This is a genomic window from Flavobacterium limnosediminis JC2902 (assembly GCF_000498535.1).
Taxonomy (GTDB): domain Bacteria; phylum Bacteroidota; class Bacteroidia; order Flavobacteriales; family Flavobacteriaceae; genus Flavobacterium; species Flavobacterium limnosediminis.
The window spans coordinates 1-57,671 of record NZ_AVGG01000019.1 but is presented as its reverse complement, the minus strand read 5'-3'; the positions used below and the strand labels follow the sequence as shown (position 1 = coordinate 57,671).

Genomic DNA, 57,671 nt, shown 5'->3' with positions numbered 1-57,671 from the left:
GTATCAAAGAATCATTAAGCAGAATGTGGATTGGGTTAAACCATACCAGTCGATGTCGGGTGAAACGGTTTTCAGGAGACATTTTGAAAATGGGTTGTTTAAACTCTACGCTGCTTTCGATTATACTACATTTAATCTGAATCAGAAGAGTGTCAATTTTCCGGAACCGATAAGTGTTGACACTCAGAACAATAATTTCTATCTGAATTCATCGTACAAGGGCAATTTCGGTGCGGGATGGAATATTCAGACGGGAATCAGTTTCGGCTATAGTCAGAATAAAAACGAAATCGACAGAAGTAATCTGAAAAACAGGGAAAACGCATCGCACATGAAACTGAAACTGACCAAGAAATTCTCAGACAGGGTGCATTTGGCTTTTGGTGGCGATTATTTCATTACGGATTTTGATGAAACCTACAAAGATGTCACTTTGGGGGATTTTAACGACGGATATCGCAATAATATCGGAGCCGTTTATGCCGAATCGGATATTTTCTTCTCAAAAAAATTGGCTGCCAAATTGGGGTTAAGGGCCATGAACAGTACTTTTATCGACAAAAGCAGTGTCGAGCCGAGAATTTCATTGGCGTATAAAACAAGTAAAAACGGTCAGGTTTCTTTGGCTTATGGTGATTTTCATCAGAATCCGAAACAGGGTTACCTGAAATTTAATTCGGATTTCAATTATGAAAAAACATCGCACTACATTCTGAATTATCTGTACACCGTTAACGGAAAAACCCTGCGGGCAGAAGTTTTCTATAAAGATTATTCCGATTTGGTAAAATACGATACCTACACACCGCTTTTTGACAGTAATTACAATAACAACGGTTACGGTTATGCCAAAGGATTGGATGTTTTCTGGCGAGACAATAAATCGGTAAAAAATCTGGATTATTGGGTTTCGTATTCGTATATCGACAGTAAACGGGATTATCAGAATTATGAAGCTAATGTCACGCCAAGTTTTGTAGCGAATCACACCCTTTCTGTGGTGACAAAATATTGGATTAATGACTGGAAATCGCAATTGAGTATCACCAACAGTTTCGCTACCGGACGACCTTACGACAATCCCAATGAAACCGATTTTATGAGCGGGAAGACCAAAAATTATAACAGTCTGAGTTTGGGATGGGCGTATTTGCTTTCGCCTCAGAAAATTTTGTATTTTTCTGTTTCGAATGTATTGGGAAGTGATAATATTTTCGGTTATGAATATGCATTGGCTCCCGACAGTAACGGACAGTACCAGCGACAAGCCATTACACAACCTGCCGACCGTTTCTTTTTTATCGGTTTCTTTTGGACCATCAGCAAGGATAAGAGTAAGAATCAGTTGGAGAATTTGTAGAGAAGGTGCTGAGGGAAAAGGGAGGCGCTAAGGCACTAAGGTTCTAAGGTACTGAGGAGAAAACAGAAAAAAGGAAAGAGAGAAAGGTGCTAAGGTGCTGAGGCTCTAAGGTACTGAGGAGAGAAAAATATAAGTTATGAGGTATGGTGTTAACCTTAGTACCTTAGCACCTCAGAGCCTCAGAACCTTCAAAAAAGCCTTAGAACCTTAGCGCCTCAGAACCTCAGAGCCTCAAAAAAAACACTTCATCCCCAAATTTCGACAGTTCGGTAACTATAAATTTTAAAGGAGTAAAAGCTGACATACATTTGAACTATAAATTAAAAGAGTTTTAATCATCAATAATTACAGAATCAACTAAAAAACAAAACATTATGACACGAATTATCACATCACTGGTATTATTTATTTGCGGTTTAGCATTTGCTCAGGCTCCGACCCCGTATGAACAAGGAATGGGAAAAGCAATGGGTTTATGGAAAGAAGGTAAAGCAACCGAAGCGACAGCCATTTTCGAACGTATTGCCTCTGTGGAAAAAACAAATTGGTTGCCGAATTATTATGTGGCATTCATTAATACGATTGAAGTATTCAAATCGCAGGACAAATCGAAAGCGCCGGCATTGTTGGACAAGGCGCAACAGGCTTTGGATGATGCCACAGCGGTAAGTCCGAACAACCCTGAATTAATGGTGGTTCAGGCGATGATTTATACCGCATGGATTATTCAGGATCCGATGACCAACGGAATGAAATATTCAAGTAAAGCGATGGAACAATACTATAAAGCACAGGCTATTGCGCCGGAAAACCCGAGGGTTGTTTTCTCTAAAGCCGAATTTGAAATCGGAGGTGCGAAATATTGGGGAACCGATACCAAACCAATGTGTGCGGAAATTGAGCGTTCTATCGGACTTTTTGCTAAATTTAAACCGGAAACTGCTTTTCACCCGAATTGGGGCTTGGATAGGGCGAAAGAAGCTTTGGTGACTTGCGGGAAATAAGATTAGTGGCTGAACTTAGTTTCTGAGTAGCTCAGTTACTCAGAAACTAAGTCACCAAGAAACTAAGTCACTCAGAAACTAAAAAAATAATTAATCATGGAAACTCAAAATCAAAACAAAAATAAAGTAGCCGGTGCGATTTTTATCGGTTGCATGTTCTTAGGAATGGGATTAGGAATGTATTTTGACAAAATGACTATGGGAATCATGGTCGGAATGGGCGTTGGCTTTATTGCCTCGGCTATTGCCAGAGCTAAATTGTAAATTCAGCAATCGATGAATACATTTTTAAAGCATTTTTTACGTTCGATAGTCATTGGGGTCGCTGTTTTTTTTGTATTGCTTTTTATCCGATGGATTACCGGAGGAAGCATTCGATGGAATAACCAACTGCTTTTAGACCTTCAGTATACTTTGTTGTACTCGGTAAGTTTGTATTTGGCGAACGCATTTTTATTTGTTTTTTTAGATAAAGTATTCATTGATGACCGATTTTCTGTCAAGAGGATTTTACTAAGTTTTTTCCTGTCGCTTGTCATAACCATCAGTATTACTTTTTTACTGAGGTTTTTTAAAGAAGTCATCGTCAAAGCCAAAAGTGCTGAAGAGTTTCTACATGGAGAACATCCTGCAAATTACGTTGTTACGATTGTTATTACGGTAATCATCAGTCTGTTTATCCATGCCGTTTATTTTTATCGCTCGTATCAGGAAAACAGGGTAAAAGAGCAGAAGATAATCGCAGGAACGGCTTCGGCGAAGTTTGAAAGTTTAAAAAATCAGATTGACCCGCATTTTTTGTTCAACAGTCTGAATGTGTTGAGTTCCTTAATCGAGGAAAATCCGGAAATGGCTCAGAAATTCACCTCTTCCTTATCAAAAATTTACAGGTACGTGCTGGAGCAGCGCGATAAGGAACTGGTAAGCGTGGAAGAAGAACTCGCTTTTGCCAAAACTTATATGAACCTGCTGAAAATGCGTTTCGAGAACAGTATTTTCTACGAATTGCCGGAGAAAGTGAGTAATCCTGAGGCTAAAGTGGTTCCGCTTTCACTACAGTTATTACTTGAAAATACGGTAAAACACAATGTGGTAAGCGAAAAGAAACCTTTGCGTATCCGGATTTTTGAACAAAATAACTGTCTTGTGGTTCAGAATGATTATCAGAAAAAAGAAGTACTTAAAGACAGGCAAGGTGTCGGTTTGCAGAACATCATCAGCCGTTATGCGATTTTAACCGACAGAAAAGTCCGAATTACGCAAAACGAAAAAGAATTTACGGTAGAATTGCCGCTATTAACCAAACAAGTGGGAATCATGGAAACAACCTATAAATACAACGACGATTCGTCTTATTACAGAGCTAAGAAAAGGGTGGAAGCCATCCGCGGATTTTACGGAAGTTTAATATCTTATTGTATAGTTATTCCGATTCTTATATTCATCAACTTAAAATTCTCATCTAAATTCCAATGGTTTTGGTTCCCGATGTTAGGTTGGGGAATGGGATTGGTAATGCACGGATTTGGGGTTTTTGGTTACGGATCACGTTGGGAAGAACGGAAAATAAGGGAGATTTTAAACAAGGACAAAGAAAAACAAAACTGGAAGTAGTCATGGAATCAAATTATAACGAAAGAGCCCAATACGAAAGAGCTCAGAAAAGGGTAAAGGAGATAAAAGGTTTTTACGGGAATCTGACGGCTTACATCGTGGTGAATATATTTTTCGTAATCATTAATCTGTTAACATCACCGGAGCATCTTTGGTTTTACTGGCCGATGCTGGGATGGGGAATAGGAGTGGTTTTTCACGGTTTGCAGGTTTTTAACGCCATGCCTTTTTTTGGTAAGGATTGGGAAGAACGCAAGATGAAAGAGTTTATGGAAGAAGAGGAGCGTCGCAAAAATGAATTTAAATAATCATTATGGATAATTTTGATAATAACTTCGATGAGCGTTATGAGGATGCCCAAAAGAGGGTTAAACGACTGAAAGGGTTTTATACCCATTTAACAGTCTATATCCTTGTGAATATCATGATTGTTTTTTTAAACGTCAGTAATTTACAGCCGGGAGAAAGCTATTTTCAGTTCGAAAATTTCTTTACCGCTTTCTTCTGGGGAATCGGTTTGCTGGCACATGGGGTTAGTGTTTTCGGACATCATCTGATCTTCGGGAAAGATTGGGAAGAAAAAAAAATAAAAGAGTTTATGGATAAGGATAAACATGAGCATGAGAAGTGGGAGTAGTTTTCAGTCTCAGTCTCAGTTTTTCAGAAAGTGGAAAAACAGAAGATCAGGACTGTATATAATAATAGTTGAAGAAATAAGCCTTAGCGCCTCAGTACCTTAGAACTTAGCACCTTAAAGAATGAACATTATAATCATAGAAGACGAAAAGCCGGCAGCACGTTTATTACAACGTAAAGTTGAAAAATTGGGATTGAATGTCAGCACCATGTTGCATTCGGTGGAGGAATCGTTGGACTGGTTCCAAAACAACCCGCATCCCGATTTGATTTTTCTTGACATTCAGTTGTCCGACGGTTTGTCTTTTGAGATTTTTGAAAAGATTGACATTAAAAGCGCGGTGATCTTTACCACAGCGTACGACGAATACGCACTTCGAGCCTTTAAACTTAACAGTATCGATTATTTACTGAAACCCATCGACGAAGATGACCTGGAAATGGCGGTGAATAAATTCAAAGCAAGAAATCAGCCTCAAAACCTCTCATTGGATTTTGAAATGATTAAGAAAATGCTAGTCAATCCGATTGATAAAAATTATAAAAAGCGATTTACCGTAAAAATCGGGCAACAGCTAAAACTGATCAATGTGGATGAGGTAGAATGTTTTTACAGCGAAAATAAAGGCACCTATCTTCATACGCTAGACAATCGCGATTATTTACTAGACGGTACCTTAGAGCAATTGGAAACTGAACTCGATCCGGCCGATTTCTACCGCGTAAGCCGGAAATTCATTGTTCCGATGAAGGCAATTAAGGAAATTCAATTGCACAGTAATTCCCGATTGAAAGTTATTCTGCCAACGTACAACAATGATGAGGTAATTGTGGCCCGGGAACGCGTGAACGATTTTAAGGAATGGATTGGGTAGTAATCAGTAATTATGCTAATCAAAAGTTACAGATTCAACCCTTGATTCGCATTAATTAGTAAAAAGTGTTCAGTTTACGGTCAACTGGACACAGTAAACCGTAAACTTTGCCTACTTACTCAATCGGTGCAGTGTAAATACCATAGCCGAAAGCAGCATAAAAGCAACCAGTTGATGTGCTAGTCCCAGCCAAAGCGGTACGTGGAACAATAAAGTGAAAACTCCTAATGCAAACTGAATAAAAACAACGGCAACCAAAGTCGTTATTCCTTTTTTCGGAGTAGCGTCCAAAACATATTTTTTACTACGAAAATATAAATACACCATTAATCCGACTACAACATAAGCCATGGTTCGGTGAACGAATTGCACGCCGCTTTTACCTTCGGTGAGGCGAAGCAACCACGAATCTTTTTCTAAAACAATGCTTTCGTGGAAAAATTGTCCGTCACTCATTAACGGCCAATGGTTGTGAACCAATCCGGCATTCAGTCCTGCCACAAAACCACCATAAATGATTTGGACAATTAAGAAGATCAATGCTAAGCGAGCTATAGTACGCAAGGGTTGTATCGCTTCAATTCTGTTCGGATAAATCAAATCCAGAGCAACCCAAAGTGTGTAGGCAAAGGTTATGAAAGCGAAGGTCAGGTGTAACGACAAACGGAAATGACTCACATCCGGATTATCAATTAACCCGCTTTTTACCATGAACCAACCCAGGAATCCCTGAAAAGCGCCCATTGCCAGAAGAATAATACATTTTTTAATGGTTTCGGATGATAAACGTTTCTTAATCAGGAAGTAGATGAAAGGAATAATGAAAACCATTCCGATGATGCGTCCGATAAAACGATGGAACCATTCCCAGAAATAAATGAATTTATAATCGCTTAAATCGAAATCGTTATGGATATTGATTTGCTGATATTCTGGAAATTTTTTGTATTCTTCAAAGGCATGTTCCCATTTCTCTTCAGTCAATGGCGGAAACGTATCGGTGATTAAATGCCAGTCGGTCATGGATAGCCCGGAGTTGGTTAATCGGGTGATGCCTCCCACCATTACCATAATGAATAATAATACGCAACCGGATAATAACCAGATAATTACAGATTTGTCTTCTTTTTTCATTTTTTTAGAGTTGCTGAGTTTCTGAGTTACAAAGTTTCTAAGAGACATTGTGACTTTGAAACGCTGTCACGTTGTTATTTTGCCACTTTTTTCAATCCCATTTTTTCGGCTTTCATCAACACAAAATCATAGGCGGCCTGATACTCATTCGGGATTTCGCCTTCCAGAATCGCTTCTTTCACGGCTTCTTTCAAAACACCGATTTCCCTTGACGGTTTTAAATTGAATAGTTCCATGATTTCTTCACCGGAAATAGGGGGTTGAAAAACCCGTACTTTGTCGCGTTCTTCCACTTCCACAATTTTTTCGCGGACGATTTTGAAATTGTTATGGTATTTTTTGAATTTGTTTGGATTTTTTGTGGTGATATCCGCCTCACATAAAGTCATCAGATTTTCCACGTCTTCACCGGCATCGAAAACCAAACGCCTTACGGCCGAATCCGTAACGATATCCTGGGCCAGTACAATCGGACGCGAACTCATCATCACCATTTTCTGAACGAATTTCAGTTTTTGGTTCAACGGCATGTGAAGACGCTCAAAAATTTTCTTGGCCATTTTTCCGCCTAAAAACTCATGACCGTGAAAAGTCCAGCCTTGTTTTTTATTATAACGTTTTGTGGGTGCTTTACCAATGTCGTGCAGTAAAGCCGACCAGCGTAACCATACATCATCGGTATTCGGACAAATATTATCCACCACCTCCAAAGTATGGTAAAAGTTGTTTTTATGTGTATGACCTTCAATTTCTTCCACCTGATTCAAAGCGGTCAGTTCCGGAAGGATAATGTCCAGCAATCCGGTTTGGTATAACAGTAAAAATCCAACCGAGGGAACATCAGACATCAGTATTTTATTCAGTTCATCAACAATGCGCTCTCCTGAAATGATGTTGATTCGGTCTTTGTTTTTTGTGATGGAGGCTAAAGATTCGGCTTCAATTTCAAAATTCAGCTGCGAAGCAAAACGAATCGCGCGCATCATTCGCAACGGATCATCAGAATAGGTAATATCCGGATCCAAAGGCGTTTTTATGGTTTTGTTTTCCATATCCGCCAATCCGTTAAAAGGATCTACCAGTTCGCCAAATGTGCTTTCATTCAGCGAAAGCGCTAATGCATTAATGGTAAAATCCCGTCGGTTTTGGTCGTCTTCCAACGTTCCGTTTTCCACAATCGGGTTACGGCTGTCGTGGTTGTAGCTTTCTTTTCTTGCGCCAACGAATTCGATATCCATGTCATGATAGCGCAACATGGCTGTTCCGTAGTTTTTGAAAACCTGGACTTTCGGTTTGTTCGGAATGAGTTCGGAAACTTTTAATGCGAGTTCGATACCGCTGCCAACCGCGACAATATCAATATCTTTCTTGTGATCGCGTTTTAAAATCAAATCACGGACAAAACCACCGATAACGTAGCTTTCCACGTTAAGTTCGTTGGCTGCCTGGGCGATTATTTTGAATATTTTATCTTGTAATGCGTCTTTGTAATTCATGTTGTTTACCGCAGGTTCGTTTGTTTTTGTTACAGCCACGAATGCACGAATTTTTATGTTTTTATTTGTGAATGGGTTATTCTTATTAAATTACAATTCTTTTGTATTCTAATGATTCGTTGTTGAAATTGGCTATTATTGCCAAGTTATTACCTGATACTTTTAAATAATTCATTGCTTGTGCAATGTGCGAATCTGAAATATGGCTACAAGATTTTACCTCTAAAATTATTTTATCAAAAACGATAAAATCTGCATAAAATTTATGTTTTAAAATAATATCCTTGTAATTAACGGCATATTCTTTTTCCCGATCAAAAAGAATTTTTGATTTCTCTAATTCGTATTCAATTGCATCTTTGTATACAATTTCTAAAAATCCTTTGCCTAGATTGTTATGAACCTCAAATAATAAACCAAGCAGTTTGTAGCTTTCAGTTTTATGAATAATATTCGGCATTTTAATTTGTGTATTCGTGGCTTATAAAATGTTATTTGCGGATAATCTTAACCTGACTATCATTCGTTAATTTAATGATAGTAGAAGGCTTATCGCAAATTTTATCGTGGTGCAAATTTACCACATAGTCAACACCTTTTAAAATTTCAGGGCTGATTTCTTTAAAAGATTTTGGCGTGAACATACCGGAAATATTTGCCGAAGTGGAAACCAACGGTCTTTTCATACGTTCCATCAATTTGAAGCAAAACGGTTCTTTAACAATCCGTACACCTAAGGTTTTGTCTTCTGCAATAATATTAGGAGCCACATTTCTGGGGTTGTCCAGGATTAAAGTGGTTGGTTTTTCAGATAAATCCAGAATTTGCCAGGCTACTTCCGGGATGTCTTTGAAAACTGTATACATCATTTTTTCACCATTCATCAAAACGATCATGCTCTTGCTTTCTTCTCGTTGCTTCAAGGCATAGATTTTTTTCACTGCTTCCGGATTAGAGGCGTCACAGCCAATGCCCCAAACGGTATCTGTCGGATAAAGAATGATTCCGCCGTTTTTAATGACTTCGTAGGCGTTGTGTACTTCGGTATTGATGTCCATTTCGAGTAAATTTAATTGCAAAGATAATTAACATTTGGAGCTTGTCTTTCTAAAAATCACTAAAAATAAAGCGTAATAATTGGGAGTGAAGAACGACTAAAAAAACTAAATCTTTAATTCATATATTTGTAGGCTAAAAATCATAAAAATGCTGAATAATAAATCCATATTAATTACAGGAGGAACGGGGTCTTTAGGTAAGGAATTGACCAAGACAATTTTAGAGAAATGGCCAAACGTTAAACGCCTTGTGATTTACTCCCGTGATGAGCAGAAACAATTTCAGATGGCTCAGGAATTTCCGGAGTCCCAATACCCTGCAATACGCTATTTTATTGGTGATGTAAGGGATTTGGAGCGTTTGAAGAGAGCTTTTAACGATATCGATTATGTTATTCATGCGGCGGCAATGAAACACGTTCATATTGCCGAATACAATCCGGATGAGTGTGTGAAAACCAATATTGGCGGTGCTGAAAATGTAATTAAGGCCTGTCTGTCAAGTAACGTGACCAAAGTGGTTGCCTTGTCAACCGATAAAGCCTGCGCGCCAATTAATTTATACGGAGCAACTAAACTGACTTCAGATAAATTATTTATTGCAGCCAACAATATCAAAGGAAAGCAGGATATTAAATTTTCAGTGGTGCGTTACGGAAATGTAATGGGATCCAACGGTTCTGTGATTCCGTTTTTTATGAAGAAAAGAGAAGAAGGCATTTTACCTATTACCGATGTTAATATGACCCGTTTCAATATTTCGCTTCAGGGTGGGGTTGATATGGTACTTCATGCTTTGGATACTGCCTGGGGAGGTGAATTGTTTGTTCCGAAAATCCCGTCGTATAGAATTTTAGATGTGGCTCAGGCGATTGCTCCAAGTTGTGAGCACCGTGTAATTGGTATCCGCCCGGGTGAAAAAGTACACGAAGAAATGATTACATCGTCCGATTCATTCACAACTTATGATTTAGGTAAATATTATGTGATTCTTCCTCAGGTTACGAATTGGAATATGGAAGAGTATAAAAAAACTTTTAATGCAGAATTGGTTCCACTGGGATTCAGTTATACTTCCGGTGAAAATACGGAGTGGGAAACTGTTGAAAGTATGCGTGAGCAGATAAAAGAACATCTTTATTCAGATTTTGAAGCAAAATAAAAAATGATACCATACGGAAAGCAAAACATAACGGAGGAAGATATTCAGGCGGTAACAAAAGCCTTAAAAGGTGATTTTCTTACGCAGGGACCAACAATTTTAGAATTTGAGCAAGTTTTTGCTAATTATATAGGGTGTAATTATGCGGTAGCGGTTTCCAACGGAACGGCTGCTTTGCATTTATCCGCTTTGGCTTTAGGAGTCGGAAACGACGACAAAGTAATTACAACACCAATCACTTTTGCTGCATCGGCAAATTGTGTTCGCTATTGCGGTGGCGAAGTTGTTTTTTCAGACATCGATCCGGATACGTATCTGTTGGATGTCGAAAAAGTAGAACAACTGTTGAAATCTGCACCGAAAGGAACTTACAAAGGGATTGTTCCTGTTGATTTTGCAGGACGCGCCGTGAATCTGGAAGCTTTCAGAAAACTGGCTGACGAACACGGGTTGTGGATTATAGAAGATGCCTGCCATGCCCCCGGAGGTTATTTTATCGACAGTAAAGGGCAAAAGCAAAATTGCGGAAACGGGAATTATGCAGATTTGGCGATTTTCTCTTTCCATCCGGTGAAGCACATCGCAACCGGTGAAGGCGGAATGATTACCGCAAACGATGAAAAACTCTACAAAAAACTATTGGAATTGCGTACGCACGGAATTACAAGAGATACAAATATTTTCAAAAATTCAATGGAATTTGCAGTGGGACAGCCTGTAAATGAAGGCGATTCCTATCCGGGTTGGTACATGGAAATGCAAAACTTAGGGTACAATTATCGTTTTACCGATTTTCAGGCGGCTTTAGGTATTAGTCAGTTATCCCGTGCGGATAAAGGAATCGAAAGACGTAAAACCATCGCAGCAAGATACAATACTGCTTTCACTGGAAAAGAGTATATAAAAGGCCAATCCGGTTATATCGACGGACATGCGTATCACTTATATGTTATCGAAGTCGAAGACCGTGTAGGTTTGTACAATTATCTGAGAGAACAGAAAATTTTCGCTCAGATACATTATATTCCGTGTCATTTGATGCCGTATTACCGGGATTTGGGCTGGAATGAAAACGACATGCCTTTAGCAGAGCAATACTATAAGCACTGTATCAGTCTGCCGATGTATCCTACGTTAACAGACGATGAACAATCTTTTGTGATTGATGCAATTGCAACTTATTTTACGAAGTAATTTTGAAAATAACACTCGGAACAGTTCAATTTGGGATTAACTATGGTATTTCAAATACACATGGTGTCCCTTCTGATGAAGCATTGAAGGGTATTCTTTCAGTTGCAAATGAAGCAGGGATTAATCAGTTGGATACTGCACTGGCTTACGGTAATGCCGAAGAACGATTGGGGATGTTTGCCGATAACCGTTTTCAGATTATTACCAAATTTCCCGCAGTTACTTCACAGGCAGAGCTCGAAAATACGCTTGAACAATCATTAACCAGGTTGAATTCAACGTCGGTTTACGGATATTTGGCGCACAATGCCGATATTTTAATTGAAAATCCGCTGTTGTGGGAAACGTTGCAGCAGGCCAAAAAGGAAGGTAAAATAGATAAAATCGGGTTTTCATTATACCATCCGGAACAATTGGAAAAGCTTCTGGCTTTAAATATTATTCCCGATTTGGTTCAGTTACCTTACAGTATTCTGGATCGGAAATTCGAAAGTAAACTGGTCGAACTAAAGCAATTGGGAACCGAGATTCACGTACGATCCGTTTTCCTTCAGGGATTGTATTTCATGAATCCTGATCAGCTACCCGAAAAATTAAAACCCTTAACAACTGCTTTAACCGAATTACATGCTGTATGTACAGCAAATCAGGTAGCAGTGGGGGATGTTGCGCTGAATTATGTGATTGCAAATCCGAATATCGATAAGATTGTCATGGGAGTTGAAACCGCAGCGCAATTAAAACAGAACATACAAATGGTGTGCGATTGGAAAGCAGATGCAAGTTTGTTTTCAAAAATTGAAGCCATCGAAATAAACGATAAATCATTATTAAATCCTGTAAACTGGTGAAAATAATTGGTGTAACACAGGCCCGGATCGGTTCGTCACGTTTACCCGGGAAAGTACTTCTGGAAATTCAGGGAAAAACGTTGTTGGCCTACCATCTGGAAAGAGCAAAGCAATCAAAACTGGTTACGGATTGGGTTGTGGCGACTACAGAGGAGAAGGATTCCGATCTGATTTGCGCCATCGCTGAAAAGTTGAATATCGATTCGTACAAAGGTAGTCTGAATGATGTTTTAGACCGGTTTTATCAGGCGGTACAAAACAAAAAACCGGATTTCGTGGTGCGCATTACTTCCGATTGCCCGCTAATTGACCCCGAATTGATTGATAAAACAATACAATTCTGTTTGGACAATCAGTTGGAATATCATTCAAACCAATCGCAGGAAGCGTATCCGGACGGGTTGGATGTGGAGGTTTTCAGTTTTAAAGCGTTGGAAGAAGCCTGGAAATCAGCTACAGCCGTTGCCGACAGGGAGCATGTTACGCCTTTCATCCGAAGAAATGCAAAAATGATGATGGCCGATGAAGGCATCGATAAAAAATATGCGGCTTTGCGGATTACTGTTGACGAAGCGTCCGATTTTGAAGTGATTCAACATCTGATCCGGGAATTAGGCGACAAGCAACCGTGGAAAATGTACGCAGATTATTTATTGCAACACGAAGAAATACAAAGTATTAATCATTCTATTTTTAGAAACGAAGGTTATATGAAAAGTAAATTTAACGAAATACAGCTGAGAAATATTACGAATTTCAAGGCATCAGACGAATACAGAAAAGCAATTCACAATTTGATTCCGGGAGGAAGTCATACTTATTCCAAGGGAGACGATCAATTTCCGATTTTATCACCGGCAGCCATCGTAAAAGGAAAAGGTTCGCACATTTGGGATGTTGACGGTAACGAATATCTGGATTGTTCCATGGGATTAACCAGTGTGAGTTTAGGTCACGCCTACGAGCCTGTTTTGGATGCTGTCCGAAAAGAATTGGAAAACGGTGTGAATTTCCAACGTCCGGCTGCTCTGGAAAAAGAAATGGCCGAAACGTTTTTAGCGTTGGTTCCCGGACACGATATGGTGAAGTTTTCTAAAAACGGATCCATTGTGACTACGGCTGCCGTAAAATTAGCCCGTGCTAAAACAGGACGTGATTTGGTAGCTTTTCCCGTAGATCATCCGTTTTACAGTTATGACGATTGGTTCATCGGAAAAACAGCCTGTAATAAAGGCGTTCCTGAAGCGGTTTCCAATTTGTCAGTGACATTTCAGTCGTTTAATATTGAATCATTAAAAGAATTGTTTGCCAAATATCCGGGACAGATTTCCTGCGTGATTACCGAACCGGAAAAGGGAAATTATCCGCACCTTCCGGCCGATTTTAACGTAGCGGACTTCCTGAAACAGGCAATCGAACTCTGCCATGAAAACGGTGCTTTGTTCATTGCCGACGAAATGGTGACCGGTTTCAAAACAGAATTCCCAGGTACTATTACCAAATACGGAGTTACGCCTGATATGGCAACGTGGGGAAAAGGTATTGCCAATGGATTTTCATTCTGTGCCTTAACCGGTACAAAAGAGGTTATGGAGTTGGGCGGAATTACCCGTGAAGGTGAAGAAAAGGTGTTTTTGATTTCGACAACACACGGTGGAGAAACCCACGGATTAGCTGCGGCTATTGCAACTATCAAAGAATATCAGAATAAAAATGTGATTGCTCACAACCATAGCATCGGTAAAAAAGTGGCCGAATTATGTCAGCAATTAGTTATAGAAAACGAATTATCCGATTATATCGAAGTCGTTGCCGCCGAATGGATGCCGTTTTTTGTTTTTAAAGACAAATCGGGTGTTGCCAGTCAGGGATACAGAACGCTTTTCATGCAGGAAATGATTCAGCGCGGCATATTGTTCCAGGGTGTTTTCATGCCTTGTTTCTCTCATACCGAAGAAGATGCCTATTATTTTGCAAAAGCGTTCGGCGAAGCGTTGAAATTGTATCAGGATGCCTTGGAGCAGGGGTATGAAAAATTCCTTGTAGGCAGTCCGGCTAAAGCGGTTTTCAGAAAAACGTTATAAAAATATAGTTCCGATGCGCACATACAAATGTTTAGATACCAATGTTTTCAAAATTAATTCGTTCCATATCGAACCGATTCGGGATGAGGATAAATATGAAATCCTGAAGATCAGAAACGAGCAATTGTACCATTTAAGGCAATCGGAGACATTAACAACCGAAAAGCAGGAAAACTATTTTGCTACGGTTGTTGCAGGACTTTTTGAGACAGAAAAACCCAATCAGTTATTGTTTTCTTTTTTTCATGAGGATCAGTTTGTAGGTTATGGCGGTTTGGTGCATATCAACTGGATAGATAAAAATGCCGAAATCTCCTTCATCATGAAAACGGACCTAGAAAAGGCCTTTTTTGCCGAATTCTGGTCGAATTACCTGAGTCTGATTGAAAGAGTGGCTTTCGAAGGATTAAATTTTCATAAGATATTTACGTACGCGTTTGATTTACGTCCGCACCTGTATGATGTGCTTTTGAATTGCGGATTCACTGAAGATGCCCGATTGAAAGAACATTGTTTCTTTGACGGAAAGTACCTGGATGTTCTTATTCATTCGAAAGTAAATAACAATATTTTATTCCGGAAAGCAACGGAAAACGATGTCGAACTGTATTATAATTGGGCTAACGATCCCACGGTAAGAAGCAATTCGTATTCTTCGGAAAGTATTCCGTACGAGAATCATGTAAACTGGTTTAAGTCGAAACTGAAAGACGAGAATTGTTATATGTTCCTCTTTCAGAACCATGATAATCAGAATATCGGGCAGGTGCGCATTCAGAAAACAGACAATACTTCGGCGATAATCGGAATTTCCACCGATGAAAATCACAGAGGAAAAGGCTATGCGGCCAAAATGATAGCATTATCTTCCGATGCATTTTTAACAAAAAATCCTGAAATTTGCATCAGTGCTTACATCAAATTAGATAATCCCGCTTCGTCAAAAGCTTTTGAAAAGGCTGGTTTTTCGATGCTGGAAATGCTTAAATATGAAAACATTGACAGTTTTCATTATATAAAACGACTATGATAATAGACAACTATAAAATAGATTCACAATCACCGGTTTTTATCATTGCAGAACTTTCAGCCAACCACAACGGGAGTCTGGAAACTGCGTTGGAAACCGTAAGAGCCGCAAAACGCGCTGGTGCCGATTGTATTAAACTGCAAACGTATACGGCAGATACAATTACGCTCGATTCCGATAAGGAAGATTTTGTAATCAAAGGGACTATATGGGACGGAAAAAAACTGCATTCCCTTTATCAGGAAGCCTATACGCCTTGGGAATGGCATGCGGAAATATATAAAGTAGCCAAAGAGGAAGGCCTAATCTGTTTTTCATCTCCGTTTGATAAAACAGCGGTGGATTTATTGGAAGATTTGAACTCCCCTGCGTATAAAATTGCGTCTTTTGAAATTACCGACATTCCATTGATTGAATATGTGGCTTCGAAAGGAAAACCGATCATTATTTCTACCGGAATTGCGCAACAGGAAGACATCGAACTGGCTTTAGATGCGTGCCGAAGAATGGGGAATAATGATATTGCGCTTTTAAAATGCACGTCGAGTTATCCGGCACCAATCGAAGAAGCGAACATGATTATGGTGAAAGATTTGACCGAGCGCTATAACGTTATCAGCGGACTTTCCGATCATACTATGGGAAGCACAGTGCCAATTGTGGCAACGGTTTTCGGAGCAAGAATCATTGAAAAACACTTTATTTTAGACCGCGCCATTGGAGGTCCGGATGCATCTTTTTCAATGAATGAAGAAGAATTTACCGCAATGGTAAAAGCAGTTCGCGAAGCTGAAAAAGCAATCGGTGTGGTAGATTATACATTAACCGAAAAACAGGCGAAAGGAAAAGATTTCAGTCGTTCTTTGTACATTGCCGAGGATATGAAAGCCGGAGAGGTATTTACCGCGCTTAATTTGCGTTCTGTACGCCCTGGTTTTGGGTTGCATCCTAAATATTTGAATGAATTATTGGGGAAAAAAGCCAAAACGGATTTAGAAAAGGGAACTCCAATGAAACTTGATTTTGCAGAATAATTTAAAATGTACCAATGATACATATCGACAGCATACGGGACAAAACAGTTCTTGTACAAACCACATACCATCCGGCACCGCATCTTGAAACCGAGATGGAAATTGTGGAGCATTTGCTTCAGCAGGGAAACAGAGTGTACTGGCTGATTTGTAATGCCGATTTTAAAGTGTGCTTCAATAATCCTGAACATAAAAAAATGGATTGTGAGGTGTGTTTTTCCAGGGTTAATAAGGGGGTTAACTTTATAAAAAAGAAGATTGAAAATGCACATAACCTACACGTTATTCTATATAGCTCGTTTCTGAAACAATCCGATTTTAAAAAAAGTTTTGTACCTAAATCAGATTTTACAGATATTTCCGAACTAAAAGCGTTCCGATATAAAAATTATGATTCCGGAATGGCAACTGCTTCGTCGTTGGTTTCTTTTACCCGAAATCATGAACCGTATGTTACCGACTACAAGGATTTTATAGAACGGGGATTGTTTACCGGGGCTTATCTGTATGAAGCTTTTCAGATGATTATTGAGGAGGTCAAACCCGATTTAGTGGTGCTTTTCAACGGAAGATTTATCGAGAACCGCCCGGTGTTGCGCGTTTGTCAGGAAAAGAAAATTGATTATGCAACACACGAACGTGGCGGAAAAATAGATTCGTTTCTGTTTCGTGTAAATTCCATTCCGCATTCCATAGAAACAGTCAGTGAAGAAATGGAAAGACTTTGGAAGCAGGCCATCGGAAACAAGGAAGAAATAGGGGAAACTTTTTATACGAACAGAATCCAACGAGTGGAAGATGCTTGGTATTCGTTTACCAAAGAACAGCAAGAAGGAAGGCTTCCGGAAAGTTTTAAACATAATTCAGGTAAGAAAGTAATCACTATTTTTAATTCTTCGTTGGATGAGTATGAAGGATTGGAAGGTTTCGGGCCTTATTTTTATTCCAATGATAATGAAGGAATTCGTCAGATTTGTGAGGCTTTGGAAAACAATACCGATGTTAAACTCTATTTGCGGGTTCATCCCAATTTGAAAGGACTGGATAACAGTCAGAATCAGTTTTTAAGAGATGTTATTGGGAAATACAAATCGGTTGAGATAATTCCGGCCGAAGATAGTGTTGATACTTATGCATTAATCAACAAGAGTGATATCATTGTTGTTTTCGGTTCAACTGTTGGTGCCGAAGCGGCTTTTGCAGGTAAGAATGTGGTTTTGTTGGGAAGAGCAGCTTACGAGCGTTTAGACTGTTTTGTGATTCCGAAAAACCATGCGGAATTGATGACTATTTTAACTGATGATTCGTATGAATTTCCTAAAATAAAGCATGAAGATACGCTTAAATACGGATTTTGGAATGAAAGTTTCGGATATAAATATAAGAACTATTCCCCCATTAATCTGGGAAAAGGAAGTTATAAAGGAAAACAAATCAAGGCAAATTTCATTATTCGGGAATTGCGGAGATTCATCAATAAAAAAAGATAGCTCAGCTATCTTTTTTATTTTCATTACCCTGTAATGCATTTAAAGAAAAGTATCGTTTTGTCTAAGAATTTGATCTGTCTGAACAAGTCCTTTTCTTCATTTTTAAGATAATTAAAAAAAGACATATTGTGTTTTTTTGCATTTCTCACTGTTCGTAAAAGCACACTGTCAATCTGTTTTTTTAATAAAACCTTATCAAAATTACCAAGTTTTTCATTTTGAGAAATAATAAATTTCGAGGCTTTTATCGTATTCTTTATTTCTTCGGGAGTGAGTTTGCGCTTCATGGTCAGCGCATTTAGGTAAACATCAACATTCGTATCCGAGCTGTCTATTCCAAACTGTTTCAGCATATTGCTTTTCACAGCTCTTACAGAACGGTTAACATTTTCTATTTTGGTTTTACTGATGTTTGAATCGTGTTGTCTGTATCTAAGTAACGATTCCTGGACGATATGAAAATTAGTGGTAAAAATCATTCGGCTCCATAAATCATAATCCTCTACGGGAACATACTGATTTTCAAATCGATGTTCTTTCAAGGCAGATTTTCGTACCATCACGGTAGGATTTCCGATGCTGCAACTGCTTAAAAAAGATATTTTGATCTTATCGTGATTTTCCGGCTGTTTAACCGTTTTGTTCTTTTTTCCTCCAAAAAAAGTAAACCAGGTTCCGCAAACTCCAACTTCAGGATTGGTATTCAAAACCTGAACCTGTTTTTCAAATCGGGTGGGTAATGCAATATCATCCGCATCCATTAAGGCAATATATTCTCCTTTTGCCAGTGAAAAACCTTCATTTCTCAAATTGGCCGGCCCCACATTACTCTCCTTTATAATAGTTCTTATTCGGGAATCTTTCTCCTGATAACGTTCGATAATTGCTTGAGTGCTATCGGTGGAATTGTCGTTCAGGATCAGTAATTCAAAATCGGTAAATGTTTGATTTAAAATACTTTCAATTGTTTCTGAAAGAAATTTTTCACCATTAAAAACCGGCATTATAACAGAAAGAAGAGGGCTTTGCATGCGAACTGTCATTAAATTATTTTGTCAAAGATATTACTATTCTGCCGAAACTTGTTAATGATGTTCTGAAATCCACCGGTAAAGATTATTATATTTGTCAGTTAAATAGAGTAAGATGAATAAAATTCAGGTTGGTTTTTTGGTGTCCTATGATTATGAACTTCTGAAAAATGCAATTCCGCCCATTTATAAAGAATCTGATACCATTTTTCTGGCTGTCGATAAGAACCGTAAAACATGGAAAGGTGAAATTTTTTCAATTGATCCAATGTTTTTTGAATGGATAAAAAAAATTGATACGGATAAAAAGATAGTTATCTATGAAGAAGATTTTTATCAGCCACAGTTAACAGCGATGGAATGTGAAGTTCGCGAACGTAAAATGCTGGCGAATGAAATGGGTATCGGTAATTGGATAATTCAGCTGGATGCCGACGAATATTTTATCGATTTCAAAAATTTTGTAACTTATTTAAAATCTCAAAACAAGTTTTTGAAACATCCGGAAAAACATCCGGTACAGATTTCCCCTTTTTTAATCAATCTCTATAAAAGACTCGAAAATGGTATTCTGTATGTAAATGAAGCCAGTAAAGTAATGGCTGTTACTAATTATCCCGATTATAAATTCGGGCGTAATACCAAAGCAAGAATAATTTATCATGATTCGGTAATCCTGCACGAATGTTTGTCCCGAACGAAAGAAGAATTGATTCAGAAATTCAGTAACTGGGGACACGATGTTGATGTTAATATCGATTCTTTCATTAAAAAATGGGAGACCGTGAACGATACCAATTACCATACAATGAGTGATTTCTTTTATTTGGAGCCTCATAAGTGGAAAACACTAGAGTTTATTAAGGCCGATACATTTTCGGATATCCTTACTAACATCGAAAAGACAGACAAAATAAGGCCTTCAGCTTTTTTTATATGGAAAAAGAACTTTGGGCAGTGGTTTAAGCATTTATTTAAATAAAATGAAAACAGCTTTATTAATTTCTACATACAATTGGCCGGCAGCACTGAATGTTGTGCTTAAAAGTGTTTTGTCGCAATCGGTTATGCCGGATGAAATTCTTATCGCTGATGATGGCTCAAAAGAAGAAACAAAATTACTAATCGAATCGTATCAGAGAAAATGCCCGGTTTCCATTAAACATTTTTGGCAGGAAGATCACGGTTTCCGAAAATCCAGAATCCTAAATAAGGCAGTTGCGGGTACCGATGCCGATTATATTATTCAGGTGGACGGTGATTGTATTCTTCACTCAAAATTTGTGGAAGACCACATTAAAGCCCGAGTGAAAGAAGCTTATTTATACGGAGCCCGAGTGAACATTCTGCCGAATCATGTTAGTGAGGTGTTGGAAAAAGGAATAGTTTCGTTTAATTACTTTTCAAAGGAAATTAAAAATAAATCCAGAGCGTTACATATTCCTTTCTTGGCTTCGCTTTATAAAATGCATGAATCGTATTCGGATAAATTCCGGGGATGTAACGTGTCTTTCTGGAGAAAAGATTTTATCGAAATCAACGGTTATAACGAGGATTATGAAGGTTGGGGCAGGGAAGATTCCGATTTGGTCATCCGAATGGGGAATAAAGGTGTAAAGGCTAAAAGGCTTCGCTATGCCGGTATCGTTTTCCATATTCACCACAAAATCAATTCAAGAGATAATTTCGATAAAAACGATGAAATGCAAAATCAGACCATTGCCAATAAAGTGGTTTGGACAGAAAACGGAATCGATAAATACCTGAAATAAACTATTCGAGTTTACGGTACATCATCCACAACTGCAGGTATCTTTTGAAAACTGAAAAGGCGTGTACATAAGCCAGCATAAAGCCTTCTTTACCGTCTAAAAAACCTAATCGATAAATGTATTGCCAGAAAAAGCGGTACTTCGGACGTATGAAAAAATGATAGGCGTTAGGTCTTTTATTCTTAAGATAAAGAGTTTCCGCCTGAAGTTTACTGTATAAATTGAGCTTGTTGTTGTAATTGTCGAAACTTTTGTAGCTGTAATGGTTAACCCGCTCTTTTAAATAGCCTACTTTACCATTGGCAGCCACAACTTCATGAACCAGATTTCCGTTGTACTGGCAATATTTTTTGTTGAAAACCCGAATTGCCTTGTCGGATTGCCAACCGCCGTACTTAATGTGTTTTCCCATGAAGTGGAAATTTCGTTTGGCATAATAGGCAACAAAGTCGGATGCGGAACCGGTTACTGTTTGGATTTCAGTTTTTAATTTTGGGGTGACAATTTCATCTAAATCGAAGAAAACAATCCAGTCGTTTTTGGCTTGACTGATAGCGAAATTACGCTGATTGGAAAAATTATCAAATTCTCTTTGAATCACCGTTACTCCTAGACTTTTGGCGATTTCGACCGTTTTATCGGTGCTGTAGGAGTCGACAAAAATAATTTCATCAGCAAAAGACAAACTTTCAACATACTGTTTTACGTTTTCTTCTTCGTTTAAAGTAATTGCTAATGCCGTTATTTTTGATTCCAAATTATTTGGGAGTGTATTTTGGTGGATATAGCAGCAAATGTAATAATTTTACAATTATTTACTAATATAAAATAACGAAATGACACGATTACCGATTTTAATGTATCACAACGTTTCTAATGATGAGAAAAACTGTAGCGGACTTACGATTGCTGCTGCAAAATTAGAACAGCAGTTTCGTTATCTGGCCGAGAATAATTATTCCAGTTTTCACCTGTCGGAATTAGAAAATAAAAACCAGGTGGCTAAAAAAAGTATCGTTATAACTTTTGATGATGTTACTGAAAACCAATTGCTTTATGCTGTGCCTTTATTGGAAAAGTACAATCTGAAAGCAACATTTTTCATTCCTTTTGCCTATGTGGGTAAAAGCGATGAATGGAATAAGGGCAGCGAAAAAATCATGAATTTCGAACAATTGCGAAATCTTCCAGATACAATTGAATTGGGATTGCATTCCTACTCCCATAAAAAATATGCAACCCTTTCCGAAGCAGAAATCAATGCCGATTTCGAGAAATGTTATAAAAGCATTGAGGAAAACAATCTTAAGGTATACAGTGCGGTTGCTTATCCTTACGGGGATTATCCTAAAAACGAGCCTGGAAAATCAAAATTCAAAACGGTTCTAAGCCGGAACGATATTAAAATGGGATTACGAATCGGCAATAAAATAAATAAATTTCCTTTTAAAAACCCGTTTGAAATTATGCGGATTGACATAAAAGGAGAGGACAGTCTGCTGAAATTCAAATTGAAACTGCGCTTCGGGAAACTGAAATTATTTTAATCCTTTCTGAATCAGAATCATCTTCGCGTAACGGGAAAAAACGCCATAGGCATTCACACTTGCCAGCGCCAGTCCGGGAACGCCGTCCATAAAACCGCGTTTCAGGATATACGATGAAAAAAAACGGTAGAAAGGCTTGAAGAACAAATGGAAATAGGTCGCTTTTTTTTCTTTCTGAATTGAAGTGTTGGCCTGAAACCACGCATAGGAATCTTTCTTCTGTAAAAGGTGAAACAAGCCTTTATAGGTATAATGAATCATGAAATTTTTCAGCGTTCCGATGCTTCCCTCCACATGCAGTTTTTCGTGAACATCACCTGTGAAATTTATGTTTTTGTTTTTAACCAATCGGACCACCTTATCCACTTTGTGATACAGGAAACGATTCATGTAAAAGTGAGGAAAGCAAATTTTGTAACCCGAATGTTTTTCGTTTCGGATTGCCGAGAGGATTTCAAACTTCAGTTTTTGTGTAACACGCTCATCAGCGTCAAGAAATAATATCCAGTCTCCGTTTGCTGAGGCGATCGCGTGGTTCTTTTGGCTTGAAAAGTTGTCGAATTTCCGCTCTAAAACCTTGCAGCCAAGACTAATAGCTTTCTCTTTTGTTCCGTCTTTGCTGAAGGAGTCAATCACAATGATTTCATCAGCAAAATCAACCGATTTTACAGCATCTTCAATATAATCAATCTCATTATAAGTGGGGATAATAACCGAAAGCGTACTCATTATTTCATTTTAGGGAAAACAAATTTAACAAAATTAGGTTACCTTTGCAGCATTATGCAAAAGAATATTTCAGTTGTAATCAGTACTTACAATTCACCCGAATGGCTCAAAAAAGTAATTTGGGGATACAATACGCAAACTTACCGCAATTTCGAAATGGTTATTGCCGACGATGGTTCGAGAAAAGACACTTTTGACCTGATTGAAGAGATGAAAAAAGAGGTGTTTTATCCGATTATTCACGTTTGGCATGAAGATAACGGTTTTCAGAAATCGCAAATCCTGAACAAAGCCATTTTAGCCTGTACGACCGATTATATCATGATGTCGGATGGTGATTGCATTCCGCGTCCCGATTTTGTGGAACAGCATATTAAATTCAGGGAAGAAGGTTATTTTCTTTCCGGCGGTTACCATAAGTTGCCGATGGACCTTTCAAAAAACATTACCAAAGACGATATTTATTCCGGAAATTGTTTCGACATGGAATGGTTGAAAAAACACGGAATGAAAGCATCGTTTAAAAACAATAAAGTGGATGCGATAGGATTAAAAAGCTGGTTCATGAATTTGCTGACACCTACCACGCCAAGCTGGAACGGGCATAACGCTTCGGGCTGGAAAAAAGATATTGTAGCCATCAATGGTTTCGATGAACGCATGCAATACGGTGGTCAGGACAGGGAATTGGGTGAGCGCCTTGTGAATTACGGAATCAAACCCAAGCAAATCCGTTACAGTACGGTTTGTCTGCATTTAGATCATCCCCGCGGTTATGCTACTCCGGAATCTATAAACAAGAATTTAAATATCCGAAAGGAAACCAAGGAACAAAAGAAAAAATGGACCGATTTCGGAATCGTAAAGAAGTAGTTGGCAGTAATCAGTGTTCAGTCAGATTATAAAAACAAAAGCTCCAAATTCAATTTTTGGAGCTTTTTTATTAGTCTAATCTTATAAATTGTTTTTCAGGAAAGAATCCAATTCCGGTAAAATCATTTCCGGAGTGAGTTGTTTGTAAAGTTCGTCCGGGTTTTTCTCAATTTTTTTGCGTTCTTCAAATGTGAAGCTGTCAAACAGATCGGGCTTCATTTCCAGTAAATGTACCGAGTGATGAAATTTTCCGTCTTCAAAACTCGCCCAATGATCTTTGTTTACATACGGAGAGAAAATCGTAAATGTTGGTTTGTTCAAGGCTTTTGCTATATGAACAGTTCCGCCTTCATTGGAAACCAAAGCGTCACATTGTGCCATTAGTTTGATAAAATCACGAATGCTGGGCGCATAAATATCAAGAATGATGTTTTCTTTCGCTTTGCACATCTCATAGATTTTCATCGCTTCTTCCTTCTGATGCGGTGCATAATTGAAGAGAATGTTCACGTCGAATTTCTCAGCTATAAAATCTACCATTTCGGCCACATATTCATAGGGCATCGACTTCTGTGGTGTGCTTCCCAATACCCCCAAAACGATTACTTTTTTGTTGGCATATTTTCCTAACCAGTCTTCTTTTTTCTCATCTTCCGATAAAAAGATTTTCGGTTCATAATCTATCGGCTCGAAACTTCCCGCCTGACTCAACAGATGGATACGGTCTTCGATGGCCTTACCGCAGATTTTTGTTTTCTCTTTTGATATCTCAACCGGATGTGTGTAATACCCTAAATTACCAAATTTCTTCCGGCTTTTATGGCCGACGGTTTGCTTGGCTCCGGAGAATTTGCATATAATGCGACTTTGTGTTTTGGAATACGGATCGAAAATAATATCGTATTTTTCTTTTTGTATCTGACGGATCAGTTTCAGTAAAACCGAAAACTTTTTCAGTTCCTTGTCGTTAATCGAAATGATTTTATCAATGTTGGGATTGTTTAGAATCACACCGTGCGTAAAGTCATACGCCAGAAAATGCACTTCGCTGTCAGGATATTTCGCCTTAAAGTTATTCGCAATCACCGAACTGATTAGTACGTCGCCAATTCGTTTATTCTGTATGATTAAAATCTTCTTCATAAAAGTAATTCTTGGTGCAAAGTACTATTTTTTATACTTTTAAACCAAAATATTATTTACCTCAGTGAGAATTACCATCCATCCGAAATACGCAGCGCAGGAACAAGCTATACTCCAGTTGGTTACCACTTTTTTTGAAGAAGGCAACCTGATTGTAAAAGGATCCCGCAATACCATAAAATCAAATAGGCTGGGTGAGGAGAAGGTAAATATCAAATATTTCAGGAAACCCGGAGCGTTAAAATCGGTTATTTATTCCTTTTTCCGAAGTACCAAAGCCAAACGTTCCTATGATTATGCCAACTATTTACTGCAGTATAACATTCCGACACCTTTTCCAATCGCCTATATTGAAGAGCGAAACGGTTTGGGACTATTGGGCGACAGCTATTATGTAAGCCAGCAAATCGATTATGATTTCACTATTCGCGAGTTAATTCACGATCCCTTATTCCCCGAACGAAATATCATTTTGGAGCAATTCGCCGAGTTTACCTTCAAAATGCATGAGGCAAATGTGAATTTCCTCGATCATTCCCCTGGAAATACGCTGATTATCAAAAAAGGAGCTGGGCAATATGAGTTCTATCTGATTGATTTAAACCGAATGAAATTCGAACCGATGTCCATCGAAGCCCGAATGGATAATTTCAAGAAAATGTGGCTGTCGAAAACCATGGTTAAAGTCATCGCCAAAAAATATGCTCAATTAAGCAGTCAGCCGGAAGAAAAATTGCACGCTATCCTTTTGGAAAAAACATTGGATTTCAAACGGAAAATCACCAAAAAGAAATGGTTAAAGCGCAAACTGAAAAGAAAATAAAAAAATCCGGAATATTTCCGGATTTTTTTATCTGTAAACTGAGACTGTAAACTGAGACTGTAAACTGAGACTGTAAACTGAGACTGTAAACTGAGACTGTAAACTGAGACTGTAAACTGCGACTAAATTAAACTGCTACATCATATTCACGTAACGCATTATTCAACGATGTTTTCAAATCTGTTGAAGGTTTGCGTTTTCCGATGATTAAAGCACACGGAACCTGGAATTCTCCCGCAGCAAATTTCTTAGTATAACTACCCGGAATTACCACAGAACGTGCCGGAACAATCCCTTTCATTTCAACCGGCTCGTCACCTGTAACGTCAATAATTTTTGTGGATGCCGTCAAACATACATTCGCGCCTAAAACCGCTTCGGTTTCCACACGAACGCCTTCCACAACAATACAACGCGAACCGATAAATGCGCCATCTTCAATGATAACCGGAGCTGCCTGTAACGGTTCTAAAACCCCGCCGATTCCAACACCGCCGCTCAAGTGAACGTTTTTACCAATCTGTGCACAGCTTCCAACGGTTGCCCAAGTGTCCACCATCGTACCTTCATCTACATACGCACCGATGTTTACGTAACTCGGCATCAAAATCACTCCGCTTGAAATGTATGCTCCATAACGCGCTACCGCATTCGGAACCACACGGATACCTTTCTCTGCATAACCGCGTTTCAATAACATTTTATCGTGGTATTCGAAAATACCCGCTTCCCAAGTTTCCATTTTCTGAATCGGGAAGTACATTACTACCGCTTTCTTTACCCATTCGTTCACTTGCCATCCCCCTTCAACCGGTTCTGCAACACGCAATTTTCCTGAATCCAGCAATTCGATTACCTCACGGATCGCTTTAGTAGTTGTTTCTTCCTGTAATAAGGCGCGGTTTTCCCAAGCCTGTTCTATTATTGGTTGTAAATTATTCATAGAATTTTATTTTGCACAAAGATAAAGCATTTAGCGGAAAGTCTAAAAGTTGTAATCCGAATGTCACAAGGCCAAAACCGATTGTTATATTTTAAATGACATAATTTTTGGTTTTTGGAGCGTCCCGATAGCTATCGGGAGGCTTGGTCTTTATTTGCAATCCATTTTCCTGCTGTCCGCTTTATCTTTTGTTCCGCAAAGGCTCCACAAAAGGATACCGCTCCCATCAGGGCTAGGGGATATTCCATTTGAACTTCTGTTACCACACCTAACTGGTTTTTAAAACCTGTCAGCGATGAAGAACCTGTTATGATTCAAAACACTGTCAGGTGTAAAAAATGTCGTAAATTGAAGGAAATTAGAAGAATATGAAAGATTACTTTTCAGGGAATTCTGCCGGCTATTCCCAATTTCGTCCACAGTACCCCGATGAAATGATCCGGCAAATCATTTCGCATTTAAAAGGTAACGAAACAGCGCTGGATGTCGCTACGGGAAACGGTCAGCTGGCTTCAAAACTGGCCGAGTATTTCCAAAAGGTATATGCAACCGATATCAGTGAAAACCAATTGAAGCAGGCTCCCAAGATTTCCAATGTCATTTATATAAAAATGCCGGCAGAGCGTACTGATTTCAGGGCTGAGAAATTCGATCTCATTGCCGTGGCACAGGCGATCCATTGGTTTGATTTTGATGCTTTTTACAAGGAAATCTATCGGATACTGAAACCTGATGGTGTTTTTGCGGTAATCGGTTACGGGCTATTTTCCACCAATGAAGATTCTGATAAAATAGTGTGGCGATTGTATGAGGATATCGTAGGTCCTTATTGGAATCCCGAACGGCAATATCTTACCGATGAATATCAGACGATTCCGTTTCCATTGGAAGAGATTGGGAATGAAAAATATACACAAACGTACACTTGGACCTTCGAGCAGTTAATCGGCTATCTGGAAACCTGGTCAGCAACAGCGAATTATAAAAAAGCGAACAACAACGAAAATCCGATTGCACTGGTTTATGATGAATTAAAAGCGTCTTGGGAAAATGGGGATAAGAAAGTTGCTTTTCCGATGTTTTTGAGAGTAGGGAAATTAATAACTTAAAAGGTTCCGGTCTTCAAAAAAGTTTCCAAATTCCAAATCCTTCAAACCCCCAAATTATCAAACCCCAAATCTTTCAAATAACCAAATCAACAAATAACCAAATCACCTACCTTTGTAAAAAAAACAATGCCAAGAATTCTCGCCATAGACTACGGACAAAAACGCACCGGAATTGCAGTTACCGACGATTTGCAGATTATCGCTTCAGGACTCACCACAATTCCTTCCGAAACCGTAATCGCCTTTCTGAAAGACTATTTCGCAAAAGAAAATGTCGCGAAGGTACTCATTGGCGAACCAAAACAAATGAACGGTCAGCCTTCTGAAAGTGCACCAATCATCGAAACCTTCGTCGTAAAATTCAAAACCGCTTTTCCTGATATGGCTTTGGAGCGTGTTGACGAACGATTTACTTCCAAAATGGCATTCCAAACGATGATTGACAGCGGACTCAAAAAGAAACAACGTCAGAATAAAGCGCTGATTGATGAGATTTCTGCAACAATTATGCTTCAGGATTACCTATCCCGAAAAATGTTTTAAGTTTTGTTTCAAATTTCCTAAAAATGATTTTTAGACTGTAAACCCTTGAAAATTAAGATGAATTTTGCATTGTAAGCCGTAAATTTGTGGCTTTATAATTTTTGCAATGACAACACAACACAAATCAGAAGCAGACGTAGTTTTAATTGGTGCCGGAATCATGAGTGCCACTTTGGGACTACTGCTGAAAGAACTTCAGCCCAATTTAAAAATCGAAATTTTTGAACGCTTAGATATCGCTGCTGCCGAAAGTTCCGATGCATGGAACAACGCGGGAACGGGTCATGCCGCTTTTTGTGAGTTAAACTACACTCCCGAAAAAAGCGACGGTTCAATAGATACTTCTAAAGCTGTGAAAATTGTGGAGGCTTTTGAGGTTTCACGTCAGTTTTGGTCGTATCTGGTTGAAAAAGGCTTGTTGAACAATCCGGAAAATTTTATAAAAAGTATCCCTCACATGAGTTTCGTTTGGGGTGAGAAAAATACAAAATATCTTAAAAAACGTTACGACGCTTTGCAGGAATTCCACCTTTTCAAGGATATGGAATATACTGAAGATGCCGATAAAATAAAAGAATGGGCCCCATTGATTATGGAAGGCCGTAATGGTGCTAAGAAAGTAGCCGCGACATCCATGCGTTTCGGTACAGATGTGAACTTCGGGGAATTAACACGAAGCATTTTCAGATATCTGGAAACTTTGGAGGGGGTACAGCTACATTTTAACCATGATGTGAAAAAACTAAGAAAATACGACGACGGAACCTGGAGAGTAAGAGTTAAGGAATTGTCTTCAGGAGCCAAAAAACGTGTGAAAGCGAAATTCGTTTTCATTGGTGCCGGAGGAGGTTCTCTTTTATTGTTGGAAAAAGCCAATATTCCGGAAGGAGCTGGTTTTGGTGGTTTCCCGGTGAGCGGGCAATGGTTAAAGTGTACCAATGATGAGCTTATTGCCAAACATCAGGCAAAAGTTTATGGAAAAGCTGCGGTTGGTGCGCCACCAATGTCGGTTCCGCATATCGACACACGAATGATTGACGGTAAAAAGGCCTTGTTATTCGGACCTTACGCCGGATTTTCAACGAAATTTTTAAAGAACGGTTCGTATTTGGATTTGGCAAAATCCATTAAACCGGGTAATATCAAACCGATGCTTGGTGCCGGAATCAGCAATATCCCATTAACGAAGTATTTAATAGAACAGGTATTACAATCGCCGGAAGACCGAATGAAAGCTCTTCGCGAATACTTGCCGGATGCTAAAAAAGAAGACTGGGTACTGGAAAATGCCGGACAACGTGTACAGGTTATCAAAAAAGATAAAAACGGAAAAGGAATTTTAGAATTCGGAACTGAGGTTGTTAATGCTGCAGACGGTTCGTTGGCGGTTTTATTAGGAGCTTCTCCGGGCGCATCCACCGCAGTTTCGATTATGCTGGACTTAATCGGACGTTGTTATAAAGAGGAGTTAGCTTCTCCGGAATGGCAAAGCAAACTGAAAGAAATGATTCCGTCTTATGGATTGAAACTGAATGAAAATCCGCAATTGGCTGATGAACTTCGTCACAAAACGGGAACGATATTAAAACTGAAGACAATAGTGTAGTCTGAAGCTAATAATAGAAAACGCACCAAACCGGTGCGTTTTTTTATTCCTCCGAGGTAAGATTTTTAGCTACTTTCAATAAGTTTTCAGAGAGATTAATCAGCCAGATTAACTGGTCGATTACGAGTTGAGCTTCTTCCATTTTCAGTTGGAAATCCTCATCGTCGATACTATTGCTTTTCAATTCCCGAACCCGGATGTTTTTCAATTCCGAAAAACTCAAATCCAATCGTTCCTTTTCGTCGTTTGTTAACGAAGAATCATTTCTTTTTCCTTTGAGGGTTTCAATAGCCAGATCCAGATTTCGCATAACCGTATCGGCAACAATATTGAATGCTTGGGAAGCTTCCGTAGTTTTATGCGACTGTACGTAGGTTCCTAACGATGCGGCTGAGGATAGTAACGTATGGTTGACCACCACCGCTTTATAGACTTTTGCCATGTTTTTCTGCTTCGATTTCGGTTCCTGCTTCATCCTTTGGAACGAGGCCATCAGATTCCCGATTTCGATAAATGCCTGTTTTCGCGATACTTTATAGTCGGTAGTGGGTTCTCCTTTTTGGTTATAAAAGAGTGTGATTTCCTTGAGGTAATTTCGGTTGGCGGCAATCGATTTTTCGAGGTGTTTGTTGAGGTTCAGGAATTCCCATGAAGGCCAAAGGAAGTAATTTGCTATAAATGCCAATGCTGCACCAAGCAGGGTGTCCAAGATCCGATACTGAACAACTTCGGTTATATTGGGCGTGAGCATTCCGAAGATGAATATCACATAAATGGTTACAAAGGTGGCTCCGATTTTATAATTGATCTGTGAATAAGTGAATCCCAAAATCATCGCAATCACGGATAATGTCCCCAGAATATAATGGTTGTCTACAAAATAAAGTATGCCAAACGCAATGATTCCGCCAATAACGGTTCCGAAAATCCGCTCAAAAGAACGTTGTTTGGTCAGCCCGTAACCCGGACGCATGATGACAACAATAGTTAGTAAAATCCAATATCCATTTTGAAACGGAAGCAGTTTTCCGATGATAAAACCGGCAAGAATTGTTAACGTTAAACGCAAAGAATGTCGGAATGTAGTGGATGAAAAACTCAAATTTTCCACTAATACCCGCAAACGATAATTTTGAGGGGTAAGGAATTTTTCGACCTCCTTGTGTTTTCGTTTGAGTTCCTCCAGATTCATTGATCCGATTAGTGCCTTTTCAATAATTTTAATTTTTTCAATCTGTTTTTCGGCATAATGCTGCATGTTTTTCAACATCAAAAGGCCTTCTGAAGTTGCGGTCGTGCCGATTTCGGTTTGGTATGTTTCGATAATCTGTTGCAGTTTTTCCAAATCGTAAAATAAGGAATGGTCAGCCGTGTAATTCGTATTGCCTTCCAAGCTTTGTGATAATTTTTTGAGCGTCGCTGCGATATTGTAAGCCAAATGTTGATAGGTTCTCAGTGTTTTTGGGTGATTGTCAAACCGCTGATGCAATTCGTTATGATTAAAGGAAAACGAAAGTGCGATTTCCAGTATTTCCACCAGATTGGTAAAGACAATCAGCATTTTTCGGTTTTCATTGGAATTACTTGAGTTAATGGTGTTTCGGAACAAATACTCACGAATATTCTCGTGTATAGCATTGATTTCTACCTGAATCTCCAATTGTTTTTCCGTGATTTTGGTTCTGTCTGCATCAACATTCCATAAATCGCCGCGGAGTTTCATGTATCGGGACGTCAAACGTAAACAATCCGCAATTTGCAATTCCATGTAACGGTGTGGTCGTAAGAAATAGAACAGCAGCGAAATGAATAAATAGAATAAACCACCAATCAGAATATATGCAGAGTGTTCCACAAGTTCCCAACCTTTGTAGGAATGACTGAAAGCAAGCGTGATTGTAATCAGACAGACAAATGAAATCATATTCGCCCGATGCCCATACACTGAAATCATCGAAAAAAAGAAGAGCAAAAGCAACAGTACCGGATACACTATAATGGGATTGTGCTGGATAGATCCGAGTACTAATGTGGTAGTTGTGATTAAAAAAACAGCAATGAGAATGCCTTTTATCTTATGGCTCAAACTTCCGGGAACATCGCTGGGAAAAGTAAGTAAGGCTCCGATGGCTATGGCGAATCCTTCCTGAAAATGATCGAATTGGGACAGAATAATTACAGGAAGTACACAGGCAATGGTTGCTTTTAAAGCATTTGCAAAGTTAGTGTTGTCTGTATGTTTTCTAATTTTATCGATCATGATTTCAACAGTACAAAGGTAGTTGTTGTAAGAAAAGCAACTATAAATTTAAGAATCATTTCACATATTATGTTTAAAAAAAGCCAAAACCGGCGAAAGACTGCCTGATTCTCTCTTTTTTGATTATTTTTGCGACATAATTAAGTATCGAAAAATGATTTTACCAATTATAGGATATGGAGATCCGGTGCTTCGCAAAGTAGGCGAGGAAATTTCTAAAGACCATCCGAATCTTAAGGAAGTGATTGCCAATATGTATGAAACAATGTACAATGCTTACGGCGTTGGCTTGGCAGCACCACAGGTTGGGTTAGCGATTCGTCTTTTTGTTATTGATTGCGAGCCGTTCAGCGACAGCGAAGACCTTACAAAAGAAGAAGCCGAACAACTAAAAGGATTTAAAAAAACCTTCATCAACGCGAAAATTCTTAAGGAAGAAGGCGAAGAGTGGGGTTTTAACGAAGGCTGTTTGAGTATTCCCGAAGTTCGCGAAGACGTTTTCCGTCACGAGCAAATCACCATCGAATACTTTGACGAAGACTTTAATAAGAAAACAGAGGTGTTTGATGGTTTGATTGCAAGAGTAATCCAGCACGAATACGATCATATTGAAGGAATTTTGTTTACGGACAGAATATCTTCATTAAAAAAACGTTTAATATCCAAGAAATTACAAAACATCATGGAAGGGAAAACCCGTCCGGATTATAAAATGAAATTTGTTGCCAAAAAAGGCAGATAATTTTTGTTTTTCACAGTAAAGATTAGATATTTGTCATCCTTAAATAATACACAATCACAATGAGCATAGAAAGAATATTATCGATTTCAGGTAAACCGGGATTATACGATTTAAAATTACAAACAAGAACAGGATTTGTTGCCGAGTCATTAATTGATGGTAAAAAAATCACTGTCGGAATGCGTAGCAACGTAAGTTTGTTGTCTGAAATTTCAATTTATACTTACAACGAAGAAGTACGTTTGTCAGAAGTTTTCAGAAGAATCGCTGAAAAAGAAGATAACGGACCTGCAATGTCTCACAAAGAAGACAATGCTAAGTTAGCGGATTATTTCAGAGAAATTCTTCCTGAATATGATGAAGAAAGAGTATATGCTTCCGATATCAAAAAAGTAATGAACTGGTACAACATGCTTCAGGCGAAAGGAATGATTTCCAAAGAAGTTCCGGCTCCGGTTGAAGCTGCAAAAACAGAAGAATAATTCTTGAAAAAGATACTGAAAATAAAATCCTGCCTTCGGGTGGGATTTCTTATTTTTACACAAATTCTAACGCTATGAACACACGTCAGCAACAATTGGATGCTTTCAGCCGCTTACTCGACATTATGGATGATTTGCGTGAAAAATGTCCGTGGGATAAAAAGCAAACACTCGAAAGTTTACGCCATTTGACCATCGAAGAAGTCTATGAATTGGGAGATGCTATTCTGGACAACGATTTGGATGAGATTAAAAAAGAGTTGGGCGATGTGTTGTTACATATTGTATTTTATTCCAAAATCGGAAGCGAAAAACAGGTGTTTGATATTGCCGATGTGGCGAATTCAATTTGTGATAAGTTAATCGACCGACATCCGCACATTTATGGTGATGTGGTCGTTGAAAACGAAGAACAGGTCAAACAGAACTGGGAAAAACTTAAACTGAAAGAAGGTAAGAAATCTGTTTTGGAAGGCGTTCCGAAGAGTTTACCGGCATTGGTAAAAGCGAGCCGTATTCAGGATAAGGTGAAAGGTGTCGGTTTTGATTGGGAGGAACCGCAACAGGTTTGGGAAAAAGTGCAAGAGGAATTAGGCGAATTGCAACATGAAGTGGAAAATGCCGACCAGGATAAAATTGAAGCCGAATTTGGTGATGTTTTGTTTTCGATGATAAATTACGCACGATTTTTGAATGTCAACCCCGAAGATGCCTTAGAACGAACGAATAAGAAGTTTATCCAGCGTTTTCAATATCTGGAAAGTAAAGCCGGAGAACTTGGCAAGCCGTTAGCGGATATGACTTTGGCGGAAATGGATGTGTTCTGGGAAGAAGCGAAGAGGGTTTAGTGTTCAGTAAGAAGTCGCAGTCGCAGTATTCAGAAAGCAGAAAGCAGAAAGCAGGATAGTAATTAGTAAACAATAATCAGGTCAGCAATGATAGCAAATACGCCGCAAGCACCATATTACGCTGTAATTTTTACTTCCGAAAGAACGGAAATGGAAGATGGCTATAATGAAACCGCAGATCGCATGGTGGAATTGGCCAGCGAGCAACCCGGATTTTTGGGTATGGAATCGGCTCGTAATGAAATTGGTATTACCGTTTCGTATTGGAAAGATCTGGAATCCATCAAAAACTGGAAAATGAATGCCGAACACACTATAGCCCGTGAAAAAGGCCGAACGGATTGGTATAAAGCGTTTAAAGTGCGCATTGCCAAGGTGGAGCGGGATTATGATTTTACAAGATAATATTAAAATAAGAATGAGAAAAATTGCCTTGATATTACTGTTGATAACCAATACAGTAGTAGCCCAAAAAACGGTCAAAGTAACCGAGCAAACACTAAAGATCAAGCCGAATTCCACCGAAGAATTGCTTTTCGGTTTTACGGAAGGTGACCGTATTGTTTTCACCTTTTCGGAAGAAGACGGAAAAAAGTTAAGCGAAGTTTCTGTTGCCGAATATCCGGAGAACATCAAATTTAAAGTACTGGATGCAAAAAAAGCGAAGAAGGAAGAAATTGTGGTGATTCATAAATCGGCTTACCAATTCAAATTTAAGAATGAGAGTGCTGAAACGAAGACGGTTTCGGTATTGATTCAGCGCATTCCTCCGGGGGAAGCGGCTGCCAATTTCAATACCGCCGTGAAATGGGTAACCGAACAGGATACGACCTGGAATTCACTTACCAAAGAGGTTGTAGCTGGGTATGATACATTACGTGTTCAGAAAACACGAAAAGTGGTGACCTATGAAAAGAAGTACGAAGAAATGGTCTTGGATAAAAACCAGCGTGTCAATGCCAAAACTACGTTTGATTCCAATTCGTCCAGTGTATATTTTACATTGCCGAAAAATATGATTTCCGAAAGCGAAACCAAAAAAGTAATCGCTTGGGCTTACTGGGTTGGAGTGGGTAAGGAAAGTAACGACTACTGGCAGCAAAACCGAAAAATGATTGTAGGAGCAGTTCAGGGTGTCGCGACTTATTTTTCGACTCCTTTGGGTGGAATTGCAGCGGGTGCCATTACAAATCTGGCTTTGCCTTCTAACGGTGAAGATGTGGAATATGCATTGGTGAACGAGGAAAACAAAAAACTGTTTCTGGAAGAAAAACCGATTAAATCCTTTGATTTCGGAAAAGGTGTGGCTACTTTCAAGAAATTTACGGAAAGTAATATGTTGCAGGGACGTTATTTTCTTATGATGAAAAACGATAACTATGTACAGCCCATCGATGTAAATATTAAGGTTTCAGCCATAATAGAACATAAAAAATTCAAAGAGGAAACGTATACGGATATACAGGTTACGCCAAGATATGGTAAACAAATAGTGTCTGAACCCATAATCACAACCAGAAAGTTTCCCGCAACTTTTGATTATAAGAAGAAGTAGCCAGTGTTCAATAATCAGTGAATAGTAATCGGTCTTGTTATGACCATATAATAACAATAAAAAACCGCGGGTAACAAAAGTTATTCGCGGTTTTTTATTGGTTTTTCCAAATCTATTCCTGTTTCAGGCTTCGGATTTGTTTCAGTTTTTCTTTCCAGGTTTTCAGTTCCTCTTTATGGCGGTCAATGCTTTTCTGCACTTCTTTCACAAAAGGATTTTCCCCCTTCGTGTTTTTTCCGCTGCTGATAAACTGAATGTTATTTTCCAATTGGATGATTTCACCCTGCATTTCGTCAATCTTGCGCATAATGAAGATTTGTTCGTTTTGCAGTTGTCGGGCATCATCACTTCCGGAAAGTTGTTCCAGTCGGTTGCTGAATTTTGCCATATCGGCATCTTTCTTGGATAAACTCAATTTGTCAAACAGGGCGTCTAATATCTTGTTGAATTTACCTTCGATATGACGTCGTGCATGTGGCACTTTACCAAAAGATTTCCAGGTTTCGATGTGTTTTTTTATCGCATCCAGATCGGTTTTGTGTTCACCGATTAACTGAAAATCCTTTAGGCTTTCCAGATACTCTTTTTTCTTGTCAAAAGCTTCCACTTCTTCGGTGCTGGCTTCGTTTCGCTTCTCATGCATACGGTCGAAATAGTGGTTGCAGGCGTCTTTGAAATCCTTCCAGACACTATCCGAATATTTTCTTGGCACATGACCGATTTTCTTCCACTCCTCCTGAATTTGTTTCATGATTGGGGTAGTAGCACCAAAATCATCACTTTCCTGCAATGCTTTTGCTTTTTCCACCAACGCGATTTTCTTATTCAGATTTTCCTGTTGATCTTTTTTAATGTCTTTGTAAAACGTATTTTTCTGAGCGTTAAAAAGACGCACGGCATCTTTAAAGGCAGCCCACGTTTCTTCGTTTACTTCCAACGGCACTTTTCCGGCCTTCATAAAAGCGGCACGTAAGGCTTCAATCTTTTCGATTTGTCCCTGCCATGCACTGTGAAACGTTATTTTTTCATTCGCAACTTCTTCGATCTGTGCAATGATTTCTTTTTTCTTAGCTAAATTTTCAACCTCAATTTCACGTGCTTTAGCAAAGATAGCTTCACGCTTATCGTGTAACTGTTTGGTCAGTTCACTGAAACGGTTCCATAATTCCTCACGGTGTTCGCGGGAAACAGGTCCGATTTCTTCTTTCCAGATTTTATGCAACGATTGTAGTTCACGGAATGCTTTTGGTACATCTTCCTCGTTTACCAATTCTTCGACACGGGCTATGATTTTCGATTTCAGATCGTAGTTGTGTTTAAAATCAAGGTCGCGCGCCTCACGGTCTAAATGCAAATGGTCGTAAAAACGCTCGATGTGAAAGTGGAAATTGTTCCAAACATGATTGTATTTGTCACGCGGAATCGGTCCCGCATTCTTCCATCGCTCGCGCAATTCGTTTACGGTTTTCAACATTTCCTGCATATTCTCGCCGGAATTGTCAATCACATTTTTCAGCTCTTCAATAATCGCGGTGCGTACATCCAAATTGTGTTTCAGGCTGTTTTGCATCTGCTTGAAATGCTGATTTTTCTGGTCTCTATACTGATTGTAAATCGTATCGAACTTGTGTTTCAGAGGGAAGTGGTATTCGAATCCGCTGGTGTCTCCATTGTTTTCATGACTGTATTCATCGCGTTTCTCATCAATAAAATGATGGTATTTCACCATGAATTCTTTCTTGATTTCCTCTACGTGATTGCGAATCGAAAGTAATTTTTCGTTGGAAACCAATTTGTCCAGTTCATCCGTCAGCGCTTCCATCGACATCGCCTCATAGTTCAGCATCGGAATATCATGACCTTCGCTTATGCTATCGTCTTCGCTTTCTTCCGCGTTTGAACTTTCAATAGCCTCTATAGCCGATTGGTTTGTTTCCTGAACAGTTTCCTCATGTGTAATTTGTTCCTGTCCGTCTGCCGTTGGCAGGTTATCATTCTTTTCTTCTAACATTGTAATAAATGCTTAAGTTTAACATAATTGAGCCGAAAGATACTAAAGCAGGCCGATAATTCAAAGGAAATCCGGTTAAATAAACCGATTTTTCTGTTTAAATGATTATCCGGGAGGTGAGGAGCGAATGGCTTGGGCGTATTTGGTTTCCATGTTCCCGCTATACGCTGCAATCTTTTAATTGTTTGTAAGTTTTAAATTGATGTATAACAAACAATTAAAAGGATTTCCGCTCCTATCGGGGCTATGAAGGTGATGGAATTGCTTTTTTGGAAAGGATTTGTGATATTTTGAAAAACGACTATTTATTCCAAATCTCCCATGCTTTTTCCGCCTGAAAAACCAGCATGTCATACCCGTTTTTGGTCACCGCACCACTTTCTTTGGCAAGGCGTAAAAACTTGGTTTCCTCCGGATTGTAAATCAAGTCGAAAGCGATGTGATTTTCGGTAAACAGGGAATAGTCTAAAGGCGGACAATCCTCAATATTCGGAAAAGTGCCAACAGGTGTAGTGTTGATGATAATCTGATAGTCGCTGAAGAGTTCCTGAGTCAGTTCTTCATACGAAAACTGGTATTCCGTCGGGTTTCGGGAAACAAAATCATAATCGATATTCAGTTTCCGAAGCGCGTAGGCTACCGCTTTACTTGCGCCTCCGGTTCCGAGAATCAGTGCTCTTTTGTGCTTTTTCTTGAGTAATGGTTTCAAAGCCTTCTGAAATCCGTAAAAATCAGTGTTGTACCCTTTCAGATTGCCGTTTTTGGAAATTTTAATTACGTTTACCGCGCCAATTATTTCGGCGTTTTTTGATAATTTGGTCAAAAAAGGAATCACGGCTTCTTTATACGGAATGGTAACATTCAGCCCCTTCAGATTTTTAGTGTCGGCAATGATTTTCGGAAACTCATCAACGGAAGCGATGTCGAAATTCTTATACGAATAATGCGTGAAATTGATTTTTTCAAATTTCTCCGTAAAGTATTTTTTGGAAAACGAATAGCTGATATTCTTTCCCAATAATCCAAATTTTTTCTTTTTCGGTTTTTTGACTTTCTTCTGTTTCATTTCTTATTGGTGTAAAACACTGAGCCTTTTTTGTATTGCATAAAAAAATACGGTCAGTTAGAAGCTAACTGACCGTAAAGTTAATGGTAAATTGTGGTATTTGGTTTACTATTCGTCTGCTTTTTTATGTTTATCGATAGCATTCTGAACAATTTTTCGGGTCCAGATTACCGGGAATAATTCTTCTAATAAGGTTCTGTTTTCAAAATTCTGGCGCAAACCGTTGGCAAGGTGGAATTTTCCTTTGGTATCGTCCTGAAGCATAAAATACAAACCGGCCAAACGGTATTCCACTTGGTATTCTTCCGGAAAATATTCTGCTGCCTGTAATAGTGTTTGCACTGCGCTTTCAAATTCACCTAAGAACTGTAAAATATCCACCCAGAACAACCAGGTGTCTAACTCATAATCACCGTATTCCACCGCTTTTCTGAAACCGTATTCGGCTTCTTCAAAAAAGTTCAGCGCTTTGTTGATTACCGCATAACGTTTCCAATACAATTTATTTTCGTTGTCGATTCCCAAAGCTTTGTTGGCATAATATAAGGCTTTCTGGAAATTTTTCTGACGGATGTAAAAATCCGTGATTGCAATCCATGCCTTATCCAGCAACGGGTCTTCGTGAACGGTTTTCAGATAGAACTGTAACGCTAGTTCGGTATTGCCTAATTTCTCATGGCATTTTCCCACACGTAACAGGGCAAACGATGTGGCATCGTCCAATTCCATTGTAACGGTATAACAGTCAATTGCTTCCTGATATTTTTTTAGTTTCTCCAAAGCTTTTGCTTTTTCAAGATAAGCGCCTAAAAAATGCTCGTCAATCAGTGTGGCATAATCGAAAGCACGAACAGCCTGATTGTAATCTTTTATCGTGTAATATTGGCGTCCTAGCTGATGCCAGGCCACTTCACTATAGGGGTTTCTGTCGATGAAACTGTTCAGGAATAAAATCGCTTCGTTGTTCTGATCTAAGAAATCAAAACAATACACCACGTTGTATAAGGCGGAATGGTCTTCCAGGTCTTCATCAAGACATTTGATAAAGTTCTCTTTTGCCAGTTCCAATTCGTCCATGAACAAATATTCCATCCCGATTAAGGAATACACATCGGCATAATCATCGGTATATTTCAGGGCATATTTCAGTAATTCAACGGCTTTTTCATGTTCATCCCTTTTGGAGTGAATGTTCGCCTTCTGAATGTAAATTTCTTCGTTGGTAGGTTCAATGGCGTATAACTCGTTCAGCATTCTTTCTGCTATGTCAAGTTTGTCCTCAAACACCAACATTTCTACTTGAACCAACTTCAAACCGGTTGATTTGGGGTGTTGTTCTAAGCCTAATTTTAAAGCCTTTTTGGCTAAGTTTATTCTGCCCGTGTCGAGATAATGAAGAATAATGTCTTCAAACTCTTCCGAGTCAAAGAAGAATACCTTGTTGGTTTTCAACATAGATTCAAACTTTGATAAGGATAAACTGTTTTCCTCTTCCTCGTTACTCAAATACATACTCAACTTGTTTAAAATTATCCTTATTAAAATTAGTAAAGGTTTCGGGCCTTTTAGTGATGAACGTCTTTATGTTGTAAACAATATTATTAACAATCTGTTTTTAATTGATAATTGATAATTGATGTTCTTCATAAAACACCTCTAATTGTTAATTGTCCATTAACTCTTCCATCACTTCATTCATAGCTTCAAGAATGATGCCACAACCTTTTTCGATCTCTTCGTTGGACAGGGTTAGGGGTGGAGTGATACGGATGGCGCACCCTTCAAACAGTAACCAGAATAAAATCAGTCCTTTATCCTGACATTTGAAGATTACTTTATTGGTTATTTCAGGACTTTCTGTCATTGCTGCCAGCATCAAACCCTCACCTCGAATTTCTTTAACCAACGGATGTATAAGTAATTTACGAATTAATTGCTCTTTTTCCAACGTCTGAGGCATTAAATCCGTTTCAAGGAGCTCTTTTAACGTTGCAAGACATGCTGCTGCAATTACGGGGTGTCCGCCGAAAGTGGTAATGTGTCCCAATTTAGGATCATGACTCAGTAAATCCATGTATTCTGCTTTAGCCATAAAAGCTCCAACAGGCATTCCGCCACCCATTCCTTTACCCATCACGACAACATCGGGAACCATATCATAATTCTGGAATCCGAACAGTTTTCCCGTACGGCCAAATCCGGGCTGGATTTCGTCTAAGATTAATAAGGCACCCACTTCGTCACAACGTTGGCGTACTTTTTTTAAGAAATCATTATGAGGTTGAATAAATCCGGCACCACCCTGAATGGTTTCCAGAATGATTCCGGCTGTTTTTTCGGTGATTTTCAGTAAATCTTCTTCGTTGTTGAAGGTGATGAAATCCACATCGGGAATTAACGGACGAAAGATTTGTTTGCGTTCTTCAAAACCCATCACACTCATCGAGCCCATAGTGTTTCCATGGTACGCGTTATGGCATGAGATAAGCTGACTTCTTCCGGTTACACGGCGGGCGAGTTTTAAAGCGCCTTCTGTGGCTTCCGTGCCTGAATTTACCAGGTATACTTTGTCCAGGGGAGCAGGCGTGTTTTCGGCTAAAAGTTTACACAATTCCACCGCAGGATCTTGTGCGTATTCGCCATATACCATTACATGCGCGTATTTGTCCAATTGATTTACAATAGCTTCTCTGACACGCGGATGCTGATGACCGAGCGTACAGGCAGAAACGCCGGCTACGAAGTCCAAATAGGCTTTTCCGTTCGTGTCGTATATATAAGAACCTTTTGCGTGCGAAACTTCCATTCCCAACGGATATGGGGAAGTTTGGGCTTGGTATTTGTGAAAATCTTTAAGCATTATTAAAGGGATTTGTGGATTTGGTTATTTGAAAAACTAATAACTGCAGTTTCATGCTGTAACCACAAACAGAGACTGAAAACTGCGACTGCGACTAAAAACTACTTTTTCTTCTTTTTAGGTGGAGAAGCCGCTTTTTTTACCGGTTTCCCATAATCCAAAGTCTCTTTTTTAACTTCCATTGGTTTTTCGGCTTTCAGTAACTCTTTTTTGCTTTCAATGGCTATTTTTTCACCCAATTCGGATTCTTCTTTTGGAAAAATATCGGCCAGGGTTTTGATTTCCTCATCGCCACGCCAAAGGAATCCTCTGAGTTTCCGGGCGTTTTCAGGTAACTCCTTTTCCGGGTAAATCTGGCCTTCCGGGTTGACAAATTTGGTCACTGTCTGTATCTGGTTGTTTTCCAGTTCCAGATGAATGCTGCTGCAAACGCCTTTGTCAATACCTACCAATTCGTTTTTGTCGTTGTACATATAGTAAACCATTTCGGCATTTTTTACCATATCCACTTCGTATAGTTTATTGTCGCGGAATTTCCCGTACAGGTTTTGTCCTTTCACCTGATTGTAACCGCCACCGATGGTGTCTTTCTGAACAATGAGCGCATTACTCAGTACTTTCAGGGAATCCATTTTTTGGCTATTGTTGTCGCCGATAAGGTGCATGATGTCGCCTGTCAACTGGCTTTTCTGACTCCATAAAACAGGTCTTCCGATAAGTTGTGTCAATCCTTTCTGCTGGTCGGAATGAATCGAATCGCATTTCCCGCTCATGTCGGATTTGTATATTCGGGCATTGTTAAAACCGCGTACAATCCGCTCTCCCTGTTTTCCGGTAACCAAAAGACGTTTCGCATGAATGTATACCGAATCGTTTTCCACAAAGGTAGCAACCAATGCTTTTCTGGTAATAAACATCGAGTCCTTGTTTTTGTACATCTCGGCGTAATGTCCTTTAACAATCATTCGGTTGATGCTATCGGTAATTTTAACGTTGTTGGTTGCCGTGGAAAATTCCCGCTTTCGGTCGTAAAAGATCTTGTCGCCTTTTATTTTCCGGTTTTCATAGGTGATTGTTGAGTTTTTGGTCAGATTAGACGTATGGTTTTTGGTGTCGTAAAATCCGTTTTCCGTGTAAATTACGTTCTCTTTACTGGTAATGGTTGATGGTCCGAAAACATAAGCGTGTCCCGAGTTATCATAGAAATCCAGATGGTTTGTTTTGATGGTGCATTCCGGATTGGTAACCGTTACCGCTGTTTTAAACTGGTATTTCTTTTCGTTTAAGAAATAGCGTCCCGATTTACTTCGCAGTGTGTTTTCCTTGTTGATAATGGTTCCGTACGTGTTGTAATAAGCTTGTTGAATGCTTCTGTCGAAATTAATGGTATCTGTTGTTAAGGTTGATTCAGGTGATTGTAAAACAACATCACCGGTAGCGAAAGCAAACTTCTGATTCCCGTTGTATTCGGCATATTTGCTGGTCATCGAAATGGAATCGCCTTGATTTAAACGTACGTTACCAAAGGCTTTTACGTAGTTTTCATCTTTGAAATGGTAAGCTTTATTGCAATTAATAAGTACCCCGTCGTGTTCCACCTGAACATTTCCGGTAAACAGGATAGCACCAGGCATTTCCGTCTGGTTCATGTCGATGAAATCCGAATTAATGATTCTGATGACTTTCTTTTCCTGTGCTAATGAGGTAAGTCCGATGAAAAGAATGCTTAGTATGTATAGGAAATTGGTCTTCAATGTCTGAATTTTTGCCCAAATTTAAGTAAAATCTGTGAAAGCCGATTTTTATTAAGAATTATTTGTGTTGTTGTGAAGGAAAGGGAAAAGGGAAAAGGGAAAAGGGGAAAGAAAACCGTATTAATAAAAAAAACGCCTTCCGAAGAAAGCGTTTTCATATTATTTCATAATTGTCTGTGTTCTGTCCGGTCCTACCGAAATCACTTTGATAGGTACTTCGACTTCTTTTTCGATAAATTCGATGTAGTCTTTCAACTCAATTGGTAATTCATCGTATTTTGTCATACCCGTTAAATCGGCTTGCCATCCTTTTTTCTCTACGAAAACCGGCGTAACATTTTCCTCTTCAATGTTGTAGGGTAAATGATTGATCACTTCACCTTTGTATTTGTAACCTGTACAAATTTTCAATGTGTCGAAACCAGAAAGTACGTCGCCTTTCATCATGTACAATTGCGTAACTCCGTTTACCTGAACGGCATATTTTAACGCAACAAGGTCCAACCATCCGCAACGACGGGCACGTCCTGTTACTGAACCGAATTCGTTTCCGACTTTCGCCATGGTTTGTCCGTCTTCGTCGAATAATTCTGTTGGGAAAGGTCCACTACCTACACGGGTTGTGTATGCCTTGAAAATTCCGAAAACGTCTTTTACCTTGTTAGGGGCAATTCCTAAACCGGTACAGGCTCCGGCTGCAGTTGTGTTTGATGAAGTAACGAACGGATAAGTTCCGAAATCGATATCTAATAATGAACCCTGGGCACCTTCGGCAAGGATAGATTTTCCTGCTTTCATGGCGCTGTTCAGATATTCTTCACTGTCAATGAATTGTAATGTTTTTAAAACTTCCACAGCTTCAAAGAATTCTGCTTCCATTTCCTGTAAATTGTATTGCATGTCAACATCATAGAAAGCAATCATTGCTTCGTGTTTGTCTGCTAATGATCTGTAACGCTCTTTGAAATCGGCTAATTCAATATCACCCACACGGATTCCGTTTCTGCCGGTTTTGTCCATATAGGTTGGGCCAATTCCTTTTAAAGTGGAACCGATTTTCGCTTTTCCTTTAGATGCTTCCGAAGCGGCATCCAATAAACGGTGTGTCGGTAGAATTAAATGTGCTTTTCTTGAAATCAGTAATTTGGATTTTACATCCATGTTAAATTTCTCAAGACCTTCTAATTCTTTCTGGAAAACCACCGGATCGATAACCACACCGTTTCCGATGATGTTAACTGCCGTTTTGTGGAAAATCCCGGATGGAATAGTTCTTAAAACGTGTTTGATTCCGTCAAATTCTAAGGTGTGTCCGGCGTTTGGTCCGCCCTGAAAACGAGCAATAATGTCGTATTTTGAAGTAAGTACATCAACGATTTTTCCTTTGCCTTCGTCGCCCCACTGTAAGCCTAGCAGTAAATCTACTGTCATTGTGTTGTTTGTTATTATGTTGTTGTTTATTTTTTGAGACGGCTTGTAAAAGCTGTCTTTACACTATTCCTGTTTTTTTGTCGCGTAAAAATAAAGCGAATGATTGTGAATGCTGATGCCGAAGATTTCTTCGATAGTCTGTTTTATCGTTTGAATTCTCGGATCACAAAATTCGATTACTTCGCCGGTGTCGCTCATAATAATATGATCGTGTTGTTTGTCGAAATAGGACTTTTCATAATGTGCCTGATTCTGACCGAACTGATGACGTCTCACCAAACCGCATTCCAGTAACAACTCTATCGTATTGTAAAGCGTGGCACGGCTTACACGATAGTTTTTGTTTTTCATTTTGATGTACAGTGATTCAATGTCAAAATGATCCTGACTTTCGTAAATTTCCTGAAGGATAGCATAGCGCTCCGGTGTTTTACGGTGCCCTTTTTCTTCAAGGTATTTCGTGAATACTGATTTTACAATCTCCTGATTCTTATTATTTTCCATGTAGGTTTGCTATGAAAGACCGGCAAAGATAAGGTTATTTTTTGGGAGGTGAAAGATTAATTTGTTCGGAATCAAAAAATGAATTCCAAATTTCAGGTTTAAGATGTTTTGCCATCCAATCGGCTCTATATTCACCATTATGGATTAATGTAACTCCATCTGGTTTTATTATGCCATGCGAACCGCATAATGTTGGGTTTGTGAAAATGGTTTTTCTGAAAAAATTATCTTTATCGGTATAAAAATATTCTCTTTTTGACTTTGGATTATTTGAAAGTATAATATCTTCCTCAAATAAAATCAGAAAGACCGAATTTTTATATGTTTTTTCGATGAATCTTTTCTGAGTATCGTAATGCTCTTTTCGGCGGTTTATTAATCCGCGGCTCATTTTATTGGAAAACCAATCCGAACAAGCATCATCTTTATAGCTGTAAGTAATAATGAAAATTGTCGAGTCCGAGAATGTCTTTCCGGAAAGTTCTTCTGCTTTTCTTCTGAAATCGGCATAATTAATTTTGTAGGCGCTATATCTTGGAGCATTGAACTGATAAACTCTTCCACTGTCGGGAGTTATTCTGAAAGCCATCGCATTATCAGGATATTTTGAACCCAAATCCATAAAATCCGAACTTAATTTTTGTCCGTAAGGGTCTAATTTGTATTGCGCCTTACGGTTTTGTGCGGGGGCAATTGAATGCATAAGCAGTACAGCCAATAATAAAACAACTAGTTTGATCATCAATTAAATATTGTTTACCCGTGTTACTTTATCCACCCCGTCAATTTTCTTGATATTTTCAATCATTTTTTTCAGAATCATATTGTTTTGTACAATAACCGTAACCTGACCGTTGAATAAGCCCGCTTCACCGCTCAATGAAATGCTTTGGATGTTCACATTCATTTGGTTTGAAATCACTTTCGTCAGTTCATTCGTTAATCCGATAGTGTCCATACCAGTGATTTTTAGTGAGGCCTTGAATTCTTCCTGAGAGGAGTCTATCCATTTTGCCTGAATGATGCGATAGGCGAAATTCGACTGCATACTGATAGCATTCGGGCAGTTTTTTCGGTGTACTTTAATACCTTCACTAATGGTTACAAATCCGAAAACATCATCTCCGGGAATCGGGTTGCAACAGGTGGAAAGCTTGTAATCCAGTTTGTCCTGTTCAGCACCGAAAACCAATAAATCATAATGTTTGCTGATTTCTTCCTTATGGATGTGTTCTGCATGGTGGGTTGGGGATCTCTTGATGGTTTTCTTGAAGAAATTAACCAATGTATTGCTTTTCTGAGCGGCATAATCTTTTAACTGCTGGTTGTCGATAGTGCCAAGTCCCGCGCGATAGAACAAATCCAGACTGGTTTGCAGTTTGAAAAAGTTTACCAGTTCGTTCACGGTCTGCTCGTTAAGCGTAACCTTAAGATGACGCAATTTCCGGGTAAGGATTTCTTTTCCGTCTTCTGCAATTCTTTTGGTACTCTCGTTGAGAACGTTTCTGATTTTGTTTTTAGCCCGTGATGTGGTTACATAATCCAACCAGTTCGCTGTTGGTTTCTGATTGGGTGAGGTGATGATTTCCACCTGATCCCCACTGTTTAAAACATGATTTAGCGGAACCAGTTTTCCGTTAACCCTCGTTCCTCTAGTTTTTACCCCGATTTCCGAGTGAATGCTGAACGCGAAATCCAAAGAAGTGGCGCCTTTTGGCAACGATTTGATTTCTCCTTTTGGAGTAAAGACGTAGATTTCTTTAGCATATAGATTCAGTTTGAAATCCTCGACAAAGTCAACCGCATTACTTTCTGCATTTTCCAATGCTTCTTTCAGCTGATTCAACCAAACGTCCAAACTGTTTTCTTCAGAAGCGCCTTGTTTGTATTTATAGTGTGCCGCGTATCCTTTTTCGGCGATCTCATCCATGCGTTCGCTTCGCACCTGAATTTCCACCCAACGGCCTTTCGGACCCATGACGGTAATGTGCAGGGCTTCGTATCCTGTTGATTTCGGAGAAGAAATCCAATCCCGCAAACGGCTCGGACTCGGACGGTAATGATCGGTTACTATCGAATAAATCTTCCAGGCAAGGAATTTTTCGTCGTGCGGATTTGATTTGTAAATGATTCGCAGGGCAAATTTGTCATACACTTCGTCAAACGTAACGTTTTGTGCCAACATTTTGCGTCGGATGGAATACACGGATTTCGGTCGGCCCTTCATCGTATATTCGATACTTTCCTCGTCCAGAGAACCTTTAAGAACATCAGCTATAGATTTTATATAGGCCTGCTGTTCTTCTTTGCTCTCTTTCATTTTGCTTACAATATCGTTGTAAACAGCCGGTTCGGTATATTTTAAACCTAAATCCTCCAGTTGGGTTTTGATGTTGTAAAGTCCCAATCGATGGGCGAGGGGAGCATAAATGTATAAGGTTTCCGATGCGATTTTGGCCTGTTTGTAATCCACCATGCTTTCCATGGTTTGCATGTTGTGCAGACGATCGGCGATTTTGATGAGAATTACACGGACATCATCATTCAGCGTCAACAACATTTTACGGAAGTTTTCCGCCTGCATCGAGATTTCCTGATCGGTTTTTACCTTGGCGATTTTGGTTAAACCGTCTACGATTCGTGCAATCTTCGGGTTGAACATCTTTTCGATGTCTTCCACGGTAATATCTGTATCTTCAACCACATCATGCATCAGTGCTGCAGCTATGGAAGTTGCTCCCAAACCGATTTCGGAAGCTACAATTTTAGCTACGGCTATCGGATGGAAAATATAGGCTTCCCCTGATTTACGGCGTTGGTCTTTATGTGCATCCACAGCCACGTCGAACGCTTTCCGAATCAGTTTTTTGTCTTCTTCGGAAAGGGTCTGATAGCTGATGCGGAGGAGTTCTTTATATTCTTTCGCAATCGCTTTGTTCTCGGCTTCTAAATCGATCTCTATCATAGTAATTCATTCAGTACCTAAAAATAAGGTAAAGAAATGAAGTTTGCAAACGGATTGCCGTATATATTTTTAAAGTTTCCGGATTTTCAAGGGCTGGAAGTTTTGTTTTAGTCGGGGTAACTGTGGTGGAAGTTTTTATAAAATACGGAGTGAATCGCAGGGCTGTAAAAATGAAAAACCAAACAAAAAGGATTAGAGTGATTCTAAAACTTCTATTGTTAATGGCTTTTCAATAAAATCTTTAATATTGGGATTGGCTTGTGAGTTTGCCAAATCTTCAGGATTAACAGAAGAGGACAGGATGTAAATAACAAGTTGTTGTTTTGAAACAGTGCTTGTCTTTTCAAATTCAGCCATAAATTCCCAACCGCTCATGGTGGGCATATTGATGTCAAGAAACAGTATGGTTTTTCCCGAGAAAGGTTCACTTAAGTTGTTTGTGATGTATTTTAAACCCGTTTCCGGTTCGGTAAAAGTGATGACATTCGCATCGGGAAAAACTCTTGCAATCTGATGTTTACAGATGAAGTTGTTTAATGGTTCGTCATCAATTACAATAAAGCGGTATTTTTTATCTATGTTCATTATCCCGTCTTTTTTCTTTAATTATTGATTTTCAAATTCTATTCTGAATTCGGTTCCTTTGTTTACTTCACTCTTAATTGAAATTTTTCCATCCAGAGCTTCTACTTGTGTTTTTACCATGTACAGTCCCATTCCTTTTCCTTCAGTATGAAAATGAAAGCGCTTATATAAGCCAAATACCTGATCTCCTTTATTTATAAGATCGATGCCAAGACAGTTGTCTTTAATAATCAGTATGACTTTGCCTGCTGTTAACTCGGTTTTGATTTCTATAACGGGATCGAGATTGGGTTGCCGGTACTTAATGCTGTTGGAAACCAGATTGTATAAAATGGAATACATGTAGCTCTTAAGTGTTGTTATTTCATTTACGGCGTCAAAATCTAAAAAAAACTGAACATTTTCTTTTTGCACGATGTTTGCAATATTTTTTTTTAGATCTCCCAATAATGCTGATAATTGGATATTTTCTTTCTTTTCACTGATCTGGCTCTTAACCACAAGTATATTGTTAAGATCTTTAATGACATCATCCAGTTTATGTACGGAAGTGTTTATTCCTTCCCACATTGTCTTCTTTTCTGTTTCGCTTAAGTGTTTAGTGCTGAGGAGGTCCGTTAAGCCAATGATTGTGGCGACCGGACCACGTAAATTGTGTGAAACAATGTATGAAAATTGTTGAAGATCTCTGTTTCTTTGCAGCAATTCGCTGATGGTCTTTTCACGCTCCAATTCCATTATCTTGCTATAACTGGTGTCACGTAAAACCATTGAAGCCCCCGTAATCCGGCCTTCGGTATTTATGATGGGAGAAATGGTAAGTGAGGCATAAAGAAGCTCGCCATCTTTTTTTCTTCTTTGGGTTTCATAATGGTCGACAGATATGCCCATTTTTATTTTTTCAATTATGTTTATATCTTCTTCCAGTAATTCGGTGGGAATAATGGCGCTTATATGTTTTCCTATGATTTCTTCGGCAGAATACCCTAATATCTGTTCAGCACCATGGTTCCAGGAAGTCACAATCCCGTCTAATGACTTACTGATGATGGCATCGTCTGAAGAATTAACAATGGAGGTGATTAATAATTGTTGTTCTTCAAATTTTTTTCGTTCGGTTATATCTCTGTAGTTGATTACGTAATGCTTCACACTTTCATTATGAAGCAAATTGGTTAATGTTCCTTCTACCCATTTATATTGCTCTGTATTATGAGAGGTGCGGAACTGGATGGGTATTGGCTTGCCAAATGAGGTTCGGGCCTGTTCAATGATTCTTAAGCAATTTGGTAAATCATCAGGATGGAAAAGGTTTGTCAGGGGACTGGTATTGTAATCTTTCTCCATAAGGCCTGAGTTACGCATATAAGAAGGGCTGCGATAGGTTATCTCCAGATCTTCATTTATTAAAATAATGGTATCGCTTATGTTTTCAATTAAGGCGCGGTGTTTTTCTTCACTTTGTTCTAATTCCTTTTCAATTTTTTTACGTTGCGTGATATCAATATGGGTTCCTACGGTAAGATTGGTTAAGTTTCCTTTTTCATCCCGCAGGGTTTGGCCTCGTGACCAGATCCAGATCCAGTCTCCGTTTATGTGTTGCATACGGAAATAATTCTCGTAAGTGCCAACAGAGCCATTTTTTAAATATTCGGCAAAATGATTGGAGGCTTTTTCAAAATCCTCTGGATGTAGCAAGTCAATCCAGGTTTCCTGAAGATTTTCGTTGCCCGACATATCATAATCCGTTTGTTTTCGTCCGAGCATACTGAAATACTCAGGGCTGCACCATAAATAACCGTTGTCAAGATGGTATTCCCATGCGCCGGTATTTGAAACGGTAATGATTGATTTATACCGCTCCTCGCTTGTTCGTATTTTCTCCTCGGCTAATTTTCGGTCGGTTATATCATGGAAAATGACTAGGTATTCATCTTCCAGATCGGCATAGTTAAATTCGATAAAGCGGCTGGAACCGTTTTTACAGCAAACTTTTGCCTCCATAGGTTCAAATCGAGTGTTGGTTGTGTTGGTGCGTTCCATTCGATCAAACCACTCTTTTTTGACAATTTCGCGATAGTTTTCTTCAGGGTAAGCAAGCGGCCACCATTCATCAGTGCTCGGCACATCATCAGTAGTGTATCCAAATACTTCTGTGAATTGTTTATTAAAAAAAACTATTTCCTGGTTGGACAGGGTAATAGCCATGGGGATAGGGGAGTTTTCCATAACCCGAATCAACCTCTCTTCACTCGATTTAAGTCGGTTAACAGCCAACAGAAGTTCTGTTACATCATTGGCCAGTGCGAGTATGGCGGTATGGTTATTGTAGATTATTTTATGGGAAGTAATTTCCATCCGCATCTCTTCACCATTCTTTTTCAGGTGTGTCGAAGCCATATTTACCGAAGGTTTCATGCCATTTAATAAATTTTTGGCATGTTCTTTCATTTTTTCGTGGTCTTTTTCAGGCCGTAACTGCAATACCGTCATGTTTGTAAGTTCCTCCCTCCTGTAGCCGTATTTTTCTATCACAGCATCATTCACCTCAAGAATGTTTAAGGTTTTCGGGTCCCAGATAATATTGCAGGCCGGACTGTTTTTAAAAAGGTATCGGTATTGTTTTTCCGCTTCTTTTATTTTTTTATTGCTTTCACGCAGTTCTTTGATGAAATCATTGATGTTCTTAATGAGGTAATGTGATAAAAGAGCTGTAATTACCAATGTAAAGCCAATAATGAATATGAATTTTTTTGAAGCCGAATTATAACTTTTAATGTTGCTTGTGTGTATCGTTTTACTTACTTTAAGCTGCATTTTTATTAATGTGCTAACTCTGTCTCTCAATGGTAATAGCGTAGGATATAAGGGAGTCCCACTTATTTTTTTAAAAGCGGTAACGTCTTTCCTGTCTAACGCGTCTTTTAACTGGTTAATGGACAGGTTTGATTTATTCAGTAAAACGGTGGTTTCATCGGCTAGTTTATTTTCTTCGGGAGTGAGGTAGGTAAGCAGGTATGTATTCCAGTTATTGTTGATATTGTCCTGGCATTCCTGTATTTTCTTTCGGGCCTCGGCATAGTTTATCTCTCCCTCATTGGTTTGCTTAACGGTAAGAAGGATTGTTCCATAGGAATAACGGATATTCCCCAAATGTTCCAAGGGTAACAAACGATCGGCATAAAGCGTTTGGAGATTTTCATTCAGTGCCCTCATTTGTTGAAGTCCATACACGCAAATTCCAATCATAAGACCGAAAAAGATAAATACCAGAAGATAAAGCTTGGAGAAAGCATTCAGTTTATTTATCATAAAATAAGGGGTGATTAATTACCTTATTTACAAAAATACAGATAAATAATTGAAAAAATACAAGTTTTTAAACCGTCTAAAATTTTTGAAAAATAATGTTATATTTCCTGATTTTGAGGGGCTGAAAATTCAATCCGTTTGATATCCAAATCCTGAAAATCATAACTGAAATCCGTCCGTTCCGAAAACGGTTTCATTTTGATATTGTTGGCCTTTCCGGAATTGCCATATGTACTCTTCATGAACCTCATATCTCGGGATGGGGTTTTTAATTAAAGAAATAGCACAATAATATCCTTAAATTTGCATTAAACGTACTAAATACGAAACGATGCACGATAGTAATGAGTATTCTAAACTTTTTTGTCTGGAAGGGGTTAAGGATGTGGATGAGTTTAACGATAGTAAGATTCTGCCTTCCTTGGAACATTTGGCGTTGCAGCTTGGGATTACAAGTATTTATAAGACTTGTGACAGTATTGAAAGTTTTGAGGAGAGTTTGAATGCCTTGCTCTATGAAGACCGGAATTACAAGGATTATGAAATTATATATCTGGTTTTTAAGGGTGAAGAGAATAGTATTGTACTAGATGATTATTATTACAGCTTAGAAGAAATTGCCGAATTTTTCGAGGGCAAGCTCACTGACAAGATACTGCATTTTGCCAATACTAAAGTCTTAGACTTGAGTGAGGAGGAAGCACAATACTTTTTGGACGTAACGGGGGCTAAAGCCATTTCAGGTTACGGAAAACAGGTTCCTATATTGAGCAGCCTACTCGATAACCAATTTTTTGCTATATGTCAGGAGTATGATGATGTGGTGACTATAGTTGAAAGGCTCTTCGAAAAACACTACGCCCTTTGTAAGAGTATGGATTTCAGATTGTATTATTAAGAAGTATTTTTAATAGCCCCGAAGTCGCTTCAAGAGGTGAGTCCTGATGATCTGTTTTGTTTTTGGAATAACGTCTGAATATGGATAGGTTTGTGGTATTGTCCCTTTGAGTGGGTAATTTTCTTCATAGTTATAAAATTCATAAGTTGTATTATGGCGATTTATGTGAGAATTGAAGATTAACTTAACAGTTGTTCCTGAAATCGTTACGGATACTAATTTAGAGTTTCTACTTTATTCTTTATAACATACCTTTGACATCAATTTTTTAATTAATGCTATAATTCTTATAAATTAATTATTTGCTACCTCAATTACATTATTCGCTTGTATCATATTTTACAGATTGATCCAAATTAATTGTTTGATAATGATTAGTTGGATGATGTTTTATAATGGAAATCCAAATGATGGAAGTTGAAATAATTGTCATACAACCATTGGAATGTGTATACCATAAGAATCGTTGTTTGTAAAGATTATGAGAAGAAAGTGAAAAAAGTTCAGACATCATAAATTCCCGGAAGACAGGAAAGACATTAATACCCAAATAAATAAATAGATTACAAGAAAAAGTAAGCCCCAAAATATGAGTAAATTTTACAAGATTTTATTTTTTTCAAAGAATATGGTAACTCATAAGTTACTGGTTTTAATATTGTTATTTTGCGGATTATCCTCAAATAAAATATGGAGTGCAACAAAATATTCTGCATCAGATTATCTCACTGAAAATATTGTTGCTGTAGGGTTTACCACTAATCCGGCTGTTATAAGCGGAACCGTAACCATTTGTAAAGGACAATCCGTAACTTTTACAAATACATCAACTGGTGTGGGGGCAAACCCAACGTATGCTTGGTCTTTTCCGGGCGGAAGTACAACCAGTGCAAATACCGCTGGGCCACATACAATTACTTATGCTTCCGCTGGAACCTTCACGGCTAGTTTAACCATTAATGGTTCAAGTAGTAGCGTAAATGTTGTTGTATCAAATAATACGGCTAGTAATCCTGTTATTCAGTTAATTGATGGAAATTCTTGGGGATCATCCACCTTTAACGGAAATCAATATTTTACCTATTGCTCTGGTGATGCCAATACAAGTGGAGGGATGTTTTCCTTTACCACAAATTCAACGAATACATCTATTACTACACAACATATATTTAACTGGGGGGATGGATCACCAAATGATACCCATACAGGTGTTAACGCAGGAGATACTTATCATTTTTATCAAAATTCAGGCACTTATACGCTTACCTATACGGTTGTGAATTTACTAGAATGTACTAGTGTGAAAACTTTTAATGTTTATGTAGGAGCCAATCCAACAGCAACTATAAACCCCGGAGGAATTCCTGTTCTTTGTAATCCGGGAAGCGTCACTTATAATATTTTGCCCGGTGCTCAAAACAGCCCAAATAGTATTTACACCTTCCAGGTAAATGATGGAAGTGCCCCCGTTATTTTTAATCATCCACCTCCGGCGACTTATACGCATACGTATACTGATGATTCATGTGGGACATCTTCTGTAATTAACGGAAGTACTTATCCTAATTCATTTCAGGCTTCAATTACGGTTTCCAATCCTTGTGGAATTAGTAGTAGTGCCTTTGGTCCTATAAATATTCAGACGCCACCGGATGCTAATTTTACTCGGACTCCAAATAACAACACAATTTGTCAAGGAACAAGTGTACAATTTAATGATACCACAATTGGAGGAACCAATATTGGAGGATCACCCGGCTACACGTGTACAAGTACATATAAAAAATACTGGGTTATTAATGGTCCCTCAGGAAATATTCCTGTTGCGACTAATGGAACTTTAATCGCAAATACATTTATTACAGCTTCAGAAAATTTTGGATATAACTTTAATCAACCAAACAATTCAGGGGCATGGATCCCAGCTGCCTCAAGCCAGCTGAATATTACTTTTAATACACCAGGTATTTATACTATTACATTATATACAGGATCAAACTCATGTGGAATTACATCTGAAACACAAACCATTTGTGTTAGTCCGGAAGTAATTGCAGATTTCACTTTAAACCCAACAAGCGGTTGTGCACCTACAACCGTGCAATTAGACAATCTATCGAGCTTACCGGGATGTTCCAATACGAATGTATATAACTGGCAAATAACACCTTCTAATCCGCAAAACTGTCCTAGTGCGGTATCACCGGGTTGGAGTTTTTTATCAGGAAATGCAAGTGCCTTTGAGCCCGAAATTACATTTACAAGTCCAGGAGTTTATACCATTCAACTTACGACATCATTGCAAAATGCGGTTGCAGGTTCTTCATGTCAACCCGATGTAAAGACACAATCCATCACTATAAAAGGCAAACCAACAACTACCTTAAGCCCCCAAACCATTTGTGAAGATGACACTATAACTTTAAACCCCACGGTTTTTAATTGTTATGCAACGCAAGCGGTTACTTATTTATGGAATTTTGGCGGTGCATCTAATGTGACTGTTTCCAGTACTACAGCTGCAAATCCTACAATAACATTTACAGCACCGGGAACTTATAATTATACATTAACATTAACAAATGAATGTGGCAGCAATGTGTTTTCAAGTAGTATTGTTGTAAATCCTGCTGTTGACATTACAGCATCCGGTCCAACAATTACTTGCCTTAACACTCCTATACAGTTAACTGGTACCATCAGCGGAGGTACTACAACAGGAGCTTGGACAGCTTCAGTTCCGGGAGGCAGTTTTAGTCCAAACAATACTGCATTATCACCAATCTATACCCCACCATTAAATTATGTAGGCGCAGTAACATTTACATTAACATCTTCAGACCCTCCTGGTTTATGTCCATTAAAATCTGCATCTTTTACTGTTAATATAAACCCGGCACCATCAGTGCCCGCACAAGCATTATCTGTTTGTTCCGGAAATGCATTTACGGCATCATTAACTAACAACCCTCCGTCGGTTATAGTCCCAGTTGGTACAACTTTTACCTGGACTGTTTCAAATCCCGCCGGTATTACCGGAGTTTCTAATCAGGCAACCCCGGTAGGTACAATTAGTCAGACATTAGTAAACACAACAAATGCTCCGATTAATGTAACTTATAATGTCACAGCGTCAACAGGAACGGCGCCAAATAATTGTACAAATAATTTCATTTTAACAGTAACGGTTAATCCTAAACCGCAAATTCCAAATCAAACATTATCGGTTTGTTCCGGAAATGCATTTACGATGTCTTTATCAAACAATCCGCCTACTGTTATTCTACCAACCGGAACAACATATACATGGACTGTAACCAATCCTGCCGGAATATCAGGAGCTTCTAGTCAAGCTGCACCAGGAGTAAGTATAATTTCACAAACATTAGTTAACGCAACCGGTGCACCTATAAATGTAGTATATAATGTAACGGCTACTTCGGGCTCAGGAATGACTGCATGTAGTCATAATTTTGCTTTAACAGTAACAGTAAACCCAGCTCCGAATGCAGCTATTTCAGGAAATGCGTCCGTTTGTCAAAATGCTGCTTCTCCTGTAATTACTTTTACAGGTTCAAATGGGGTAGCACCTTATACTTTTACTTATACTGTAAATGGAGGGGCTAACCAAACAATTTCGACAATTTCTGGTAATTCCGTTACACTAAATGCTCCGACTTCCGTTTTAGGAACTTTAAATTATTGTTTAGTAAGTGTAGTAGACTCCAGTACTTCTTTATGTGTAAAGACAAGTACTGCTTGTGTTTCCGTTGTTATCAATCCATTGCCAACAGTATCTACGCAGCCTACAGCGACGCAAAGTATCTGTGTGGGCGGAACAAGCTCAGCGTTAAGTGTTGCTTATACGGGCGGAGTGGGTACTCCAACCTACCAGTGGTACAGTAATACAAGCAATAGTAACACCGGGGGAACTATCATCGGGGGAGCAACTTCATCATCGTACACGCCAGCTGTATTCGCTACCGCTGGAACATATTACTATTATGCCGTAATCACTTTAAGCGGTAATGGTTGTGGGAGCACTACCAGTGCAGTAGCACAGGTTATAGTAGTTCCGGATCCTGTAGTCAGCACTCAGGCTTTGGCAACGCAAACCTTATGTCAAAATAGTGCTGCCGCTAATTTGACAATTGCTGTAAGTGGCGGAATCGGAACGTATAGTTACCAATGGTACAGCAACACCAGCAACAGTACTACAGGTGGAACAATTATATCCGGAGCTACAAATGCTACTTA

Annotated in this window: 51 protein-coding genes (1 of these 51 running past the window's edge); 29 read left to right on the top strand and 22 right to left on the bottom strand. The window is 38.8% G+C overall.

Annotation, left to right across the window (positions count from 1 at the left end):
* The 7 genes from FLJC2902T_RS13130 to FLJC2902T_RS13105 form a co-directional block, all read left to right on the top strand.
* Nucleotides 1–1,360: the 3' portion of a TonB-dependent receptor gene (locus FLJC2902T_RS13130; RefSeq protein WP_035678762.1), read on the top strand. It extends 794 nt beyond the left edge of the window; only the last 1,360 of its 2,154 coding nucleotides appear in the window; its start codon lies off the left edge, out of view; it ends in the stop codon at nt 1,358–1,360.
* A gap of 374 nt (nt 1,361–1,734) precedes the next feature.
* Nucleotides 1,735–2,364 (top strand): tetratricopeptide repeat protein, encoded by a 630-nt coding sequence (locus tag FLJC2902T_RS13125; protein ID WP_023580296.1) that lies wholly within the window; start codon nt 1,735–1,737, stop codon nt 2,362–2,364.
* A 96-nt stretch (nt 2,365–2,460) separates the two neighbouring features.
* Nucleotides 2,461–2,628, top strand: coding sequence for a hypothetical protein (locus FLJC2902T_RS16400; RefSeq protein ID WP_023580295.1), 168 nt, complete (start codon nt 2,461–2,463; stop codon nt 2,626–2,628).
* Between the two features lie 12 nt (nt 2,629–2,640).
* A complete protein-coding gene (locus FLJC2902T_RS13120) occupies nt 2,641–3,978 on the top strand; it encodes a histidine kinase (protein ID WP_023580294.1) in 1,338 nt (445 codons plus the stop codon).
* 2 nt (nt 3,979–3,980) lie between these two features.
* Nucleotides 3,981–4,286, top strand: coding sequence for a 2TM domain-containing protein (locus tag FLJC2902T_RS13115; RefSeq protein WP_023580293.1), 306 nt, complete (start codon nt 3,981–3,983; stop codon nt 4,284–4,286).
* A gap of 5 nt (nt 4,287–4,291) precedes the next feature.
* Nucleotides 4,292–4,615: a 2TM domain-containing protein gene (locus FLJC2902T_RS13110; RefSeq protein WP_023580292.1), complete on the top strand. Its 324-nt coding sequence runs from the start codon at nt 4,292–4,294 to the stop codon at nt 4,613–4,615.
* Between the two features lie 121 nt (nt 4,616–4,736).
* Nucleotides 4,737–5,489: a LytR/AlgR family response regulator transcription factor gene (locus FLJC2902T_RS13105; RefSeq protein ID WP_023580291.1), complete on the top strand. Its 753-nt coding sequence runs from the start codon at nt 4,737–4,739 to the stop codon at nt 5,487–5,489.
* A gap of 111 nt (nt 5,490–5,600) precedes the next feature.
* Here FLJC2902T_RS13105 and FLJC2902T_RS13100 read toward each other — a convergent pair whose 3' ends face one another.
* The 4 genes from FLJC2902T_RS13100 to FLJC2902T_RS13085 form a co-directional block, all read right to left on the bottom strand.
* Nucleotides 5,601–6,623, bottom strand: a complete 1,023-nt coding sequence (locus tag FLJC2902T_RS13100) for a COX15/CtaA family protein (protein ID WP_023580290.1) — start codon at nt 6,621–6,623, stop codon at nt 5,601–5,603.
* Between the two features lie 74 nt (nt 6,624–6,697).
* Nucleotides 6,698–8,119, bottom strand: coding sequence for a CCA tRNA nucleotidyltransferase (locus tag FLJC2902T_RS13095; protein ID WP_035678854.1), 1,422 nt, complete (start codon nt 8,117–8,119; stop codon nt 6,698–6,700).
* Nucleotides 8,120–8,204: 85 nt separating this feature from the next.
* Complete coding sequence (locus FLJC2902T_RS13090; protein ID WP_023580288.1) at nt 8,205–8,579, bottom strand: GxxExxY protein; 375 nt, start codon at nt 8,577–8,579, stop codon at nt 8,205–8,207.
* A gap of 31 nt (nt 8,580–8,610) precedes the next feature.
* Nucleotides 8,611–9,177: an L-threonylcarbamoyladenylate synthase gene (locus FLJC2902T_RS13085; protein WP_023580287.1), complete on the bottom strand. Its 567-nt coding sequence runs from the start codon at nt 9,175–9,177 to the stop codon at nt 8,611–8,613.
* Nucleotides 9,178–9,325: 148 nt separating this feature from the next.
* On the opposite strand from FLJC2902T_RS13085, the gene pseB reads away from it, so the two are divergent.
* From pseB to FLJC2902T_RS13045, 7 genes are read left to right on the top strand one after another with little or no spacing between them, the layout of a single operon-like run.
* On the top strand, nt 9,326–10,339 hold the full coding sequence (gene pseB, locus FLJC2902T_RS13080) for a UDP-N-acetylglucosamine 4,6-dehydratase (inverting) (protein WP_023580286.1): 1,014 nt from the start codon (nt 9,326–9,328) through the stop codon (nt 10,337–10,339).
* A gap of 3 nt (nt 10,340–10,342) precedes the next feature.
* Nucleotides 10,343–11,533, top strand: a complete 1,191-nt coding sequence (pseC, locus tag FLJC2902T_RS13075) for a UDP-4-amino-4,6-dideoxy-N-acetyl-beta-L-altrosamine transaminase (protein WP_023580285.1) — start codon at nt 10,343–10,345, stop codon at nt 11,531–11,533.
* 2 nt (nt 11,534–11,535) lie between these two features.
* Nucleotides 11,536–12,384 carry an aldo/keto reductase gene (locus tag FLJC2902T_RS13070; protein ID WP_023580284.1) on the top strand — a complete coding sequence of 283 codons (849 nt, stop codon included), beginning with the start codon at nt 11,536–11,538 and terminating at the stop codon, nt 12,382–12,384.
* A complete protein-coding gene (locus FLJC2902T_RS13065; RefSeq protein WP_081712567.1) occupies nt 12,381–14,468 on the top strand; it encodes a glutamate-1-semialdehyde 2,1-aminomutase in 2,088 nt (695 codons plus the stop codon). The genes FLJC2902T_RS13070 and FLJC2902T_RS13065 overlap by 4 nt, the downstream gene beginning before the upstream one ends.
* 13 nt (nt 14,469–14,481) lie before the next feature.
* Entirely contained in the window at nt 14,482–15,498 is a 1,017-nt protein-coding gene (locus tag FLJC2902T_RS16085) for a GNAT family N-acetyltransferase (protein WP_023580282.1), read from the top strand.
* Complete coding sequence (gene pseI / locus FLJC2902T_RS13050; protein WP_051364408.1) at nt 15,495–16,532, top strand: pseudaminic acid synthase; 1,038 nt, start codon at nt 15,495–15,497, stop codon at nt 16,530–16,532. Before FLJC2902T_RS16085 ends, pseI begins: the two co-directional genes overlap by 4 nt.
* Nucleotides 16,533–16,546: 14 nt before the next feature.
* On the top strand, nt 16,547–18,022 hold the full coding sequence (locus tag FLJC2902T_RS13045; RefSeq protein WP_023580280.1) for a capsular polysaccharide export protein, LipB/KpsS family: 1,476 nt from the start codon (nt 16,547–16,549) through the stop codon (nt 18,020–18,022).
* A 23-nt stretch (nt 18,023–18,045) separates the two neighbouring features.
* Here the strand turns inward: FLJC2902T_RS13045 and FLJC2902T_RS15935 are convergent, their stop codons facing one another.
* On the bottom strand, nt 18,046–19,053 hold the full coding sequence (locus FLJC2902T_RS15935; protein WP_162147691.1) for a glycosyltransferase family 2 protein: 1,008 nt from the start codon (nt 19,051–19,053) through the stop codon (nt 18,046–18,048).
* A 115-nt stretch (nt 19,054–19,168) separates the two neighbouring features.
* Here FLJC2902T_RS15935 and FLJC2902T_RS13035 point away from each other — a divergent pair, with 115 nt between their 5' ends.
* Nucleotides 19,169–20,035 carry a hypothetical protein gene (locus tag FLJC2902T_RS13035; protein WP_023580278.1) on the top strand — a complete coding sequence of 289 codons (867 nt, stop codon included), beginning with the start codon at nt 19,169–19,171 and terminating at the stop codon, nt 20,033–20,035.
* 1 nt (nt 20,036) lies between these two features.
* Entirely contained in the window at nt 20,037–20,825 is a 789-nt protein-coding gene (locus tag FLJC2902T_RS13030; RefSeq protein ID WP_023580277.1) for a glycosyltransferase family 2 protein, read from the top strand.
* Between the two features lies 1 nt (nt 20,826).
* Here the strand turns inward: FLJC2902T_RS13030 and FLJC2902T_RS13025 are convergent, their stop codons facing one another.
* Nucleotides 20,827–21,582, bottom strand: a complete 756-nt coding sequence (locus FLJC2902T_RS13025; RefSeq protein WP_023580276.1) for a glycosyltransferase family 2 protein — start codon at nt 21,580–21,582, stop codon at nt 20,827–20,829.
* Nucleotides 21,583–21,661: 79 nt separating this feature from the next.
* Between FLJC2902T_RS13025 and FLJC2902T_RS13020 the strand changes: the two genes are divergently transcribed.
* A complete protein-coding gene (locus FLJC2902T_RS13020; protein WP_023580275.1) occupies nt 21,662–22,372 on the top strand; it encodes a polysaccharide deacetylase family protein in 711 nt (236 codons plus the stop codon).
* On the opposite strand, the gene FLJC2902T_RS13015 is transcribed toward FLJC2902T_RS13020, so the two are convergent.
* Nucleotides 22,364–23,101 (bottom strand): glycosyltransferase family 2 protein, encoded by a 738-nt coding sequence (locus tag FLJC2902T_RS13015; protein ID WP_023580274.1) that lies wholly within the window; start codon nt 23,099–23,101, stop codon nt 22,364–22,366. The genes FLJC2902T_RS13020 and FLJC2902T_RS13015 overlap by 9 nt on opposite strands.
* Before the next feature lie 54 nt (nt 23,102–23,155).
* Between FLJC2902T_RS13015 and FLJC2902T_RS13010 the strand changes: the two genes are divergently transcribed.
* Nucleotides 23,156–23,974 (top strand): glycosyltransferase family 2 protein, encoded by an 819-nt coding sequence (locus tag FLJC2902T_RS13010; RefSeq protein WP_023580273.1) that lies wholly within the window; start codon nt 23,156–23,158, stop codon nt 23,972–23,974.
* Between the two features lie 81 nt (nt 23,975–24,055).
* Here the strand turns inward: FLJC2902T_RS13010 and FLJC2902T_RS13005 are convergent, their stop codons facing one another.
* Nucleotides 24,056–25,117 carry a glycosyltransferase family 9 protein gene (locus FLJC2902T_RS13005; protein ID WP_023580272.1) on the bottom strand — a complete coding sequence of 354 codons (1,062 nt, stop codon included), beginning with the start codon at nt 25,115–25,117 and terminating at the stop codon, nt 24,056–24,058.
* 64 nt (nt 25,118–25,181) lie between these two features.
* On the opposite strand from FLJC2902T_RS13005, the gene FLJC2902T_RS13000 reads away from it, so the two are divergent.
* A complete protein-coding gene (locus FLJC2902T_RS13000; RefSeq protein WP_023580271.1) occupies nt 25,182–25,940 on the top strand; it encodes a lipopolysaccharide kinase InaA family protein in 759 nt (252 codons plus the stop codon).
* 127 nt (nt 25,941–26,067) lie between these two features.
* Here the strand turns inward: FLJC2902T_RS13000 and FLJC2902T_RS12995 are convergent, their stop codons facing one another.
* Nucleotides 26,068–26,883 carry a 2,3,4,5-tetrahydropyridine-2,6-dicarboxylate N-succinyltransferase gene (locus FLJC2902T_RS12995; protein ID WP_023580270.1) on the bottom strand — a complete coding sequence of 272 codons (816 nt, stop codon included), beginning with the start codon at nt 26,881–26,883 and terminating at the stop codon, nt 26,068–26,070.
* A gap of 368 nt (nt 26,884–27,251) precedes the next feature.
* On the opposite strand from FLJC2902T_RS12995, the gene FLJC2902T_RS12990 reads away from it, so the two are divergent.
* The 3 genes from FLJC2902T_RS12990 (at nt 27,252) to FLJC2902T_RS12980 (ending at nt 30,141) form a co-directional block, all read left to right on the top strand.
* Nucleotides 27,252–27,992 carry a class I SAM-dependent methyltransferase gene (locus tag FLJC2902T_RS12990; protein WP_023580268.1) on the top strand — a complete coding sequence of 247 codons (741 nt, stop codon included), beginning with the start codon at nt 27,252–27,254 and terminating at the stop codon, nt 27,990–27,992.
* A gap of 126 nt (nt 27,993–28,118) precedes the next feature.
* Nucleotides 28,119–28,535 carry a Holliday junction resolvase RuvX gene (gene ruvX, locus FLJC2902T_RS12985; protein WP_023580267.1) on the top strand — a complete coding sequence of 139 codons (417 nt, stop codon included), beginning with the start codon at nt 28,119–28,121 and terminating at the stop codon, nt 28,533–28,535.
* Between the two features lie 106 nt (nt 28,536–28,641).
* Nucleotides 28,642–30,141, top strand: a complete 1,500-nt coding sequence (locus tag FLJC2902T_RS12980) for a malate:quinone oxidoreductase (protein ID WP_023580266.1) — start codon at nt 28,642–28,644, stop codon at nt 30,139–30,141.
* Nucleotides 30,142–30,184: 43 nt separating this feature from the next.
* Here FLJC2902T_RS12980 and FLJC2902T_RS12975 read toward each other — a convergent pair whose 3' ends face one another.
* Nucleotides 30,185–32,401, bottom strand: coding sequence for an FUSC family protein (locus FLJC2902T_RS12975; protein ID WP_023580265.1), 2,217 nt, complete (start codon nt 32,399–32,401; stop codon nt 30,185–30,187).
* A gap of 154 nt (nt 32,402–32,555) precedes the next feature.
* On the opposite strand from FLJC2902T_RS12975, the gene def reads away from it, so the two are divergent.
* The 5 genes from def (at nt 32,556) to FLJC2902T_RS12950 (ending at nt 36,028) form a co-directional block, all read left to right on the top strand.
* Nucleotides 32,556–33,143, top strand: coding sequence for a peptide deformylase (gene def / locus FLJC2902T_RS12970; RefSeq protein WP_023580264.1), 588 nt, complete (start codon nt 32,556–32,558; stop codon nt 33,141–33,143).
* A gap of 59 nt (nt 33,144–33,202) precedes the next feature.
* A complete protein-coding gene (locus FLJC2902T_RS12965; RefSeq protein WP_023580263.1) occupies nt 33,203–33,625 on the top strand; it encodes a DUF5606 family protein in 423 nt (140 codons plus the stop codon).
* A gap of 74 nt (nt 33,626–33,699) precedes the next feature.
* Entirely contained in the window at nt 33,700–34,473 is a 774-nt protein-coding gene (gene mazG, locus FLJC2902T_RS12960) for a nucleoside triphosphate pyrophosphohydrolase (RefSeq protein WP_023580262.1), read from the top strand.
* Between the two features lie 87 nt (nt 34,474–34,560).
* A complete protein-coding gene (locus tag FLJC2902T_RS12955) occupies nt 34,561–34,878 on the top strand; it encodes an antibiotic biosynthesis monooxygenase family protein (protein WP_035678752.1) in 318 nt (105 codons plus the stop codon).
* A gap of 13 nt (nt 34,879–34,891) precedes the next feature.
* On the top strand, nt 34,892–36,028 hold the full coding sequence (locus tag FLJC2902T_RS12950; RefSeq protein ID WP_023580260.1) for a hypothetical protein: 1,137 nt from the start codon (nt 34,892–34,894) through the stop codon (nt 36,026–36,028).
* A 112-nt stretch (nt 36,029–36,140) separates the two neighbouring features.
* Here FLJC2902T_RS12950 and FLJC2902T_RS12945 read toward each other — a convergent pair whose 3' ends face one another.
* The 12 genes from FLJC2902T_RS12945 to FLJC2902T_RS16270 all read right to left on the bottom strand — a co-directional run bounded on the left by FLJC2902T_RS12945 (nt 36,141) and on the right by FLJC2902T_RS16270 (nt 52,758).
* Nucleotides 36,141–38,039 (bottom strand): DUF349 domain-containing protein, encoded by a 1,899-nt coding sequence (locus FLJC2902T_RS12945; protein WP_023580259.1) that lies wholly within the window; start codon nt 38,037–38,039, stop codon nt 36,141–36,143.
* A gap of 301 nt (nt 38,040–38,340) precedes the next feature.
* Nucleotides 38,341–39,105, bottom strand: a complete 765-nt coding sequence (locus FLJC2902T_RS12940) for a shikimate dehydrogenase family protein (protein WP_023580258.1) — start codon at nt 39,103–39,105, stop codon at nt 38,341–38,343.
* A 108-nt stretch (nt 39,106–39,213) separates the two neighbouring features.
* Nucleotides 39,214–40,617, bottom strand: coding sequence for a tetratricopeptide repeat protein (locus tag FLJC2902T_RS12935; RefSeq protein ID WP_023580257.1), 1,404 nt, complete (start codon nt 40,615–40,617; stop codon nt 39,214–39,216).
* Nucleotides 40,618–40,768: 151 nt separating this feature from the next.
* Nucleotides 40,769–41,965, bottom strand: a complete 1,197-nt coding sequence (locus FLJC2902T_RS12930; protein WP_023580256.1) for an aspartate aminotransferase family protein — start codon at nt 41,963–41,965, stop codon at nt 40,769–40,771.
* A gap of 101 nt (nt 41,966–42,066) precedes the next feature.
* Entirely contained in the window at nt 42,067–43,719 is a 1,653-nt protein-coding gene (locus tag FLJC2902T_RS12925) for an OstA-like protein (RefSeq protein ID WP_023580255.1), read from the bottom strand.
* A gap of 159 nt (nt 43,720–43,878) precedes the next feature.
* On the bottom strand, nt 43,879–45,150 hold the full coding sequence (locus tag FLJC2902T_RS12920) for an adenylosuccinate synthase (RefSeq protein WP_023580254.1): 1,272 nt from the start codon (nt 45,148–45,150) through the stop codon (nt 43,879–43,881).
* 63 nt (nt 45,151–45,213) lie between these two features.
* Nucleotides 45,214–45,654: a Fur family transcriptional regulator gene (locus FLJC2902T_RS12915; protein WP_023574367.1), complete on the bottom strand. Its 441-nt coding sequence runs from the start codon at nt 45,652–45,654 to the stop codon at nt 45,214–45,216.
* A 34-nt stretch (nt 45,655–45,688) separates the two neighbouring features.
* A complete protein-coding gene (locus tag FLJC2902T_RS12910; protein ID WP_023580253.1) occupies nt 45,689–46,396 on the bottom strand; it encodes a hypothetical protein in 708 nt (235 codons plus the stop codon).
* A gap of 3 nt (nt 46,397–46,399) precedes the next feature.
* Nucleotides 46,400–48,619 carry a RelA/SpoT family protein gene (locus tag FLJC2902T_RS12905; RefSeq protein WP_023580252.1) on the bottom strand — a complete coding sequence of 740 codons (2,220 nt, stop codon included), beginning with the start codon at nt 48,617–48,619 and terminating at the stop codon, nt 46,400–46,402.
* A gap of 192 nt (nt 48,620–48,811) precedes the next feature.
* Nucleotides 48,812–49,204: a response regulator gene (locus FLJC2902T_RS12900; RefSeq protein ID WP_023580251.1), complete on the bottom strand. Its 393-nt coding sequence runs from the start codon at nt 49,202–49,204 to the stop codon at nt 48,812–48,814.
* Nucleotides 49,205–49,225: 21 nt separating this feature from the next.
* On the bottom strand, nt 49,226–52,516 hold the full coding sequence (locus FLJC2902T_RS12895) for a PAS domain S-box protein (RefSeq protein WP_035678746.1): 3,291 nt from the start codon (nt 52,514–52,516) through the stop codon (nt 49,226–49,228).
* Between the two features lie 98 nt (nt 52,517–52,614).
* On the bottom strand, nt 52,615–52,758 hold the full coding sequence (locus FLJC2902T_RS16270; protein WP_155958910.1) for a hypothetical protein: 144 nt from the start codon (nt 52,756–52,758) through the stop codon (nt 52,615–52,617).
* A gap of 89 nt (nt 52,759–52,847) precedes the next feature.
* On the opposite strand from FLJC2902T_RS16270, the gene FLJC2902T_RS12890 reads away from it, so the two are divergent.
* Both FLJC2902T_RS12890 and FLJC2902T_RS12885 read left to right on the top strand, forming a co-directional pair.
* Entirely contained in the window at nt 52,848–53,414 is a 567-nt protein-coding gene (locus FLJC2902T_RS12890) for a DUF6642 family protein (RefSeq protein ID WP_023580248.1), read from the top strand.
* Between the two features lie 589 nt (nt 53,415–54,003).
* Nucleotides 54,004–57,671: PKD domain-containing protein (locus FLJC2902T_RS12885; RefSeq protein WP_155958908.1), on the top strand; the 3,668-nt coding region annotated here is incomplete at its 3' end.

What these genes read in the sequence shown, in the direction of transcription:
- FLJC2902T_RS13125 (WP_023580296.1), top strand. Translation starts at nt 1,735, where the DNA reads ATGACACGAATTATCACATCACTGGTATTATTTATTTGCGGTTTAGCA.
- FLJC2902T_RS16400 (WP_023580295.1), top strand. Translation starts at nt 2,461, where the DNA reads ATGGAAACTCAAAATCAAAACAAAAATAAAGTAGCCGGTGCGATTTTT.
- FLJC2902T_RS13120 (WP_023580294.1), top strand. Translation starts at nt 2,641, where the DNA reads ATGAATACATTTTTAAAGCATTTTTTACGTTCGATAGTCATTGGGGTC.
- FLJC2902T_RS13115 (WP_023580293.1), top strand. Translation starts at nt 3,981, where the DNA reads ATGGAATCAAATTATAACGAAAGAGCCCAATACGAAAGAGCTCAGAAA.
- FLJC2902T_RS13110 (WP_023580292.1), top strand. Translation starts at nt 4,292, where the DNA reads ATGGATAATTTTGATAATAACTTCGATGAGCGTTATGAGGATGCCCAA.
- FLJC2902T_RS13105 (WP_023580291.1), top strand. Translation starts at nt 4,737, where the DNA reads ATGAACATTATAATCATAGAAGACGAAAAGCCGGCAGCACGTTTATTA.
- FLJC2902T_RS13100 (WP_023580290.1), bottom strand. Translation starts at nt 6,623, where the DNA reads ATGAAAAAAGAAGACAAATCTGTAATTATCTGGTTATTATCCGGTTGC.
- FLJC2902T_RS13095 (WP_035678854.1), bottom strand. Translation starts at nt 8,119, where the DNA reads ATGAATTACAAAGACGCATTACAAGATAAAATATTCAAAATAATCGCC.
- FLJC2902T_RS13090 (WP_023580288.1), bottom strand. Translation starts at nt 8,579, where the DNA reads ATGCCGAATATTATTCATAAAACTGAAAGCTACAAACTGCTTGGTTTA.
- FLJC2902T_RS13085 (WP_023580287.1), bottom strand. Translation starts at nt 9,177, where the DNA reads ATGGACATCAATACCGAAGTACACAACGCCTACGAAGTCATTAAAAAC.
- pseB (WP_023580286.1), top strand. Translation starts at nt 9,326, where the DNA reads ATGCTGAATAATAAATCCATATTAATTACAGGAGGAACGGGGTCTTTA.
- pseC (WP_023580285.1), top strand. Translation starts at nt 10,343, where the DNA reads ATGATACCATACGGAAAGCAAAACATAACGGAGGAAGATATTCAGGCG.
- FLJC2902T_RS16085 (WP_023580282.1), top strand. Translation starts at nt 14,482, where the DNA reads ATGCGCACATACAAATGTTTAGATACCAATGTTTTCAAAATTAATTCG.
- pseI (WP_051364408.1), top strand. Translation starts at nt 15,495, where the DNA reads ATGATAATAGACAACTATAAAATAGATTCACAATCACCGGTTTTTATC.
- FLJC2902T_RS13045 (WP_023580280.1), top strand. Translation starts at nt 16,547, where the DNA reads ATGATACATATCGACAGCATACGGGACAAAACAGTTCTTGTACAAACC.
- FLJC2902T_RS15935 (WP_162147691.1), bottom strand. Translation starts at nt 19,053, where the DNA reads ATGCAAAGCCCTCTTCTTTCTGTTATAATGCCGGTTTTTAATGGTGAA.
- FLJC2902T_RS13035 (WP_023580278.1), top strand. Translation starts at nt 19,169, where the DNA reads ATGAATAAAATTCAGGTTGGTTTTTTGGTGTCCTATGATTATGAACTT.
- FLJC2902T_RS13030 (WP_023580277.1), top strand. Translation starts at nt 20,037, where the DNA reads ATGAAAACAGCTTTATTAATTTCTACATACAATTGGCCGGCAGCACTG.
- FLJC2902T_RS13020 (WP_023580275.1), top strand. Translation starts at nt 21,662, where the DNA reads ATGACACGATTACCGATTTTAATGTATCACAACGTTTCTAATGATGAG.
- FLJC2902T_RS13015 (WP_023580274.1), bottom strand. Translation starts at nt 23,101, where the DNA reads ATGAGTACGCTTTCGGTTATTATCCCCACTTATAATGAGATTGATTAT.
- FLJC2902T_RS13010 (WP_023580273.1), top strand. Translation starts at nt 23,156, where the DNA reads ATGCAAAAGAATATTTCAGTTGTAATCAGTACTTACAATTCACCCGAA.
- FLJC2902T_RS13005 (WP_023580272.1), bottom strand. Translation starts at nt 25,117, where the DNA reads ATGAAGAAGATTTTAATCATACAGAATAAACGAATTGGCGACGTACTA.
- FLJC2902T_RS12995 (WP_023580270.1), bottom strand. Translation starts at nt 26,883, where the DNA reads ATGAATAATTTACAACCAATAATAGAACAGGCTTGGGAAAACCGCGCC.
- FLJC2902T_RS12990 (WP_023580268.1), top strand. Translation starts at nt 27,252, where the DNA reads ATGAAAGATTACTTTTCAGGGAATTCTGCCGGCTATTCCCAATTTCGT.
- ruvX (WP_023580267.1), top strand. Translation starts at nt 28,119, where the DNA reads ATGCCAAGAATTCTCGCCATAGACTACGGACAAAAACGCACCGGAATT.
- FLJC2902T_RS12980 (WP_023580266.1), top strand. Translation starts at nt 28,642, where the DNA reads ATGACAACACAACACAAATCAGAAGCAGACGTAGTTTTAATTGGTGCC.
- FLJC2902T_RS12975 (WP_023580265.1), bottom strand. Translation starts at nt 32,401, where the DNA reads ATGATCGATAAAATTAGAAAACATACAGACAACACTAACTTTGCAAAT.
- def (WP_023580264.1), top strand. Translation starts at nt 32,556, where the DNA reads ATGATTTTACCAATTATAGGATATGGAGATCCGGTGCTTCGCAAAGTA.
- FLJC2902T_RS12965 (WP_023580263.1), top strand. Translation starts at nt 33,203, where the DNA reads ATGAGCATAGAAAGAATATTATCGATTTCAGGTAAACCGGGATTATAC.
- mazG (WP_023580262.1), top strand. Translation starts at nt 33,700, where the DNA reads ATGAACACACGTCAGCAACAATTGGATGCTTTCAGCCGCTTACTCGAC.
- FLJC2902T_RS12955 (WP_035678752.1), top strand. Translation starts at nt 34,561, where the DNA reads ATGATAGCAAATACGCCGCAAGCACCATATTACGCTGTAATTTTTACT.
- FLJC2902T_RS12950 (WP_023580260.1), top strand. Translation starts at nt 34,892, where the DNA reads ATGAGAAAAATTGCCTTGATATTACTGTTGATAACCAATACAGTAGTA.
- FLJC2902T_RS12945 (WP_023580259.1), bottom strand. Translation starts at nt 38,039, where the DNA reads ATGTTAGAAGAAAAGAATGATAACCTGCCAACGGCAGACGGACAGGAA.
- FLJC2902T_RS12940 (WP_023580258.1), bottom strand. Translation starts at nt 39,105, where the DNA reads ATGAAACAGAAGAAAGTCAAAAAACCGAAAAAGAAAAAATTTGGATTA.
- FLJC2902T_RS12935 (WP_023580257.1), bottom strand. Translation starts at nt 40,617, where the DNA reads ATGTATTTGAGTAACGAGGAAGAGGAAAACAGTTTATCCTTATCAAAG.
- FLJC2902T_RS12930 (WP_023580256.1), bottom strand. Translation starts at nt 41,965, where the DNA reads ATGCTTAAAGATTTTCACAAATACCAAGCCCAAACTTCCCCATATCCG.
- FLJC2902T_RS12920 (WP_023580254.1), bottom strand. Translation starts at nt 45,150, where the DNA reads ATGACAGTAGATTTACTGCTAGGCTTACAGTGGGGCGACGAAGGCAAA.
- FLJC2902T_RS12915 (WP_023574367.1), bottom strand. Translation starts at nt 45,654, where the DNA reads ATGGAAAATAATAAGAATCAGGAGATTGTAAAATCAGTATTCACGAAA.
- FLJC2902T_RS12910 (WP_023580253.1), bottom strand. Translation starts at nt 46,396, where the DNA reads ATGATCAAACTAGTTGTTTTATTATTGGCTGTACTGCTTATGCATTCA.
- FLJC2902T_RS12905 (WP_023580252.1), bottom strand. Translation starts at nt 48,619, where the DNA reads ATGATAGAGATCGATTTAGAAGCCGAGAACAAAGCGATTGCGAAAGAA.
- FLJC2902T_RS12900 (WP_023580251.1), bottom strand. Translation starts at nt 49,204, where the DNA reads ATGAACATAGATAAAAAATACCGCTTTATTGTAATTGATGACGAACCA.
- FLJC2902T_RS12895 (WP_035678746.1), bottom strand. Translation starts at nt 52,516, where the DNA reads ATGATAAATAAACTGAATGCTTTCTCCAAGCTTTATCTTCTGGTATTT.
- FLJC2902T_RS16270 (WP_155958910.1), bottom strand. Translation starts at nt 52,758, where the DNA reads ATGAAGAGTACATATGGCAATTCCGGAAAGGCCAACAATATCAAAATG.
- FLJC2902T_RS12890 (WP_023580248.1), top strand. Translation starts at nt 52,848, where the DNA reads ATGCACGATAGTAATGAGTATTCTAAACTTTTTTGTCTGGAAGGGGTT.